Annotated in this window: 53 protein-coding genes and 6 pseudogenes (2 of these 59 cut by a window edge); 30 read left to right on the top strand and 29 right to left on the bottom strand. The window is 65.2% G+C overall.

The window, feature by feature from the left end; all coding sequences use genetic code 11:
* Together rnd and ALC15_RS13150 are read right to left on the bottom strand one after the other, a co-directional pair.
* Positions 1-379, bottom strand: partial view of a ribonuclease D gene (rnd, locus tag ALC15_RS13145; RefSeq protein ID WP_050627578.1) — the beginning only. 770 nt of this gene lie to the left of the window's left edge; 379 of the gene's 1149 nt are visible here — the first part of the coding sequence; the start codon lies at positions 377-379; its stop codon lies beyond the left edge, outside the window.
* 246 nt (positions 380-625) lie between these two features.
* On the bottom strand, positions 626-1372 hold the full coding sequence (locus ALC15_RS13150) for a helix-turn-helix domain-containing protein (RefSeq protein WP_050627579.1): 747 nt from the start codon (positions 1370-1372) through the stop codon (positions 626-628).
* An 88-nt stretch (positions 1373-1460) separates the two neighbouring features.
* Here ALC15_RS13150 and mhpA point away from each other — a divergent pair, with 88 nt between their 5' ends.
* The 5 genes from mhpA to ALC15_RS13175 all read left to right on the top strand — a co-directional run bounded on the left by mhpA (position 1461) and on the right by ALC15_RS13175 (position 6857).
* Positions 1461-2954, top strand: coding sequence for a bifunctional 3-(3-hydroxy-phenyl)propionate/3-hydroxycinnamic acid hydroxylase MhpA (mhpA, locus tag ALC15_RS13155; protein WP_050627580.1), 1494 nt, complete (start codon positions 1461-1463; stop codon positions 2952-2954).
* Positions 2951-3805: a fumarylacetoacetate hydrolase family protein gene (locus tag ALC15_RS13160; RefSeq protein WP_050627581.1), complete on the top strand. Its 855-nt coding sequence runs from the start codon at positions 2951-2953 to the stop codon at positions 3803-3805. The genes mhpA and ALC15_RS13160 overlap by 4 nt, the downstream gene beginning before the upstream one ends.
* A gap of 12 nt (positions 3806-3817) precedes the next feature.
* Positions 3818-4816: a VOC family protein gene (locus ALC15_RS13165; RefSeq protein WP_050627582.1), complete on the top strand. Its 999-nt coding sequence runs from the start codon at positions 3818-3820 to the stop codon at positions 4814-4816.
* Positions 4817-4886: 70 nt separating this feature from the next.
* The gene (locus ALC15_RS13170) at positions 4887-6065 is read left to right on the top strand and encodes an ABC transporter substrate-binding protein (protein ID WP_050627583.1); all 1179 of its coding nucleotides are present in this window, start codon (positions 4887-4889) and stop codon (positions 6063-6065) included.
* A gap of 93 nt (positions 6066-6158) precedes the next feature.
* Complete coding sequence (locus tag ALC15_RS13175; RefSeq protein WP_128089511.1) at positions 6159-6857, top strand: GNAT family protein; 699 nt, start codon at positions 6159-6161, stop codon at positions 6855-6857.
* A gap of 187 nt (positions 6858-7044) precedes the next feature.
* Here ALC15_RS13175 and ALC15_RS13180 read toward each other — a convergent pair whose 3' ends face one another.
* From ALC15_RS13180 to ALC15_RS13190, 3 genes are all read right to left on the bottom strand, one after another.
* The gene (locus ALC15_RS13180; RefSeq protein WP_050627633.1) at positions 7045-8199 is read right to left on the bottom strand and encodes an acyltransferase family protein; all 1155 of its coding nucleotides are present in this window, start codon (positions 8197-8199) and stop codon (positions 7045-7047) included.
* A 71-nt stretch (positions 8200-8270) separates the two neighbouring features.
* Entirely contained in the window at positions 8271-9485 is a 1215-nt protein-coding gene (chrA, locus tag ALC15_RS13185; protein WP_200914667.1) for a chromate efflux transporter, read from the bottom strand.
* A gap of 406 nt (positions 9486-9891) precedes the next feature.
* Positions 9892-10791 (bottom strand): LysR family transcriptional regulator, encoded by a 900-nt coding sequence (locus ALC15_RS13190; RefSeq protein WP_050627635.1) that lies wholly within the window; start codon positions 10789-10791, stop codon positions 9892-9894.
* 104 nt (positions 10792-10895) lie between these two features.
* On the opposite strand from ALC15_RS13190, the gene ALC15_RS13195 reads away from it, so the two are divergent.
* Positions 10896-11885, top strand: coding sequence for a zinc-dependent alcohol dehydrogenase family protein (locus ALC15_RS13195; protein ID WP_050627585.1), 990 nt, complete (start codon positions 10896-10898; stop codon positions 11883-11885).
* Positions 11886-12005: 120 nt separating this feature from the next.
* Here the strand turns inward: ALC15_RS13195 and ALC15_RS13200 are convergent.
* A pseudogene (locus ALC15_RS13200) lies at positions 12006-13477 on the bottom strand (protein adenylyltransferase SelO).
* A gap of 196 nt (positions 13478-13673) precedes the next feature.
* Between ALC15_RS13200 and aspS the strand changes: the two are divergent.
* A complete protein-coding gene (gene aspS, locus ALC15_RS13205; protein ID WP_050627586.1) occupies positions 13674-15446 on the top strand; it encodes an aspartate--tRNA ligase in 1773 nt (590 codons plus the stop codon).
* 84 nt (positions 15447-15530) lie between these two features.
* Here aspS and ALC15_RS13210 read toward each other — a convergent pair whose 3' ends face one another.
* On the bottom strand, positions 15531-17543 hold the full coding sequence (locus ALC15_RS13210) for a hypothetical protein (RefSeq protein ID WP_050627587.1): 2013 nt from the start codon (positions 17541-17543) through the stop codon (positions 15531-15533).
* Positions 17544-17766: 223 nt separating this feature from the next.
* Between ALC15_RS13210 and ALC15_RS13215 the strand changes: the two genes are divergently transcribed.
* Together ALC15_RS13215 and ALC15_RS13220 are read left to right on the top strand one after the other, a co-directional pair.
* A complete protein-coding gene (locus tag ALC15_RS13215) occupies positions 17767-20076 on the top strand; it encodes an NADP-dependent malic enzyme (RefSeq protein ID WP_050627588.1) in 2310 nt (769 codons plus the stop codon).
* 156 nt (positions 20077-20232) lie between these two features.
* Positions 20233-20685 (top strand): DoxX family protein, encoded by a 453-nt coding sequence (locus ALC15_RS13220; protein WP_050627589.1) that lies wholly within the window; start codon positions 20233-20235, stop codon positions 20683-20685.
* A 91-nt stretch (positions 20686-20776) separates the two neighbouring features.
* On the opposite strand, the gene ALC15_RS13225 is transcribed toward ALC15_RS13220, so the two are convergent.
* From ALC15_RS13225 to ALC15_RS13245, 5 genes and pseudogenes are all read right to left on the bottom strand, one after another.
* Positions 20777-21217, bottom strand: coding sequence for a hypothetical protein (locus ALC15_RS13225; RefSeq protein ID WP_128089512.1), 441 nt, complete (start codon positions 21215-21217; stop codon positions 20777-20779).
* A 5-nt stretch (positions 21218-21222) separates the two neighbouring features.
* On the bottom strand, positions 21223-21780 hold the full coding sequence (locus ALC15_RS13230; protein ID WP_050627591.1) for a dihydrofolate reductase family protein: 558 nt from the start codon (positions 21778-21780) through the stop codon (positions 21223-21225).
* A 20-nt stretch (positions 21781-21800) separates the two neighbouring features.
* Positions 21801-22789 (bottom strand): annotated as a pseudogene (locus ALC15_RS13235) (polysaccharide deacetylase family protein).
* 163 nt (positions 22790-22952) lie between these two features.
* Positions 22953-23522, bottom strand: a complete 570-nt coding sequence (locus ALC15_RS13240; protein ID WP_050627636.1) for a glutathione peroxidase — start codon at positions 23520-23522, stop codon at positions 22953-22955.
* An 82-nt stretch (positions 23523-23604) separates the two neighbouring features.
* A complete protein-coding gene (locus ALC15_RS13245) occupies positions 23605-25359 on the bottom strand; it encodes a L,D-transpeptidase (RefSeq protein ID WP_050627592.1) in 1755 nt (584 codons plus the stop codon).
* Between the two features lie 292 nt (positions 25360-25651).
* Between ALC15_RS13245 and ALC15_RS13250 the strand changes: the two genes are divergently transcribed.
* Complete coding sequence (locus tag ALC15_RS13250; RefSeq protein WP_050627593.1) at positions 25652-26155, top strand: CreA family protein; 504 nt, start codon at positions 25652-25654, stop codon at positions 26153-26155.
* Between the two features lie 43 nt (positions 26156-26198).
* Here the strand turns inward: ALC15_RS13250 and ALC15_RS13255 are convergent, their stop codons facing one another.
* Entirely contained in the window at positions 26199-26426 is a 228-nt protein-coding gene (locus tag ALC15_RS13255) for a hypothetical protein (RefSeq protein ID WP_050627594.1), read from the bottom strand.
* 439 nt (positions 26427-26865) lie between these two features.
* Between ALC15_RS13255 and ALC15_RS44810 the strand changes: the two genes are divergently transcribed.
* Complete coding sequence (locus ALC15_RS44810; RefSeq protein ID WP_021079698.1) at positions 26866-27024, top strand: hypothetical protein; 159 nt, start codon at positions 26866-26868, stop codon at positions 27022-27024.
* A 141-nt stretch (positions 27025-27165) separates the two neighbouring features.
* The gene (locus ALC15_RS13260) at positions 27166-27471 is read left to right on the top strand and encodes a hypothetical protein (RefSeq protein WP_050425068.1); all 306 of its coding nucleotides are present in this window, start codon (positions 27166-27168) and stop codon (positions 27469-27471) included.
* Between the two features lie 50 nt (positions 27472-27521).
* Here the strand turns inward: ALC15_RS13260 and ALC15_RS13265 are convergent, their stop codons facing one another.
* The 3 genes and pseudogenes from ALC15_RS13265 to pdxR all read right to left on the bottom strand — a co-directional run bounded on the left by ALC15_RS13265 (position 27522) and on the right by pdxR (position 29490).
* Complete coding sequence (locus tag ALC15_RS13265; protein ID WP_050627637.1) at positions 27522-27767, bottom strand: DUF6719 family protein; 246 nt, start codon at positions 27765-27767, stop codon at positions 27522-27524.
* 11 nt (positions 27768-27778) lie between these two features.
* Positions 27779-27928: a hypothetical protein gene (locus ALC15_RS44815; RefSeq protein ID WP_021079695.1), complete on the bottom strand. Its 150-nt coding sequence runs from the start codon at positions 27926-27928 to the stop codon at positions 27779-27781.
* 48 nt (positions 27929-27976) lie between these two features.
* A pseudogene (gene pdxR / locus ALC15_RS13270) lies at positions 27977-29490 on the bottom strand (MocR-like pyridoxine biosynthesis transcription factor PdxR).
* 73 nt (positions 29491-29563) lie between these two features.
* Between pdxR and ALC15_RS13275 the strand changes: the two are divergent.
* The 5 genes and pseudogenes from ALC15_RS13275 (at position 29564) to kynU (ending at position 34683) form a co-directional block, all read left to right on the top strand.
* Positions 29564-30289, top strand: a complete 726-nt coding sequence (locus ALC15_RS13275; protein ID WP_050627595.1) for a pyridoxamine 5'-phosphate oxidase family protein — start codon at positions 29564-29566, stop codon at positions 30287-30289.
* A gap of 54 nt (positions 30290-30343) precedes the next feature.
* Positions 30344-31620 (top strand): annotated as a pseudogene (locus tag ALC15_RS13280) (ArgE/DapE family deacylase).
* A gap of 161 nt (positions 31621-31781) precedes the next feature.
* Positions 31782-32591 carry an alpha/beta hydrolase gene (locus tag ALC15_RS13285; RefSeq protein WP_050627596.1) on the top strand — a complete coding sequence of 270 codons (810 nt, stop codon included), beginning with the start codon at positions 31782-31784 and terminating at the stop codon, positions 32589-32591.
* A gap of 28 nt (positions 32592-32619) precedes the next feature.
* Complete coding sequence (gene kynA / locus ALC15_RS13290; protein ID WP_050627597.1) at positions 32620-33459, top strand: tryptophan 2,3-dioxygenase; 840 nt, start codon at positions 32620-32622, stop codon at positions 33457-33459.
* A gap of 10 nt (positions 33460-33469) precedes the next feature.
* A pseudogene (gene kynU, locus ALC15_RS13295) lies at positions 33470-34683 on the top strand (kynureninase).
* 45 nt (positions 34684-34728) lie between these two features.
* Here kynU and ALC15_RS13300 read toward each other — a convergent pair.
* The gene (locus ALC15_RS13300) at positions 34729-35517 is read right to left on the bottom strand and encodes a cobalamin-binding protein (RefSeq protein ID WP_050627599.1); all 789 of its coding nucleotides are present in this window, start codon (positions 35515-35517) and stop codon (positions 34729-34731) included.
* Positions 35518-35662: 145 nt separating this feature from the next.
* Between ALC15_RS13300 and ALC15_RS13305 the strand changes: the two genes are divergently transcribed.
* Complete coding sequence (locus ALC15_RS13305; protein WP_050627638.1) at positions 35663-36061, top strand: PaaI family thioesterase; 399 nt, start codon at positions 35663-35665, stop codon at positions 36059-36061.
* Positions 36062-36201: 140 nt separating this feature from the next.
* Positions 36202-36825, top strand: a complete 624-nt coding sequence (locus ALC15_RS13310) for a GNAT family N-acetyltransferase (protein ID WP_050627600.1) — start codon at positions 36202-36204, stop codon at positions 36823-36825.
* Between the two features lie 82 nt (positions 36826-36907).
* Here the strand turns inward: ALC15_RS13310 and ALC15_RS13315 are convergent, their stop codons facing one another.
* The 3 genes from ALC15_RS13315 to ALC15_RS13325 all read right to left on the bottom strand — a co-directional run bounded on the left by ALC15_RS13315 (position 36908) and on the right by ALC15_RS13325 (position 38390).
* A complete protein-coding gene (locus ALC15_RS13315; protein ID WP_021079685.1) occupies positions 36908-37216 on the bottom strand; it encodes a hypothetical protein in 309 nt (102 codons plus the stop codon).
* A gap of 89 nt (positions 37217-37305) precedes the next feature.
* Positions 37306-37638 (bottom strand): putative quinol monooxygenase, encoded by a 333-nt coding sequence (locus ALC15_RS13320; protein WP_347336286.1) that lies wholly within the window; start codon positions 37636-37638, stop codon positions 37306-37308.
* A gap of 68 nt (positions 37639-37706) precedes the next feature.
* A complete protein-coding gene (locus tag ALC15_RS13325) occupies positions 37707-38390 on the bottom strand; it encodes a DUF2161 domain-containing phosphodiesterase (RefSeq protein WP_050627640.1) in 684 nt (227 codons plus the stop codon).
* A 139-nt stretch (positions 38391-38529) separates the two neighbouring features.
* On the opposite strand from ALC15_RS13325, the gene ALC15_RS13330 reads away from it, so the two are divergent.
* Positions 38530-38874 (top strand): GrlR family regulatory protein, encoded by a 345-nt coding sequence (locus ALC15_RS13330; RefSeq protein WP_050627601.1) that lies wholly within the window; start codon positions 38530-38532, stop codon positions 38872-38874.
* Here the strand turns inward: ALC15_RS13330 and fabG are convergent.
* Entirely contained in the window at positions 38871-39551 is a 681-nt protein-coding gene (fabG, locus tag ALC15_RS13335; protein ID WP_050627602.1) for a 3-oxoacyl-ACP reductase FabG, read from the bottom strand. The two genes, ALC15_RS13330 and fabG, sit on opposite strands and share 4 nt — an antisense overlap.
* Before the next feature lie 124 nt (positions 39552-39675).
* Here fabG and ALC15_RS13340 point away from each other — a divergent pair, with 124 nt between their 5' ends.
* Both ALC15_RS13340 and ALC15_RS13345 read left to right on the top strand, forming a co-directional pair.
* On the top strand, positions 39676-40383 hold the full coding sequence (locus ALC15_RS13340) for an SGNH/GDSL hydrolase family protein (protein WP_050627641.1): 708 nt from the start codon (positions 39676-39678) through the stop codon (positions 40381-40383).
* Between the two features lie 114 nt (positions 40384-40497).
* Positions 40498-40704, top strand: coding sequence for a hypothetical protein (locus ALC15_RS13345; RefSeq protein WP_035634033.1), 207 nt, complete (start codon positions 40498-40500; stop codon positions 40702-40704).
* Between the two features lie 9 nt (positions 40705-40713).
* Here ALC15_RS13345 and ALC15_RS13350 read toward each other — a convergent pair whose 3' ends face one another.
* Positions 40714-41457: a tyrosine-protein phosphatase gene (locus tag ALC15_RS13350; protein ID WP_050627603.1), complete on the bottom strand. Its 744-nt coding sequence runs from the start codon at positions 41455-41457 to the stop codon at positions 40714-40716.
* A 113-nt stretch (positions 41458-41570) separates the two neighbouring features.
* Here ALC15_RS13350 and ALC15_RS13355 point away from each other — a divergent pair, with 113 nt between their 5' ends.
* Entirely contained in the window at positions 41571-41882 is a 312-nt protein-coding gene (locus tag ALC15_RS13355) for an MliC family protein (RefSeq protein WP_050627604.1), read from the top strand.
* 87 nt (positions 41883-41969) lie between these two features.
* On the opposite strand, the gene ALC15_RS13360 is transcribed toward ALC15_RS13355, so the two are convergent.
* Positions 41970-42170, bottom strand: a complete 201-nt coding sequence (locus ALC15_RS13360) for a DUF2735 domain-containing protein (protein WP_050627605.1) — start codon at positions 42168-42170, stop codon at positions 41970-41972.
* Positions 42171-42709: 539 nt separating this feature from the next.
* Here ALC15_RS13360 and ALC15_RS13365 point away from each other — a divergent pair.
* From ALC15_RS13365 to ALC15_RS44820, 5 genes are all read left to right on the top strand, one after another.
* On the top strand, positions 42710-43744 hold the full coding sequence (locus ALC15_RS13365; protein ID WP_050627606.1) for a glutamine synthetase beta-grasp domain-containing protein: 1035 nt from the start codon (positions 42710-42712) through the stop codon (positions 43742-43744).
* Between the two features lie 196 nt (positions 43745-43940).
* Positions 43941-44645, top strand: coding sequence for a hypothetical protein (locus ALC15_RS13370; protein ID WP_050627607.1), 705 nt, complete (start codon positions 43941-43943; stop codon positions 44643-44645).
* Positions 44646-44650: 5 nt separating this feature from the next.
* Complete coding sequence (locus tag ALC15_RS13375) at positions 44651-45337, top strand: substrate-binding domain-containing protein (protein WP_050627608.1); 687 nt, start codon at positions 44651-44653, stop codon at positions 45335-45337.
* A 32-nt stretch (positions 45338-45369) separates the two neighbouring features.
* Positions 45370-46188, top strand: coding sequence for a tetratricopeptide repeat protein (locus tag ALC15_RS13380; RefSeq protein WP_050627609.1), 819 nt, complete (start codon positions 45370-45372; stop codon positions 46186-46188).
* A 63-nt stretch (positions 46189-46251) separates the two neighbouring features.
* Complete coding sequence (locus ALC15_RS44820; protein WP_016843021.1) at positions 46252-46401, top strand: hypothetical protein; 150 nt, start codon at positions 46252-46254, stop codon at positions 46399-46401.
* Positions 46402-46468: 67 nt separating this feature from the next.
* Here ALC15_RS44820 and ALC15_RS13385 read toward each other — a convergent pair whose 3' ends face one another.
* The 4 genes and pseudogenes from ALC15_RS13385 to ALC15_RS13400 all read right to left on the bottom strand — a co-directional run bounded on the left by ALC15_RS13385 (position 46469) and on the right by ALC15_RS13400 (position 51616).
* Positions 46469-47086, bottom strand: a complete 618-nt coding sequence (locus tag ALC15_RS13385; protein ID WP_050627610.1) for a hypothetical protein — start codon at positions 47084-47086, stop codon at positions 46469-46471.
* Between the two features lie 7 nt (positions 47087-47093).
* Positions 47094-47618 carry a (2Fe-2S)-binding protein gene (locus ALC15_RS13390; RefSeq protein WP_050627611.1) on the bottom strand — a complete coding sequence of 175 codons (525 nt, stop codon included), beginning with the start codon at positions 47616-47618 and terminating at the stop codon, positions 47094-47096.
* Positions 47615-50388, bottom strand: a pseudogene (locus ALC15_RS13395) (xanthine dehydrogenase family protein molybdopterin-binding subunit). Before ALC15_RS13395 ends, ALC15_RS13390 begins: the two are co-directional and overlap by 4 nt.
* Before the next feature lie 136 nt (positions 50389-50524).
* Positions 50525-51616 (bottom strand): hypothetical protein, encoded by a 1092-nt coding sequence (locus ALC15_RS13400; RefSeq protein ID WP_050627642.1) that lies wholly within the window; start codon positions 51614-51616, stop codon positions 50525-50527.
* A 288-nt stretch (positions 51617-51904) separates the two neighbouring features.
* Here ALC15_RS13400 and ALC15_RS13405 point away from each other — a divergent pair, with 288 nt between their 5' ends.
* Positions 51905-52609, top strand: a complete 705-nt coding sequence (locus tag ALC15_RS13405) for a GrlR family regulatory protein (RefSeq protein WP_050627612.1) — start codon at positions 51905-51907, stop codon at positions 52607-52609.
* A 72-nt stretch (positions 52610-52681) separates the two neighbouring features.
* Here ALC15_RS13405 and ALC15_RS13410 read toward each other — a convergent pair whose 3' ends face one another.
* Positions 52682-53125 (bottom strand): DMT family transporter, encoded by a 444-nt coding sequence (locus tag ALC15_RS13410; protein WP_050627613.1) that lies wholly within the window; start codon positions 53123-53125, stop codon positions 52682-52684.
* Between the two features lie 158 nt (positions 53126-53283).
* Here ALC15_RS13410 and ALC15_RS13415 point away from each other — a divergent pair, with 158 nt between their 5' ends.
* A complete protein-coding gene (locus tag ALC15_RS13415) occupies positions 53284-54906 on the top strand; it encodes an ABC-F family ATP-binding cassette domain-containing protein (RefSeq protein WP_050627614.1) in 1623 nt (540 codons plus the stop codon).
* A gap of 1 nt (position 54907) precedes the next feature.
* Here ALC15_RS13415 and ALC15_RS13420 read toward each other — a convergent pair whose 3' ends face one another.
* Positions 54908-55382, bottom strand: partial view of a DapH/DapD/GlmU-related protein gene (locus ALC15_RS13420; protein WP_050627615.1) — the 3' portion only. The gene runs 158 nt beyond the window's last position; the window shows 475 of its 633 coding nt (coding positions 159-633); its start codon lies off the right edge, out of view; the stop codon is at positions 54908-54910.

A 55382-nucleotide genomic window follows, 5' to 3' on the forward strand; every position in this document is an offset into this window, starting at 1 on the left:
GGCCGGTGACGCGATCGACCAGCTGGTCATAGGCGATGCTGTCGCCATAGCCGAGCACCATGGCCGCGACCTGGGTGTCGAAAATCGGATGCGGGATCGTGCCGGACAGGTGCCAGACGATTTCGATGTCCTGTCGCGCGGCGTGGAAAACCTTCAGCACGGCCTCGTTCGACATCAGTTCGAAGAACGGCTTGAGGTCGATGCCGGGCGCCAGTGCGTCGACCACGACGGCTTCATCCGCACTTGCCATCTGCACGACGCAGAGCAGGGGATAGTAGGTCGTCTCCCGCAGGAACTCGGTGTCGACGGTGATGACCTTGTGTTGGGCGAGCCGATCACAGGCGGCGGCGAGGTCGGAGGTCGTGCTAATCAGATCCATGAACTGTCCATGACGGCTTGACCACACGCGTTCTGCCGAAAGGGCAGCTATGTCAAGGGTCTTGCAGGGATTTTGGCCCTGCACGGGGTGAGGGACAGGGCTTTTTTGAATTGATTGGACGTGATTCGAGGGGGTTTTCGGCCTGATCCTGCCGCGAATTCGTCCGTCGTCCTGGCGAAAGCCAGGCAAACTTAGGAGGCCGAGAGGCCCCGCGTTCTCGCGACACGGGATCGGCGCCATCAAGACCTAACGCAGCCGGGCCTCGATATCGCGGATCGCCTGACGCAGTGGGCCGTGGCAGCGCGCGATCCCGTCCGCAGCGGTCAGCGCCTTGGTCATCCAGATGACCGAGGCGCAGCCGATCACCTGCCTGTCGCGGCGGATCGGCATCGCGATGGTGCCGGTGTGAGGCCAGATCCGGCCACCCTGGCGCACCGCATAGCCCCGGCGGCGGACGCGCAGGAGCTGCTTCTCGGTGGCGGCGCGATCCGTGAGCTCGCCTGACGTCTCCAGCAGATCGAGCAGCAGGGCGCGCTCGCGCGCTGCGGTGAATGCGAGGTAGGCGAGACCCGCGGAGCTCGCGAGCAGGGGAATGCGCACGCCAACCATGCTGCGATCGATCGACATCGGCGCGAAGCGATGGGTGGATTCGCGCACCACCATTCGCACGCCTTCGAGCGTCGTAACGTCACTCGGCCAGAGGATCTTGCGCGTGAGATCGAAGATCACGGGCGCCGCCGCGGCCCCGAGCCATTGCTCGTCCTCGAACCCGTCCGAGAGCTCGCGCACTTTCAGGAGTAACGTGAACCGGTCATCGGACCGGCTCTGCATGATGTAGCCGGTGTCGATCAGGGTTTTCAGCGAGCGATAGACCGTGGCCCGCGGCAGGCCGGTTTCCCGCGCCAGGGTCAGCGCGGTGGCGGATGCGTGGCGGTTCAGCGCGGCGAGCACGGCAAGGCCACGGCCGAGCGCGCGGATCGGTTTGACGTCCATCGATGTTCACCTGGTGAACAGAATTGCCATCGTCGTTGCACGGCTCACGACCGGCTGGCAAGCCTTATCGCAACGGAAAGGGAAACGCATGGACGGGCCGCAACGCGCGGAAGGGCTTTATGACGTCGCCATCATCGGGCTGGGCCCGGTCGGCGCCACGCTCGCCAATCTGCTGGCGGTTGACGGGCTCAGTGTGATCGCGCTCGAGCGCGAAGCCGAACCCTATGCGCTGCCCCGCGCCGTGCACTTCGACGACGAGGTGATGCGGGTGTTCCAGACTATTGGTCTGGCGGACGAGATATTGCCGTTCACCCACGTCTCCCCCGGCATGCATTTCGTCGATGGTGACGGGCGCCTTTTCCTCGACTGGTCGCGGCCGCTGGAGATCGGTCCGAACGGATGGAACATCAGCTATCGCTTCCACCAGCCCGAACTCGAGCGCGTGCTGCGGGCTGGCGCGCGGGCGCATGCATCCGTCAACATCCGCTTGCGCGCCGACGCCTTTGCGATCGATCAACGCAGCGATCACGTCGCGATCCGCTTTGAAAGCGTCGCCAATGGCAAGCTCGAGGAGGCGCGGGCGCGCTACGTCGTGGGTTGCGACGGCGCGCGCTCACTGGTCCGCCGGCTGATCGGTTCGGAGATGGACGATCTCGGCTTTCACGAGCCCTGGCTGGTGATCGACGCGATCCTGAAGCGGCCGATGCCGGAGCTCGGCGACTACAGCGTTCAGTTTTGCGACGCGCGCCGTCCAGCGACCTATGTCCGCAGCGTCGGCAATCGCCGACGTTGGGAAATCGCGATCATGCCGGATGACGATGCGCGGCGGATCACCGATCCGGAAAATGTCTGGAAGCTATTGGCGCGCTGGATCACTCCCGATGACGCCGACCTGGAGCGCGCGGCGGCCTACAGTTTTCATTCGGTCATTGCTTCGACCTGGCGCCGCGAGCGGTTGTTGATCGCCGGTGATGCCGCGCACCAGACCCCGCCGTTTCTCGGGCAGGGGATGTGCGCCGGCATTCGCGATGTGGCCAATCTGGCCTGGAAGCTCGGGCGGGTGATCCGTGGCGAGGCGAACAATGCCTTGCTGAACAGCTACCAGACTGAACGCCACCCGCACGTTCGCGAGTATGTCGAGCTTGCGGTCCGGCTCGGAAGCCTGATCAACGCGACGCGCAGCGAGGATCGGGAGGCGGACGCAGAACCACGACGGATGGCGACCATCAAGCCGCGGCTCGGACCGGGCCTGTTCCGGCGCGAGTGCGCCATTGCGGGCACGCCGGTCCCGCAGCCGATGCTCTCGACCGGACGCCGGCTCGACGATCACGTCGGATATCGGATTGCCGTGTTAGCGCGGCCGGACTTTCTGGATGGACTTGATCACGCGGCCCGCGACCGCTGCAGCCGGCGCGGCATCACCCTGGTCGCAGATGGCCAGGGTCCGCTTAGCGATTGGCTCGACAGCATCGGGGCGCATGCAGCGCTGGTTCGGCCGGATCGATACATTGTTGGTTTGGCGGAGACCCCGCAGCAATTGTCGGCGCTGGTCGACAGCATGAGCCAGGAGGATTTTGGATGAAACTCGCGTCGTTCTCGACCGCCGATGGAGGCGGCTATGGCTGCGTTGTCGGTGACGGCATCGTCACGCTGTCGACGGCATTTGGCGACCGCGCGCCGACCCTGCGCGATCTCCTCGCAGGCGGATTGCTTGGCGAGGCCGCTGCACTTGCAAAGGCATCGACGCCGGACCTTGCTTTGAGCGACGTCGCCTTCGAACCGGTCATCCCCAATCCCGACAAGATCATCTGCGTCGGCCTCAACTACCGCGACCACGTCGCCGAGACCGGCCGCACGGTCACGGACAAGCCGGCGCTGTTCGCGCGCTACGCCGGCAGCCAGATCGGCCATCTTGCGCCGCTGGTGAAGCCCAGGGCCTCCGACGAGTTCGACTACGAGGGCGAACTCGCCGTTATCATCGGCAGGGGCGGGCGGCACATCGCGCCGCATGCGGCGCTGGCGCATGTCGCGGGCTATGCCTGCTACAACGAGGGCAGCATCCGCGACTGGCAGCGTCACACCAGCCAGTTCCTCTCCGGCAAGACCTTCGCGGGCACCGGCGCATTCGGGCCGTGGATGGTGACAAGCGACGAGATCGCCGATCCCTCTAAGCTCAAGCTGGAGACGCGGATCAACGGGCAGGTGGTGCAGCACACCACGACGGATCTCCTGATCACCGATATCCCGCATTTGATCGCCTACATCTCGACCATCCTGCCGCTGGTGCCCGGCGACGTGATCGTGTCTGGCACGCCGGGCGGTGTCGGCGCCAAGCGCAACCCGCCGCTCTGGATGAGGCCCGGCGACGTCGCCGAGGTCGAAATCTCGGGGATCGGCGTGCTGCGCAATCCGGTGGTGGCGGAAGCGATGTGACGGGAGGGAGCCATGGAAACTGCATCGGAAATCAACGCGCTCGGCTATATCGGCATCCAGTCGCAGCGGCTCGAGGACTGGTCCGGCTTCGCGACCAGGCTGCTCGGCATGCACCCGGTCGATCGTGGCGGCGGCACGCGTGCCTTCCGGATGGACGACCGGAAGCAGCGCCTGGTGGTGAGCGATCGCGACGGCGACGATGCCGGCTTCTTCGGATGGGAGGTCGCTGATGCCGCCGCGCTTGAACGGCTGGCGGCACGGCTGGAGCGGCACGGCACCGCGGTTCATCGCGGCACCCGTCAGCTCGCGGACGAACGGCACGTCGCCTATCTGATCAGCTTTCGCGACCCCGCCGGCAATCCGATGGAGGTTTTCCACGGCCCTGCGATCGCGGACACGCCGTTCGCGCCGGCGCGGCCCATCTCGGGATTCAAGACCGGGCCGCTCGGCATGGGCCATGTCGTGCTGAATGTCGAGGACGTCGAACCGCTGTTGCCGTTCTATCGCGATCTGCTCGGCTTCAGGGTCAGCGACTACGGGCTGACGCCGTACAAACTGTATTTCTTCCACGTCAACGGCCGTCACCACAGCTTTGCGATGGTCGGCTCAGGCCGGCGCGGGCTGCATCACTTCATGGTCGAACTCTACAGCCTCGACGACGTCGGACAGGGCTACGATCTGGCGCAACTCGACGAGGGCCGGGTCGCCTTCACGCTCGGCCGGCACACCAACGATTTCGTGACCTCGTTCTACGCCACGACGCCCTCTGGCTTCTTCGTCGAATATGGCTGGGGCGGCCGCGTCATCGATCCCGCCACCTGGCAGCCGCACGAGACCTTCGACGGCCCAAGCTTCTGGGGCCACGACCGGCTCTACATGGAGCCGGAGAGCCGCGCGCGTCTGCGCGAGATGCGGCTGTCGGCCGCCGCGCGCGGCGTGCGCGCGCCGGTGCCGGATTGTCCGTGGCTCGACGCGGTGACCGGGCGCGGCACATCAGTCCAGAAAACATAAGACAGGGGAGGCACTGATGGCCGGGAAACCAAGCCTGATCGTCCGATTGCTGGGTGGCGCAATACTGCCGATGCTCGCAATTGTGGCGCTGTCGGGCAGCGCGTCGGCCGAGATCAAGGGCGATGCAATCCGCGTCGGCGTGCTGACCGACATGAGCGGCATCTTCGCAACCGCGATGGGGCCGGGCTCGGTCGAGGCGGCGCGGATGGCTGCCGAGGATTTCGACGGCAAGATCAACGGCAAGCCGATCGAGATCCTGCAGGCCGACCACCAGAACAAGGCCGACGTGGCGTCGGCAATCGCGCGGCGCTGGTTCGACCGCGAGGGCGTTCAGGCCATCGCCGACGGCGGCAGTTCCGGCGCGGCGCTCGCCGTGCAGGAACTGGTGCGCGAGAACAAGCGGGTGTTCCTGGTCTCGGGCGCGGGCGCCGTCGAGCTGACGGAGAAGGCCTGCGCGCCGACCAGCGTGCAGTGGACGCATGATGCGGCTTCGACGGCCAATGCGGTCGTCGCCGGCGTGTCGAAGACCGTGCAAGGTTCGTGGTTCTTCATCACCGCGGACTATGCGTTCGGGCACGCGGTGGAGGCGATCGCGCGGGCCAAGCTCGACAAGCTCGGCGTCAAGGTCGCCGGCAGCGTCAAGACCGCGCTCAACACCGCTGATTTCGCTTCCTTCCTGCTGCAGGCGCAGGCCAGTGGCGCCAAGGTGCTGGCGCTGAACGCGGCTGGCGACAATGTCACGATCATGAAGCAGGCACAGGAGTTCGGTTTCGCGCAGCAGGGCATCGCGGTGGTTCCGATGACGTTCCAGAACGTCGACATCGTTGCTGCCGGGCTGTCGGTCACGCAGGGCGACCTGATCGCGACCAGTTTCTTCGAGGACGTTTCGCCGGCGGCGCGCAAATGGGCCGATGCGTTCTTTGCCCGGCGCAAGGCGATGCCGTCGCAGATCCAGGCCGGGGTCTATTCGGCCGTCCGGCACTATCTGCAGGCGGTGAAGGACACGAATTCAGACGACGGCGAGATCGTCATGGCGAAGATGAAGGCGACGCCGGTGGCGGACGCCTATACGCCGCAGGGGACGATCCGCGCGGACCAGCGCATGGTGCACGACCTCTATCTCGTGCAGGTCAAGACACCAGCGGAATCGAAGGGGCCGTGGGACGTGGCCAAGCTCGTCACCACGATCCAGCCGGACGAGGCGTTTCGCTCGCTCGAGGAGAGTAAGTGCCCGTTGGTGGGGCGGTGAGAACTGCGATCGGCGCGTTCCGACTTGAGAGGCGAGTCACGGGTGCCGTAACATAAGACGGCAACCGGAAGTCGAATTGAAGTAGGAGCCGCCGTGATCGCGACACAGCCAGAGGCTGTTACCAGTGACTTGTTTCCAATCGCGTCCGATGTCCCGGAGCCTCGCCGCGATAGCGTGCTCGACGACATCAATAGCATCATCGAAACCAATTGGCTGACAGCGGAGAGATTCTGGTCGCGCCAGCACTCGCCGTTCAAACCGGACCACGGCCTAGTTCTGCTTCATGACGGCGGTACATGCGTGGCCTACATGATCATCCAGCGTCTGGCCGTTGACGGCACGCCGGTCATCTATCTGTCGGGCACCGCAGTCCGCGACACCTATCGCGGCAGTGGTTTCTTCAAGCGGATGTTCGAGACCGCGATGGCGGCGGAGTTCGCCGACCCGGCGGCGCCGGCAGAATTCTGCCTGTGCTGGCGGACGCGAAATCCCGTCATCTACGTCCTGGGCCGCGCGCAATGCCGCAGCGTTGTGCCGGCCATTCCGGCCACAACGCACCCGGATGGTCTCGACGAGCTTTGTCTCAGGCTGGCCGCAATCTTGTACCCTCGTCAGGCCATCGAGACAGCGACGATGGCGATGCGCGGCGCCTATGGCCGGCTGCGCTATCGCGACGAGCCGACGACCCAGACATCACCGGACGTCGACCGATGGTTCGCACAGACCATTCCCGACAGCGCCGACGCGGTGTTTTGCGCCGGATGGGCTGGTAATCGCTGGTCGCGACGCTGAGCAGAAGCTGCTGCCGTGAGTGACGAAGGACGCTCTTCTTCAGTTCGCCATTCCGGGGCAGCCCGAAGGGCTGAGCCCGGAATCCATTGGGCCGCAAACCGCGTAGATCAATGGAGTCCGGGCTCTCGCTTCGCGAGCCTCGGAATGACGTGGGAGGTTGCCGTGCGGACTTGCGCCATCCGGCACATCAATGATTGGCGATCCGCCCGGCCTCGGCCGGCGCGGCGATGCTGCCCGGGTTGAGCCGCGCGTCGCCGGCGCGAATGCGCGACGGCCATCCATATCGTGAGGCCAGCGTCGTGAGCCCGTCCCTGACGCGGTAATGTGCGGGAGCTTCGAGGAAGCGCCAGACGAACCACGCCAGCACCACCATGCCGGCCACGACAAGCGTGGTCGAGAGCGCATTCGGCGCGGGGGTGATCAGCAGCAGGATCACGTAGCCGAGCTGCAGGTGCAGCAGATAGAGCGGATAGGTGATGCCGCCCACCGCCCGGACGACGCTGTCCGGCAGCAGCACGGACTTGATCCGGGTGGCGGCGAACACGATGGCGAGCGAGACGATGCAGATCGCCGCCACGACGCGCGGATCGAAGCTGCCGTGGGTGTGGACGCCGAGTCGCTCCAGCTTGTGCACGGCCTGGAACGTCGCCGTTCCCATCGCCAGCGTCAGCAGGCTGTAGAGTCTCATGTCGCGCCGTCCGCGGTAATGCTCATAGATCAAGAGGCCAACGGCGAAGAAGCCGCTGTCGTCGGCCATGAAGAGCTTCTCGAACAGCGGGACATCCAGCGTCAGCTCGTTGGCGAAGGTGATGGCGATCCACACCACGATGATGGTGTCGATCCGCCGTGGGAATACGCCCCAGGCCAGGAACAGCGCGACCCAGGCGTAGAACACGACCTCGATCACCAGCGACCAATAGGCGTCGTCCATGTAGGGCTGACCGAGCATCGGCGCGGCGATGATCAGGTTCGCCAGCCACTGTCCCCAGGTCACCTGAAACCAGGGGCGGCCCAGGAGAAGGGTCACCAGGAAGGTCAACGTCATGCAGATGACGAAGGTCGGATAGATCCTGCTGAAGCGGGCGATCGCGAAGCCGACCGGCGTGCGGCCTTCCGCCGAATAGGCGATGACGAAGCCCGAGATCGCGAAGAAAACGGGAACGCCGAGGAAGCCGTACTGGGCGACCGGGGCGAGGTAGGGCATCGCCACCTTCTGAACCCCGTGCGATGCAGTGCCCCAGAAGCCGTAATGGTACAGGATCACGGCCCCGACCGCGGCGAGCCGCAGCAGGTCCAGCACAGGAACCCGGGTCGGATCCGGTTGTTTGGCAACGCTCGGCATACGCCTGTTATCATGGCGGCGAGGCATGAAGGCGTTCTTAATCCGGCCGGCGAGGCGGCCGGCACGGCCGTTCACGATTGCAGGAGCCCGGCGGCGATGCCGGCGGCGGCGCTGAGGACGACCACCGCGAGCGGCGGCGCCCGCCAGGCCGTGAGCAGCACGAAACCGGCCAGCGCGATGCCGAAATCGAGCGGACGCTGCACGCTGCTGGTCCAGACCGGATTGTAGAGCGCTGCACCGAGGATGCCGACCACGGCGGCGTTGACGCCGCGCATCATCGCCTGTGCCGTGGCCTGCTTGCGGAAGCTGTCCCAGAACGGCAGTGCGGCGAGCAGGACCAGGATTCCCGGGATGAAGATACCGATCAGGCCTGTGACCGCGCCCGGCAGTCCGCCGATCACGGCGCCGAGATAGGCGGCGAAGGTGAACAGCGGGCCCGGCACGGCCTGTGCGGCGCCGTAGCCGGTCAGGAACGCATCGTCGCCGATCCAGCCCGGCGTCACCACAGCTTCGCGCAGCAGCGGCAGCACGACGTGACCGCCGCCGAACACCAGCGCGCCGGAGCGGTAGAACGCCTCGAACAGGCCGAGGCCGGGCCAGGTCCGGGCGAGCAGCGGCAACCCGACCAGCAGGGCAAGGAACAGGATCAGCGCTGCGACGCCAACACGCCGCGACACCGGCATCGCAATATGGGTGGCGCCATTGGCGGTTTGCGCCCGGCAGAACCAGAGCCCGGCGATGGCGCCGAGCACGATGGCGCCGATCTGCGCGATCGACGAGGCGCTCGTCAGAATGACCAGCGCCGCCACCGTCGCAATCGATGCGCGCTCACGGTCGGGACAGAGCGAGCGCGCCATGCCCCAGACGGCCTGGGCCACGATTGCGACTGCGACCAGCTTGAGGCCATGCACCAGTCCGACGCCGGCCGGTCCGCTCAATCCGCCCGCGCCATAGGCAAACAGCACCAGCGCAATCGCCGACGGCAGCGTGAAGCCGGTCCAGGCCGCCAGCGCGCCGAGATAGCCCGCGCGCATCAGCCCGAGCGAAAAGCCGACCTGGCTGCTCGCCGGGCCCGGCAGGAATTGGCAGAGCGCGACCAGATCGGCATAGGCCTGCTCGTCGAGCCAGCGCCGGCGGGTGACGAACTCGTCGCGGAAATAGCCGATATGGGCGATCGGTCCGCCGAAGCAACTGACGCCGAGCTTGAGGAAGATCAGCAGCACCTCGAGCGGCGAATGCGCGGCGGCGGGCGTCGTGTTCGAGTGCTGGATGTCGGTGTCGTTCAAGCGCGGTCAATTCCCTGGCTTACGTCCCGCGTGAGGACTCATCAGGGCAACGATATCGCGATTTGGTGACGCCTGAGCGCGATATTATCTGCCTACAGCGAAATACATGGGCGCCGTGCGACCGATACGCCGGTAGCCATCGCGATGGCTCACTCGTAGCGCATGTTCTTCGATGGCCGGCGCGCCGCAGGCATCGCCAGAACGACCAGACACAGCGCGATCATCGCGAGCCCCATAAATTCAAATGCAAATGCGTCCACGGGCCGTTCTCCCCCATCAGAAACAGTTAGACTTGTTGGGGGAGCGTTGACGCGCTGTTAAGCCTTATGGTTACCGCCGCGAGCCTCCCGGCATGGTGCAGGGTGAGTTAACGCTCACGACGCGGCATCGCAGAACCGAGTGCACGCTAGGCCACGAGCTTCGGCAGCGCGGCGGCGAGCGCGTCGACCGCAAGGCGGACCTTGAGCGGCAGGCGCGGTGTCGGCAGCCACAGCGCGTGGCAGTCATAGGGCAGTTCACCTTCGTTGCCGAGAACGCGGACCAGCGCGCCGCGTTCGAGGCGTTCGCGCACCAGCCAGGACGGCAACCACGCCAGCCCCATGCCGCGCGCGGCGGCGTCGGCGATCGCTTCGAGATCGTCGAACTTGTGGCGGCCTGCCGGCCAGACCTCGTGCGGGGGCTGACCATCGCGCGGGAACAGCCATGGGCGAAGCCGCCCGGAGCGGCGATAGACCAGCGCCTGGTGCCGGCCGAGTTCGTCGAGCGTTCGCGGCCTGCCATGCGCCTTCAGATAGGCGCGTGAGCCGCACACCACCATGCGTTGGCGCGCGATGCGCCGCGTGATCACGCTCGCCTGCTCGGTGAGCTCGCCGGTCCTGATCGCAAGGTCGTAGCCGCCCTCCATCAGATCGGCGACCGGGTCGCCGAACGAGAGATCGAGCTCCAGCGCCGGATATTTCTGCGCCAGCTTGAGCAGCAGCGGCGCCACACAGTGCCGGCCGAGCAGCGTCGGCATCGTCACCCGCAGCCGCCCACGCGGTTCCGATAGTTGATCTGCCGCGATGGCGTCGGCGGCTTCCGCCTCGGCAAGCACGGCGCGGCAGCGCTCGTAATAGGCCTGTCCGAGCTCGGTCAAGCTTTGACGCCGCGTGGTGCGGTGGATCAGGCGAACGCCGAGCCGCTGTTCGAGGAAGCTGACATGCTTGCCGACCATCGGGCCGGACATCTCGAGCGCGTCGGCCGCGGCCGCGAACGAGCCGAGATCGGCTGCCCTGAGAAAGACAGCCATGCTGGTCAGGCGATCCATCATTCGAAACTCCCAGTTTTGACTGTTCAGTCTGCGCGATGATTTATCCGCTGAATTTGTCCCGGCATAGCTCCATTCAATTTAACTGTTTTGGAGTGTCGCCGATGGCGCGTGTCGTTCGTTTTCACCAGCTCGGTGGTCCCGAGGTGCTGCGGATCGAGGATGTGGCGATCGCGCCGCCCGCGCGCGGCGAGGTCCAGATCCGGATCAAGGCGCTCGGACTGAACCGCGCCGAGGCCCTGATGCGCAGCGGGACCTATATCGAGACGCCGCGGCTGCCGTCCGGACTAGGCCTCGAGGCCGCCGGCCTCGTCGAGGCGGTCGGCGAGGGCGTCGGCGGTTTCGCGCCGGGGGATGCCGTCAGCATCGTGCCGCCGATCTCGATGGCGCGATGGCCGGCCTATGCCGAGCTCGCGTCGTTTCCGGCCGAGCTGGTCGTCAAGCATCCGCCGGCGCTGGGGTTCGAGACGGCGGCTGCGGTGTGGATGCAATACCTGACGGCCTATGGCGCCCTGATCGATATTGCGAAGCTTGGCCGCGGGGAGTTCGCCGTGATCACGGCGGCATCGAGCAGCGTCGGGCTTGCCGCGATCCAGATCGCCAACCGCGTCGGTGCGATCCCGATCGCGGTCACGCGGACCTCCGCAAAGGCGCAGGCCCTGCGCGATGCCGGCGCCGCGCATGTGATCGCGTCCGCGGAGGAGGACCTGCAATCAAGGCTGGAGCAGATCGCGGGGCGGGACGGCGTTCGCGTGGTGCTCGACCCGGTCGGCGGCCCCGTCTTCGTGCCGCTGACAGCGGCGATGGCGCATGGCGGCATCCTGATCGAGTATGGTGGGCTCAGCTCCGAGCCGACGCCGTTTCCGCTGTTCACGGCGCTGAGCAAGAGCCTGATTCTGCGCGGTTACCGTGTGCACGAGATCGTTCAGGATCTCGCGCGGCTCGCCGCGGCGAAGGCGTTCATCCTCGACGGGCTTGCGGACGGCGCGCTGAAGCCGATCATCGCGCGGACGTTTGCGTTCGAGGAGATCGTCGAGGCGCACCGGTATCTGGAGTCGAACGTGCAGTTCGGGAAGATCGTGGTGACGGTGTAAGTAGGGATCGTAGGATGGGTAGAGCGAAGCGAAACACATCGTCCCGCCACGCGGTTGTAATTGATGGGTTTCGCTGCGCTCTACCCATCCTACGAAACTACTCGCAATGACGCCGGTGCCTCACGTCCCGCAGAACGTCTGCGTCACCATCTGCTCGGGCAGCGGTGGATCGGCGTAGGAGGTGAACTGCGGCTGGTCCTCGAACGGCTTTGCCAGCACCGTCAGCAACTCCTCGAACGGCGCGTAATCGTCGTTGTTGACGGCTGCCTGGATCACCGCCTCGATGCGGTGGTTGCGCGGGATGAAGGCCGGGTTGACGGCAGCCATCGCGGCCTTGCGCTCGGCTGCGCTCTGCGGCTCCAGCGCGAGGCGCGTGCGCCAGCGGGCGGCCCATTCGTCGAACGCGGCTGGATCGGTGAACTGGGCGCGGACATCGGCGGCGTCATCGGCCGCAGCGTTGCCGAGATGCCGGAAGGTCAGCGTGAAGTCAGCCGCGTTCCTGGCCATCGCGTCGAGCAGGTCCTGGATCAGCGCCTCGTCGCCGTCGCGCGCGGTGAACAGGCCGATCTTGGCGCGCAGCCCGGCCTGATAGGCCGCGGTGAATTTTTCGGGGAATTCGCCGAGGATCACTTGCGCCTGCTCGATCGCCTTCTCCTGCTCGCTGTCGAACAGCGGCAGCAGGCATTCGGCGAGCCGGGTCAGATTCCACAGCGCGATGCGCGGCTGGTTGGCATAGGCGTAGCGGCCCATCTCGTCGATCGAGGAGAACACCTGTGCCGGATTGTAGGCGTCGAGGAAGGCGCAGGGGCCGTAGTCGATGGTCTCGCCCGAGATCGAGGTGTTGTCGGTGTTCATCACGCCGTGGATGAAGCCGACCAGCAGCCAGCGCGCGACCAGCGCGGCTTGCCGCGCCACGACGCCGGCGAGCAGCGCGTGATAGGGCTGCGCGGCATCCCTGAGCTCGGGGTAGTGCCTCGCAATGACGTGATCGGCGAGCGCGCGTACGCCGTCGGTGTCGCCGCGGGCGGCGAAGAACTGGAAGGTGCCGACGCGGATGTGGCTCGAGGCGACGCGGGTCAGCACCGCGCCCGGCAGCGCGGTCTCGCGCATCACCGGCTCGCCGGTGACGACGGCGGCGAGCGAGCGGGTGGTCGGGATGCCCAGGGCGAACATCGCCTCGCTGACGATGTATTCGCGCAAGACCGGACCAAGCGCGGCGCGGCCGTCGCCGCGGCGGGAGAACGGGGTCGGGCCTGATCCCTTGAGCTGGATGTCGCGGCGGACACCGTTTTTGTCGATGACCTCGCCGAGCAGGATGGCGCGACCGTCGCCGAGCTGGGGAACAAAGTGTCCGAACTGGTGGCCGGCATAGGCCATGGCGATCGGGTCGGCGCCCTCGGGCAGCCGCTTGCCGGCGAGGATTTCGGCGCCTTCGGGCGTTGATAACAGGTCCGGGTCCAGCCCGAGCTGGACCGCCAGCGGCCGGTTCAGCTTGATCAGGCGGGGGGCGGCCACGGGGGTCGCGCGACGCGGGCAAAAAAGTTCGCCGGCAGCGCCGAATAGGTGTTCTGGAACGGGAAATGGACGGTCATATCGGAAAGATAGGCCGGCGGGCCGAATAGGCAAACGATTGGCGGCGTCGATGCCGAAAATCTGCGGTTTGCCCCGAAAAGGCGGCGTTCCATTGGTTGCCGCACCCGGCCTCGTCGGGTAAACCCTCCGCAACTTCGGACGGGGCATTTTGGCCCTGTCGCGATTCGACCCTCCGACATCAGTTTTGGAACGAAAATGCATCGCTACCGGTCACACACATGCGGCGCGCTCCGTGAGAGCGATATCGACCAGACGGCCCGGCTGTCAGGCTGGGTCCACCGGGTCCGCGACCATGGCGGCGTGTTGTTCGTCGATTTGCGCGACCATTACGGCATCACGCAGTGCGTGGCCGATCCGGACTCGCCGGCGTTCGCCGAGGTCGAGAAGTTCCGCTCGGAGTGGGTGGTGCGGATCGACGGCAAGGTGCGCCGCCGTCCCGCCGGCACCGACAATCCGGAACTGCCGACCGGCACGGTCGAGGTCTACATCAAGGAGATCGAGGTGCTTGGCCCGGCGGCCGAGTTGCCGCTGCCGGTGTTCGGCGAGCAGGAATATCCCGAGGACATCAGGCTGAAGTACCGCTTCCTCGACCTGCGTCGCGACAAGCTGCACCAGAACATCATGACCCGCGGCGCGATCGTCGATTCGATCCGCAGGCGGATGAAGGGGCAGGGCTTCTTCGAATTCCAGACCCCGATCCTGTCGGCGTCCTCGCCGGAAGGCGCGCGCGACTTCCTGGTGCCCTCGCGCATCCATCCCGGCAAGTTCTACGCGCTGCCGCAGGCGCCGCAGCAGTACAAGCAGCTCTTGATGATGTCGGGCTTCGACCGCTACTTCCAGATCGCGCCGTGTTTCCGCGACGAGGACCCGCGCGCCGACCGCCTGCCGGAGTTCTACCAGCTCGACGTCGAGATGAGCTTCGTCACCCAAGACGACGTGTTCGCGGCGCTGGAGCCGGTCATCACCGGCGTGTTCGAGGAATTCGCCAATGGCAAGCCGGTCACGAAAAACTGGCCGCGGATTCCGTTCGCCGAGGCGGTGCGCAAATACGGCTCCGACAAGCCGGACCTGCGCAACCCCATCGTGATGCAGGAGGTCTCCGAGCATTTCCGGGGCTCCGGCTTCAAGGTGTTCGCGCGGATGCTGGAGGACCCGAAGAACCAGGTCTGGGGAATCCCGGGCAAGGGCGGCGGGTCGCGGGCGTTCTGCGACCGCATGAACTCCTGGGCGCAGGGCGAAGGCCAGCCCGGCCTCGGCTACATCATGTGGCGCGAGGGCGGCGAGGGCGCGGGCCCGCTCGCCAACAACATCGGCCCGGAGCGCACCGCTACGATCCGCGACCAGCTCGGCCTGAAGGAAGGCGATGCCGCGTTCTTCGTCGCCGGCGATCCCGAGAAGTTCTGGAAGTTCGCCGGCCTCGCGCGCAACAAGCTCGGCGAGGAACTGAACCTGATCGACAAGGATCGGTTCGAATTCGCCTGGATCGTCGACTTCCCGATGTACGAGTATGACGAGGAGAACAAGAAGGTCGACTTCTCGCACAACCCGTTCTCGATGCCGCAGGGTGGTCTCGAGGCGCTGCAGTCGCAGGACCCGCTCACGATCAAGGCGTTCCAGTACGACATCGCCTGCAACGGCTACGAGATGGCGTCCGGCGGCATCCGCAACCACAAGCCGGAAGCGATGGTGAAGGCGTTCGAGATCGCGGGCTACGGCGAGCAGGAGGTCATCGACCGGTTCGGCGGCATGTACCGTGCGTTCCAGTACGGCGCGCCGCCGCATGGCGGCATGGCGGCCGGTATCGAGCGCATCACGATGCTGCTCTGCGGCACCAACAATCTGCGTGAGATCTCGCTGTTCCCGATGAATCAGCAGTACGTGGACTTGCTGATGGGCGCGCCGTCTGAGGCGACGCCGAAGCAGCTCAAGGAGCTGCACATCCGGCCCAACCCGCCGGCGAAGAGCTAGCCTCTGAAGTCACCTCTCCACGCCCTTGTGGAGAGAGGTGACGCGAAGCTCTCTCCGGAAGAACGGGGAGAGCGAGAAGCCACATCACAGCCCCGTCGACGCCTCGATCTTGAATTGCGCCAGCGCCGATTGCGGATCGGTCTTGAGCAGTTGCATCAATTGAAGCACCGGCGCTTTCGCGCGCGGGGTCAGCCTGATGACCAGCGTCTGCCCCGGCGTCTCGATGAACTGGCTGACCGCGGTGACGAGGGCTGCCGCATCCGGATTGCCTCCGCCGATCGCGTCGTCCTGTGCCTTGATGCTATCAAGGATGGCTTTGCGCGCCTCGTCACGGCCGACGTTCTGGCTGCGTGCGAACTGCGCGATCGCGAGATCGATGACGCCGAGATCGTGGATGGTCAGCTCGATCACGCCGGCCTCGATCTGCGCCGCGGCGCCGATGGATTCCGCGGCGCTGGTCGAAAACGCCTCGCGCGGCACGTTGCCGAGCGTGAGCTTCGCCGATGCCTTCAACAGGCCCGCCATGTCGAGCTTGACCGGCTCAAGCGCGAAGGCGCGCGACGCCTCCGTCCAGGCCGCGCCGAGATCGGCATCGACGGCCATCCGGTCTATTCCGGCGGCGACCAGCGCCTGCTGCTGCGGATCGGCGGCATCCAGCGGTGCCGCCATTTTCGCGATCAGGTGCAGCTTGCTCGGGATCGGCCCGACGAACTGACCCCAGTCGAGGCTGAAGACGTCGATGTTGACCGGCTTGCCGGTGGCCTTGTAGGGCGACGTGACACCCTTGACCTCAACACCCTCGATCATCGGAAATAGCGCCAGCGCCTGTTCAGGCGACGGTTTCTGCCCGGCGAACTGTGCCGACAGCCGCATGAGGCTCGCGACGTCGAGCGCCTTCAGCGCGAAGCGTCCGACCTTGAAGGGACCGTTCGGCGCATTGCCGTCAAGTCCCTCGACCGCGAGCTCGCCGATCTTGCCGTGTTCGAAGTTGAACCGCATCGAGGACAGCTTGAGTGGGCCCTTCGGTGTCTCAATCAAGAGCCCATGCATCTCGGCATTCCCGATGCCGGCGCCCGAATAGAGGCTGGAAATCTTCTCCAGCAGTTCGCGCGCCTGGGCCGGAGACGGCGGCGGGCTTCCCGGTGGCGGGATCATGGCCAGCAGCGCCGGCAGTTGCATCCGTGACGGGTTTATCCTGACATCGTCGATCGCCACGCCATCGATCCGCATGTTCAAGCCGGGCATGGCTGTGGCGGCATCAGGCGTCACGCTGATCACATAGGGACCGGCCGAAACATGTCCTTGAACCCGGTAGTCCCTGTCGTCGTTGGCCTTGGCCGGATCGAACATCGCCGCCATCGCGCCGACGTCGATATCGGTCGCGACGATATTGGCGAGGTCGCCGGTCATCTTGACCGGCTTGCCTGCGGCCTGCTGGTTGATCGTGAACGTCATCTTGCCGGTCTTGCTCGACCCGATCTTTCCGTCCTTGATGTTTTCGATGGCAAGGCCGGAGTAATCGAACGTGCCGCCGGCGCCGTCGCCCGCACGTGCGGCCGCACTGAACGTCATCGCTCCAGTCAGGTTGGGCGCGCTCACGGATGAGGCGTTGATGCTCGCAAGCTGCCCCAATCCAAACCGGTACAACTCGAGGATCGACGACGAGGCCGGGAGCTGCGGCAGGCCGGCGGGACCGGAATAGTCCTTCACGGTGATCCGCGGCGCCTTGTAGCTCAGCGAGGCGATCGTCGGCGTCGGGTTCGCCACGCCGATCTCGATATCGCTGAATTCGACATTGCCGGCGGAGATCCGCGCGGCGTCCGGCTGACCGAGGCCGGTCATCGTGAGGCTGGCAATCTTGACGCTGACCGGGGATTGCGTCCCCGACTCGGTGGCGATGTCCGAAATCGTCAGGGTGCGGCTCTTGGTGTCGAAGGCGATCTTGCCGTGGCTCGCCTTGGCACCGGCGGCACGGACCTGCTCGAAGGCGGCCTCGACGTCGCGCGTGACCCGGCGCTGGGCATAGAGGTCGAAACCGAAGTAGCCGCCGGCCGCGATGACTGCGACGGCGATCAGGCCGAGCAGAATTTTCTTCATTCGGTCAACTCCGGATCATCAAGGGGAAAAAATTGCCAAGCCGTGGCCGGTCGGTGCAGCATCGGCGGATTGGGCCGTCCAGGCCTGTTGACGGGGATATTATCGGATGTTGCATCCAAGCGGCCGGACATGCTTCACATCCAGCTCGATTTGCCGGACAACTGACTTTTGCCTGGATTAGCACAGAAACAAGAAATTTGGGCCGGAAACGCGGGGAGCACGCATGTCGTCATCGTCTGAAGAACTCCATAACGCCGCGCTCGCCTATCACCGGCTGCCGCGCCCGGGGAAGCTCGAGATCCAGGCGATCAAGCCGCTGGCCAACCAGCGCGACTTGGCGCTGGCCTATTCGCCGGGCGTTGCCGCCGCCTGCACCGAGATCGCCAAGAACCCGGCCGAGGCGGCGACGCTGACGGCCCGCGCCAATCTCGTCGCGGTGGTCTCGAACGGCACCGCGGTGCTCGGCCTCGGCAATATCGGCCCGCTGGCCTCCAAGCCCGTCATGGAAGGCAAGGCGGTGCTGTTCAAGAAGTTCGCCGGCATTGACGTGTTCGACATCGAGATCAAGGCCGACACGATCGAACGCGTGGTCGAGACCGTCGCCGCGCTGGAGCCGACCTTCGGCGGCATCAATCTGGAGGACATCCGCGGGCCGGAGTGCTTCGAGATCGAGAGCCAGCTCAAGGAGCGCATGAAGATCCCGGTGTTCCACGACGACCAGCACGGCACCGCGATCATCGTCGCCGCCGCGATCGTCAACGGACTGCTGCTCAACGGCAAGCAACTGAGCGACGTGAAGATCGTCTGCTCGGGCGCCGGTGCCGCCGCGATCGCGACCCTCAACCTGCTGGTCTCGATGGGCGCGCAGCGCAAGAACATCTTTGTCTGCGACATCGACGGTGTCGTCTATGAGGGGCGTAACACCACGATGGATCGCTGGAAGACGGTCTATACCCAGAAGACCGACGCACGCGTGCTGGGCGACGTCATTCCCGGCGCGGACATCTTCATCGGACTGTCGGCGCCGGGCGTGCTCAAGCCCGAGATGGTCAAGCAGATGGGGGACAAGCCGCTGGTGATGGCGCTTGCTAATCCGGTGCCCGAGATCATGCCGGAAGAGGCGCGTGCGGCGCGTCCCGACGCGATGATCTGCACCGGACGTTCGGACTTCCCGAACCAGGTCAACAACGTGCTGTGCTTCCCCTTCATCTTCCGCGGCGCGCTCGACGTCGGCGCCACCGCGATCAACGAGGCGATGAAGCATGCCGCGGTGGATGCGATCGCGCAGCTCGCGCGCGATCCGCCGTCGGATGCGGTGGCCCATGGCCTCGAGACCGGCGAGACCCAGGGATTCGGCCCGGGCTCGCTGATCCCGAGCCCGTTCGATCCGCGCCTGATCCTGCGCATCGCCCCGGCGGTGGCCAAGGCGGCGATGGAGTCGGGCGTCGCGACGCGGCCGATCAAGAACTTCGACGAGTACTGCGCCGAACTGCAACGCTACTCGTTCCGCTCCGGCCTCACCATGAAGCCGGTGTTTGCCAAGGCGAAGACCCAGCCGGTGCGCGTGATCTACGCCGAAGGCGAGGATGAACGGGTGCTGCGCGCGACCCAGGTGGTGCTCGAGGAAAAGCTGGCGCGGCCGATCCTGGTCGGCCGTCCCTCGGTGGTCGAGACCAGGATCAAGCGCTTCGGCCTGTCGATCAAGGCCGGCCGCGATTTCGACCTGGTCAATCCCGAGGACGATCCGCGCTACCGCTCCTATGTGCAGTCCTATATCGACGTCGCCGGGCGCCGCGGGGTGACGCCGGAGGCGGCGCGGACCGTGGTCCGTACCAACAACACGGTGATCGCGGCGCTAGCGGTGTCGCGCGGCGAGGCCGACGCTATGCTGTGCGGCGTCGAGGGCCGCTACATGAGCCATCTGCGCCATGTCCGCGAGATCATCGGCTTCCTGCCGGGGGTCAGCGACTACGCCGCGCTGGCGCTGATGATCACCTCGACCGGCGCCCATTTCATCGCCGATACCCAGGTGCGGCCGAATCCGAGCGCTGAGGAACTTGCGGAAGTGGCCTCGCTCGCGGCGATCCACGTCCAGCGCTTCGCCTTCAAGCCGAAGGTCGCCTTCGTGTCACATTCCGACTTCGGCAGCTATGATACGGACTCCTCGCGCAAGATGCGGCGGGCCACCCAGCTGTTGAAGGACAAGCATCCGGAGATCGAGGCCGACGGCGAAATGCAGGGCGACACCGCGCTGTCGGCCGCGGCGCGGCGCATGGTGCTGCCGCAGTCGCGGCTGGAAGGCGAGGCCAACATTCTGATCATGCCGACCCTCGACGCGGCCAACATCGCCTATCAGATGATCAAATCGCTGGCCAACGCGTTGCCGGTGGGGCCGATCCTGATCGGTCCGGCTCGCCCGGCGCATATCCTCACCCCCGGTGTGACGGCGCGTGGCATCCTCAACATGACCGCGGTCGCCGCGGTCGAGGCCCAGGAGCGGGCCGGCCGCGCGCAACCGACGCTGTTCGGCTGACGGGCGTTGTTTGAGCACGTTATGTTCGGAAAACCGCAGCGCGGTTTTCTGCACGGTGCCCGAGCCGAGATGGATTCGATTTGATCGAAGCAGGCGGAGCGACCATAATCGCTGCGCCTGCTTCGTCCGATTTCTGCCATCCAGTGAGGCCGACCCATGCCAGCGTTCATCACCTTCGGACGGATTCTGTTTGCCGTGCTGTTCCTCTATTCGGGAGCGAGCAAGCTGTTCGGCATCCAGGCCACCGCGGATGTGATCGCGGCGAAGCTGACGATCCCGGCCATCGCCGCGCCGTATACGCAGCAGATCGAAACCTTCGTCGGCATGCCGTTCATGCAGCTCTTGGCGATCGTGGTCGGTGGCTTCGAGATCCTCGCCGGGCTGATGATCGCGGTGAACGTGCTGGCGCGGTTCTTCGCGCTGCTCTTGATCGTCTATGTGTGCGTCGTCACCTTCTACTTCCATGATTTCTGGAATCAGCCGGCGCCCGACAATCTCAGGACCCTGATCGACGCGCTGAAGAACCTGTCGCTGATCGGCGCGCTGTTCATCATCGCCGGCTACGGCCGCGGTCCGCGCCGGGACGATCCGGCGTATGGTGACGTATAGGGGGCGGCGGCGGACCGCACGACGGCCTACGATGCGTTAACGCGTCCGACGCGTTGTCGGCATGTCACGCACTCATGCGCCGCTGTGAAGTTCAGAAAAATGGTCCCCACATAGGTACGCTCTCAAACCTTTCAAGCCGGACCGTTTTCCCGCCAGCTGATGACGTATCGGTGCCAAGTCTCATGATATCTCGGTCTTTGGTATCGACGCGCAGCTCGAGTTCGCCTGGACAGTCTTTGGATGAATCGATCTCCAGGGCGAACGGAATGGGAAGCCTCTTGCTCGTGTTGGGAACCACGAAGGACTGAAAACGCCTCTCTGAGCCTGTCGGGCTCTCCGGCGTCATTTCGACGAGGTAGAAGTAGAGGAATTCTCCGACATCGGCCTTGCGGTCGCCGGGCGCTTGCACGAGTTCGCCGCGCAGAGTGGTCTTGCAGGCGCCGACTGCGCTGGTTGTGACCAGCGACGCCAGCGCCATGCCAGCAACTACCTTCGCGAGGGAAGTCATGACGCTGTTCGTGGCAAGCTGCACGGGATCTATACGCTCCGCCGCCACGGCGTGACGCTGACATCCTGCGCCGGGTCGATCAGCTGCGGCGCGCCGGCGTGAAGGCCGTGCGCTGACAGCACCTGCTGCGGGGTGCGGGCAGGCACGCCGGGAAAGCACGGCTCGCCGTCGGGGATGCGCACCTTCGAGGCGACCGAGAGCCAGAACGTGTCATAGCGATCCATGAACATGCCGAACACGCCGGGACCGCCGATGATCGCGACCATGCCGGAGGTCACGCCGGCCTCGCGGCGCGCCGTGTCGAACGGGCAGCCGGTTGGGTTCCACAGCAGCGCCTTCGGATTGTCAGGGTCGGGCGCGAGGGCCGCGACCTTGCCGGTCAGGATCAGGCGGCGGCGCTTCGGCGCGTTCGGCTGCTCTTCCTGGGAGTGACGGCCGTGCACGACGAGATCGGCGCTGTCGAGCGCTGCGGTGAAGAATTTCTTGTCGCCTTCGATCTTGAGATCGTCCGGCATCACGTTGCGTGCATTCGCCAGCCGGCCATCGGCCGAGACGATGACGAAACCCTCGATACGCAACTCAGACACCAGGACGATCGCCGGCGCTTTTACTGATCGACGGTGGTGACGACGCTGTTGACCGGGCGCGAGCTCACGGTCGGCAGCTTGACGTCCTTGGCGAGCTCCTGCTCGTATTGCGGCAGCACGGTCGCCGGGAATTTGGCGCGCATGGCGACCACCTTGTAGCCGCCGGCCTTGAGCTGCGTCAGCAGCGTCGGCAGGGCTTCCGCGGTGTGCTTCTGGAAGTCGTGCATCAGGATGATGCCCTTGCCGAGCTTGGCGAGCTTCTTCATTACGGTGTCGATCACCTGCTGCGAGTTCTTCGACTTGAAGTCGAAGGAGTCGAGATCGCAGGAGAAGATCGCAATGTTGCGGTTGCCGAGATAGGTGACCATTTCCGGCGGATGCTGCAACGCCGGGAAGCGGAAGAACGGCGAGGGGGAGGTTTCGAGCGCCCATTTGACCGCGGCGAAGCCGCGCTCGATCTCGTCCTTCTTCTGATCCTCGGTCAGCTTCTTGTTGTTCAGGTTCTCGTGCGACCAGGTGTGCGAACCGACGGTGTGGCCGGCGGCATAGACCTGACGCAGGATTTCGGGGTGATAGGTGGCGTGCTTGCCGATCGGGAAGAAGATGCCCGTGGTGCATTCATCCGCGAGCGCCTTCAGCACCGCCGGCGTGTTGCCCGGCCATGGACCGTCGTCGAAGGTCAGCACCACCTCATGGTCGCGCAGGAAGTCGAGCTGCTTGAAATGCTCGAAGCCGAAGCCCGGTCCGCCCGTGGTGTCGATCTCGACGGTGCGGGCGACGCCGAGCGCGTTCGGATTGGTGCAGGCGGCGCGTGCCGCTGCGCCGGTTGCTTCGGAGGCACTTGGGCAGCCGCTGCGGTGGGCGCAGGCGCCGCGGCTGGAGCTGCGGCGGCTGGAGCTGCCGCCGGCGCGGCAGGGGCGCCCTTGGCGGGCGGCGTCTGCGACCAAGCTGCGCTCGACGCGAGCAACGATACGGTCCCTGCGAAAATCAGACCTGCCGCAATGCGCATGGCGTGTTCCCTGCTGATCGCGCTCCCGGTACCGGCTTTGCCGCGACCGGGCCGCTTTCGCCCCAAACTCATCGTACCCTAGTCGCAGTGGCGGCGCCAAGGCAATGAACGTGGCGGGGCTGTGCCCGAAATCCCAGTTAATTCCGGGGATTATCGGTGCTTCTTAGGCCGCCGCCAAGGCCCGTGCGATCCCGGTCTTGATGCGGGTGTCGTCGGGAGTGACCGACTCAGGGAAGACGTCGGCGATATAGCCGTCGCGGCCGATCAGGTATTTGTGGAAATTCCAGCGCGGCACGTCCTTCGGCCGTGCCTCCGCCGCCCACCGGTAGAACGGATGCGCGCCCGCGCCCCGGACCACCGCTTTCGCTGCGATTGGGAAGGTGACGCCGTATTGATGCTGCGCGGTCTCGGCGATCTCGGTCGGGCCGCCGGGTTCCTGGCCGCCGAAATCATTGGAGGGCACGCCGATGATGACGAAGCCGCGGTCGCGGAATTCGGTCCACAATTGCTGCAGGCCGGCATATTGCGGGGTGAAGCCACAGAGAGAGGCCGTGTTCACGATCATCAGGGGACGGCCGGCATAGTCGGCAAGGCGGATGTCGCCGCCACTGAGCGCCGGGAACGAGAAGGCGTAGGCGGTGATCCGGCTCATCGCGGGCTGCTCCGCATGCAGCGCACGGGAGCCAGCGGCCGCGGCCAAGGCTGCCACCATCAGTGTCCTGCGGTCCATCATGGTCTCGTCCCCGGAACAGATGCGGCTCGCATCATAATCCAGCGGGCAGGCGCAGGCTTTCAAGAAGGCGTTATAGAGGGGCTCAGCGCAGCGGCAGGATGAAGTCGGTGCCTTCGCCGGTCTCGCCCTGGTTGACGCCGAGGTCGGAGACGATGATCGATCCGCCGGTGCCGAGCGCCTCGTTGATCCGTGCCATCACGTCAGCCGGGATCGAGATGCGGTCGAGCGCCTCGGCGGGGCTGTTGGTCGCCGGCTGCGGCTTCATCTCGACCGGCGTTGCGGCCGCTACCTTGCGGCGATGCGAGGCGCGCTCCTCGACGTCGATGCGGGCAGCGTTGCGGGTCGGCAGCGTCACCACCGACCAGCGCAGCAGGTTGGCATCTGATTTGTCGGCTTCCGCGGTGAACACATGCGTGCCGAGCGGCCGGTCGCTGGCCGCGATTGTCACCGGCACGTCGAACAGCGGTGCAAAGTTCTGCCGCACGTACAGCTTGGAATCCTTGCGGCTGATGAACACCGCGATCTGGCCGGCGCGCTTCGACACGTCGATCTTGGCGATACCCGGCAACCGCGCCGGATCCTTGGCTACATCCTTGTTGGCGTCGGGCGCGTCCGCTGCGGTTGCTGCCTCGGCGGGCTTGTCGAGGGTCTTGACGGCATCCGTCGCCTTGGCGGCGTCCTTCGTGACATCAGCTTTGGCCGCATCGGTCTTCGTGTCGACCTTGGGCGCCTCGGCGACGGCTGGCCTTGCAGCATCCGCCTTCAGTTCGTCGGCCTTGGCTTCGGCCTTCACGGGGTCGTTGGCGGAGACCTCGGACTTCGGCGTGTCAGTGCTGCCAGTGGTTTCGCTGACCGCTCTCTCATCGGTCGCGGCGCTGCTGGCCGTGGAATTGGTTTCGGCCGGCTTGTCGGCCGCGGCGATCTCAGGCTTGGTCGGCTGTGATGGGTCGGCTGCAAGCTTGTCGGCGATGGGATCGCTCGCGGCGGAGGACGCATCGGACATCGTCACCGACGCGCTCGCGCCGCTGGCGTCGGCAGTGTGGGTGTTGTCGCGCAGTGACGCGGCGGCGGTATGTCCGACGCTGCTGCGCAAATCGAGTCCGGTCTGCGGTTTGTCCGCGCCCTTGTCGCTCTTCACGCCCAGCGGCGCATCCATCTTCAGAATCTCGTCGGCCACCGGCTGTTGCGGCGTAACCTTCTGCGTCACCAGGAGCGGGTGAGAGAAATTCTCCGGAGAGATCGTGCCGGGCGTGACGAATACGCGGGCGCCCATCCGGGTCCAGTTGTACATCTTGACCGCAAACGACATCGGCATGCGGATGCAGCCATGCGAGGCCGGGTAGCCGGGCAGCACACCGGCGTGCATCGCGATGCCCGACCAGGTGATGCGCTGCATGTACGGCATCGGCGCGCCGCTATAGATGTTGGACTGATGGTACTTCTGCTTCTGGATGACGCTGAAGACACCCATCGGGGTCGAGTGCCCCTTCATGCCTGTCGACACCGGGCTCTCTGCGTAGAGGCCGTTGGCGTCGTAGATGCTGACCCGCTGCTGGTCGATCGAGACCGAGATGATCAGGGGACCCTGTGGCTTGCTCCCGGCCTCCTTCGCGATCGCTGGATTCTTCTTGGCGAGATTGCGCTTCGGCTTCGGCCGAACCGGCTGCGGCATCGGCTCGACATCGGCGTAATAGGTGGAATCGCGGTTCCAGTAGAACAGCGCCGCGTCGGCCTGTGAGGAGGCGGCCACGGTGCCGGCCGCAGTCAGAATTGCAAACTGCCAGAACCGCCCATTCGCAGAATCAAAAATCGAAATCCGACGTCCGCTTGCGCGCATATTCCGAATCCCAGTCCAAACTATCTATTGGTTGTCGCAGACGCCGAACGCGTTCACCAGCGCAAGCGATCTAACCCTTCCGTGAGGGGCGGATTTTCGACGAAAGAGTAACAAAAAAGCCTCACAAGAGGTTAAAGCGCGGGGCGCGATCACCGAACTGTCAGCGCCTTCCTGTGTGGCGTTTGCGCACTACATAGGCGGGACCCACCCCGCGGAGACTTCAATGAGATCGAGAATTGTGAGCTTGTGTGACGCCCGACCGCTGTCTCGATGGGGGTGCGCCGCGCTGCTGATGTTGCTCACCTCATTGGCGACCCTGGGGCAGGCAACTTCTGCCGCTGCGGCGGACGAGCCGGACCTGATCTTCCGCCGCTCGACGGTGTTCAAATGGGTCAGCCCCAACGACAAGCTCGCGACCTATGGCGTTGACGACCCCGAGGTCGAGGGCGTCGCCTGTCACTTCACGGTGCCGGAGAAGGGTGGCTTCAAGGGTTGGCTTGGCCTTGCCGAGGAAGTCTCTGATATCTCGCTGGCGTGCCGGCAGATCGGCCCGATCCGCTTCAAGAACAAGCTTGGCCAGGGCGACGACATGTTCCGCCAGCGGAGGTCGCTGTTCTTCAAGAAGATGCAGATCGTGCGCGGCTGCGACGCCAAGCGCAACGTGCTGGTCTACATGGTCTATTCGGACAAGCTGATCGAGGGCTCGCCGAAGAACTCGACGTCATCGGTGCCGATCATGCCATGGGGCGCGGCCGATGCTGCCGCGGTGCAGAAGTGCGGCGAGTTCATTCAGTAGCGGGAGCAGGGGCTTGGCCGGGGCGGCTGAAGCAGCAGGCGAGCTAGCGCTTGGTTTGCCCGAACTGCTTCGTGCCAATGCTGAGGCCCGGCTTGAGCTTCGAGTCGCGGCAGCCGACGAGGCGGACCAGCTTCTGTGGTGCGCACTCATTGTCACCCATCACGTAAGCGCCCTGCTGCGGCATTGCGGCCGTCATCTGTTGCTGCTGGCCGGATTTGCGGGCCGCGGATTCATTGCCAACACCGATGTTGCCATTGCCCACGACTGACATCCTTCGTTGGATTGGATCTCAACAACCGTTGGATCGGGATCACGACAACGTGCCACCGCGGAGTTGGTTGCACGGCGCCCAGATGAGTCGGCCGAACCGTGGCCCGGTTCAAGCCGCCCCCTGCTGAACTGCTTCCTGTCTCAGCAGAGGAAAGTTAAGAAAGCGCGGTAGCCCACTCGGTTTGCAGGCATAATCGAGCCATCCACAGCCGAGCCGGTCGGACGCGCGAAATCTTGAGCAGGCCGCTTGCCACATCGTTGCCATTGAAAGCATTGGGTTTTTTCGCTCAATGTTTCGTGGGCTGCCGGCCGACGAAACAATTCTGATCGCGACGAAACCATTTTCAGCTTGTTCCGCAGAACTCCCGAAACGGCAGATCGTTATCAAACCGTCAACACAGCGGCGCCGAGCGCCGACCCGAAATGACGGAGACTGTCAGATGCGGACCATGAGCCTGATCCTCGCCTTCGCCTTTGTGATGGCCGGTTCGTCGATGGCCGGCACCCCGGACAACGGTTTGCCCGGCATCGGCACCTTCTCCTATAACGGCTCGCCGGTCGTCACCTCGGCCCCGATGGTGGTGGCGCAGGCCAACTGATCGCGACGCGAAAAACAGAAACGCCGGTAAAGGCTCCCCATGTTGCTCCGACTCTGTTCCGCCGCGATGCTCGCTTCGTTCGCCTTGATCGGCCCTTTGGCGGGTTCCGTGCAGGCCCAATCCCAACTTCCGCTCGAGTCGATGCAGATCCGGTCGCTGTACCGGGTGCCTGAGCCGCGCGACGAATTCGTGCGTCAGTGCGCGCCGCATATGCTCGGCCGCTGGGCACATCCCGAAGCCGTTTGCGGTTGCCTGCACGATCATGCCGCTGCGACGGTGGACGATCCCGATCTCCGCCAGGCGCTGCTGCGCGGGATCAGCGAGACCGGCGTTCCGACCATCGAGACTGATTGGGTGCCACCGTCCAAGCAGGGCGAGATCGGCCCGACCTTCACCAAGATCGCCAAGCCGACGCTGCAATGCATGTTCGAGCCGATCTCGAACTAGCAATCAGGTCAAAGCCGCGATGAAGGAAGCGCCTCGCGACAGCGGGGCGTTTATTTTTTGGCGAGCCGCGGCACGCAGCTGCGGGTACGCACTACGCCGTTCTCGCTCAGCTTGGAACCGACGACCTGCTTGATCTGCCCGGCGGGGCACGAGCCGTCATCGACGAAGACGCGTTGACCGACCCTGAGGTCGACGATGTCACCCTCGCGCATGAAGGACTGCTCTGCGGCAGCGGAGTGAACCATCGCGCCAAGCGCTGCGATGCTGACCAGTGCGACCAGTCCCATGCGCAACATCGCAGCCTCCTTCACTTGTTCTGGATCTTGAGCCCGTCGGGGCCGACATTGATCTGCAGGCCTTCGGGCTGTTTCTTCGCCTGGTAGAGGTTGTAGCCGAGCATGCCTGCGATCACGACCAGCGCGCCGATCACGAGATACAGGACGTTGCGATTGGGCATCCGGTATCTCCGTAAAGCGGACACTGACTCAACGAGCGGCGACCTTAGTCAGGTGGCTGCGATTCTCCTAGAGCGCGGTGGCTTGGCGGATGCCTTGACGGACATCTTGCGCGTCGCGCGCAGCGCGCTCAACGTTGTCTTCGCCAGTTGTTCCGCCGCCGCGACGAGTTGCGGAACCGGATGACCGGAGAATCCCAGCACGAAGCCGGGCAGCGGCCGCGCGCGATGATAAGTCTCGGCGAGCAACCAGCCGCCGACGCCGGCGGCCGTCTTCGCCTGCGCGGCAACCAACGGGTCGGTCGCGGGATCGAGCCGCGCCACGAGATGGAGGCCCTGCGACGGCACGGGAACCGTAAGCTCGCCCTCCGATGCAGTGGCAAGCGTCGCGGCCAGGACGTCGCGCGCCTCGCGATAGAGTTTTCGTGATTTGCGCAAGTTCGCGGTGAAGGCGCCGGAGTTCAGCATGTCGGCGACCGCGCCTTCCATCAACGTGCCGGGAAAGCGATCGAGCGCGGCGCGCGCTTCAGTCACCGGACCGATCAAGGCCTCGGGCAGGGCGCAGTAACCGATCCGCAATCCCGGAAACAGCGTCTTCGCAAACGTACCCATGTAGATCACGCGGCGCAGATGATCGATGCCGGCGAGCGACAGCAGCGGCGCGCCGTCGTAGCGGAACTCGCTGTCGTAATCGTCCTCGAACACGAAGGCGCCGGCATCCCGTGCCCAGTCGAGCAACTCGAGCCGCCGCGGCATCGACATCTGTACGCCGAGCGGAAACTGGTGCGATGGCGTGACATAGGCAGCGCGCGCTTGCGACCCGGCCGCGCGCCCCTTGTCGATGCGCATTCCGGAAGCGTCGACCGGCACCGACACCGGGCGATAGCCGCAATGCTCGATCGCACGCCGCGCCGCGGGATAGCCGGGATCCTCGCACCAGACCTGGTCGCCGGGCTTGAGGATGGTCCCGAGCACGATGCGCAGCGCGTGCAGCGTGCCCGACGCCAGCATGATCTGGTCGGGGTCGCAGCGCAGCCCGCGCGCCGAGAGCAGATGGTCCGATATCGCGGCGCGCAACTCGCCGCTGCCGCGGGGATCGCCGTAGTGCAGGTGCTCGGAGCCGAAGGCGCGCAGCCTGCGACCGGCAAAGGCGCGGAAGCGCTGCAGCGCGCGCTCATCGATATGGGTGCAGCCGAGCGAGAGCGCGCTGTGCTGCGGCGGCTCGATCTCGATCTTCGCGCGTCGCTGTGCGCCGGCCCGCGCCGGAATGCGCGCCGCGACGAAGGTGCCGGAGCCTGTGGTTGCCACTGCAAAGCCGTCGGCGATCAGCCGCTCATAGGCCGTGGTGACGGCATTGCGGCGAAAGCCGGTCTGCCTGGCGACGCCCGCGACGGCGGCAGCGGCTCGCCCGGCTTCACCAGGCCGCCGACGATGGTGTGGCACAGCGCCTGATAGAGCCGCTGCTGCGAGGCCGCGCCCGGCGTGACATGCGGGCCGGTGAGGTCGAGCGGCAGTTCGGGCTTGCGCGCCGCGGGCCTGCGGGAATTGGTCGGAATTTTTCGCATGGAATTGGTACTATCGCAGACCAAATGAACGGCTACAACTCTGGACGGATTCCAGATTTGACGAGGCTTAACCGTGACCGAAGGCGCATCCACTCCGTCCTATCCGCTGTCGTCCCGTAACCGGGTCAAGCGCCGCCATGACCGCGGCTTCTACGACCACGCCACCGTGCACAAGATCCTCGACGCCTCGATGCTGTGCCATGTCTCCTATGTGATCGACGGCCAGCCCTATTGCACGCCGACGTTCTTCTGGCGCGAAGGCACCAGGCTCTACTGGCACGGCTCGAGCGCGAGCCGGATGCTGGAGAACCAATCGGAAGGACAGCGGGTGTGCCTGACCGTCGCCCATCTCGACAGCCTGGTGCTGGCGCGCTGCGGCTTCAACCACTCGGCCGACTATCGCGCCGTGATGGCGTTCGGGTCGGCCTATCTCGTCACCGATCCCGCAGAGAAGGAGCGGGCCATCGTCGCGATGGTCGACCGCTTCTTTCCCGAGCGCACCGCGAGCCTGCGCGCCAGCAACAAGCAGGAGATCAAGGCGACCTCGTTCATCGCGATGGAGATCGAGGAGGCCTCGGCCAAGGTACGTGCCAAGGGCGTCGCCGATGACGACGAGGATTACGAGTTGCCGATCTACGCCGAGCGCATTCCGGTGCGCACCGTGCTCGGCGCGCCCGAACCGTGCCCGCGACTGCTCGACGGCGTGACGCGGCCGAAGACGCTCGATGGTTATTCCGAAGGCCGTCTGCTCGAAGATGCATTGCGGGATGCCTATTTTGCGCAATACCCCGCGGATTGAAATCAGGCTACGCTGCGGCTCCCGCCTGTTCTGACTTCCCCATGGAGCTGCCGAATGACTGCCGAGACGCAACAACGAATCCTTAGCGCCGTTGACGAGGGATTCGATGCGCAGCTTGCGACGACGCAGGCCTTTGTCGCGATTCCCTCGACCCGCGGCGCCGAGGGGCCGTGCCAGGACATGATCGGCGACCTCCTGCGCGAGCGCCGCTATGAGGTCGACGACTGGCACATCGATCTCGACGAGCTCAGGGATCTGCGCGGCTTCGGCCCGATCGAGCACGATTTCTCCAAGGCGCGCTCGGTGGTCGGTACCTACCGCCCCGCGACCAATTCCGGCAAATCGCTGATCCTGCAGGGCCACTGCGACGTGGTGCCGACCGGTCCGCTGGAGATGTGGGAGACGCCGCCGTTCTCGCCTGTGATCAAGGACGGCAGGATGTATGGCCGCGGCGCCTGCGACATGAAGTCCGGCACCATCGCCGCGCTCTATGCGCTGGATGCGATCAAGAAGGCCGGCCTGAAGCCGACGGCGCGGATCCACTTCCAGTCCGTGATCGAGGAGGAGAGCACCGGTGTCGGCGCGCTCTCGACCTTGCAGCGCGGCTATCGCGCCGATGCCTGCTTCATCCCGGAGCCGACCAACGGCAAGATGATCCGCTCGCAGGTCGGCGTGATCTGGTTTCGCCTGAAGGTGCGCGGCTTCCCGGTGCATGTGTTCGAGGCCGGCGCCGGCTCGAACGCGATCATGGCGGCGTATCATCTGGTGCATGCGCTGGAGAAGCTCGAGATCGCCTGGAACGAGCGCGCCAAGGCCGACCGCCATTTCAAGGACGTCAATCACCCGATCAACTTCAATCCGGGCATCATCAAGGGCGGCGACTGGGCTTCCAGCGTGCCGGCCTGGTGCGATGTCGATTGCCGTATCGCGGTCTTGCCGGGCTGGTCGATCGCCGAATGCCAGAAGGAGATCCTGGCCTGCGTGTCGGCTGCGGCGCGCGACCATCGCTTCCTGTCCAACAATCCGCCGCAGGTGGAATGGTCGGGCTCCTGTCGGAAGGCTACGAGCTGGTGAACTCTGAGGCCCCGGAAGCTGCCTTCGCCAAGGCACATCAGGCGGTCTATGGCGGAGCAGTCGAAGATCGCGCCTTCACCGCGCTGACAGACACGCGGTTCTACGGCCTGAACTACGACATCCCAAGCCTCTGCTTCGGCGCCAGCGGCGCGGCGATGCACGGCTTCAACGAATATGTCGAGCTGGACTCGCTGCGGAAAGCGACCAAGGCCATGGCGCTGTTCGTCGCGGAATGGTGCGGGGTGGAGAAGGCGTAGCCTTTCTGCATTGCGGGCCCGCCGCGCTATAGCTCCGTTTGCCGGGGAGGGATCGGGCGCGGGTCAACCAGATGCTTTAGGTTTAAAATAAAGGCTGGGCGAACAGCTCCGCCGGTGGCAAAATGGCGTCCGATCGACGGCGAATCTTCGGGGGAGCCACGATGCGCGATTGGGATGATGCCTACGCCAATTCGGCCCACGTGCCGGGGTCGGATGCGCTGCCGGCGCGGTGGGCGGAGCGGGCGGCGGCCTATCGCGCCAGACTTAAATCATTCAAGCCGGATATTGCCTACGGATCGGCAGAGCGGCAGCGCCTCGACCTGATCCTGCTGGACGGCGACAGCAAAGGTCTCGTCGTCTTCGTGCATGGCGGGTACTGGATGCGCTTCGACAAATCGTCATGGACAGACCTTGCGGAAGGCGCGCGAAGCCACGGCTGGACGGTGGCGCTGCCAAGTTACACGCTGGCGCCGGCTGCGCGCATCTCCGACATCACGGCCGAGATCGCGGCCGCGATTGCCTTGGCCGCGGGCGAGGTCTCCGGGCCGATAAGATTGGCCGGCCATTCCGCAGGCGGCCATCTGGTTACGCGCATGCTGTGCGACGACGGCCGTCTCGAACCTGAGGTCTACGACAGGATCGTGGGGACGCTGTCGATCAGCGGTCTGCACGACCTGCGGCCGCTCCTGAAGACCGCGATGAACCAGACGCTCCGGATGGACATGGATGAAGCAGCGCGCGAAAGCGCCGCCTTGCATCTGCCACGGGGCAAGTCGCCGCTGACCACCTGGGTCGGCGGCAGCGAGCGCCCCGAGTTCATCCGTCAGGCAGAGCTGATGGCCAACATCTGGACCGGGTTCGACGTGCCCACGCACCTCGTCGTCGACCCCGGGCATAACCATTTTACTGTCGTCGATGGGCTGAAGGATCCATCCTCTGCCATCACGAGGCGCCTTCTGGGCTTTGCTTGAGGCAGGGGATCGATCGAGAGGATGTGTCATGAGCAGCAACGACTACGATCCCGCGGTCGAGGGCGCCGAGACCGATTTCGCCCGGAAAATGTCGTACAGCGACTATCTGCAACTCGATGCGCTGCTCGGCGCCCAGCATCCGATTTCGGATGCGCATGATGAGATGCTCTTCATCATCCAGCATCAAACCTCCGAACTGTGGATGCGGCTCGCCATCCACGAGCTCCGGGCCGCCCGCCACGCCATCGCCCGCGAAGAGGTGTCGCCGGCGATGAAGATGCTCGCGCGCGTCTCCCGCATCTTCGAGCAGTTGAACAATGCCTGGGACGTGCTGCGGACCATGACGCCCAGCGAATATACCCATTTCCGCTCGCGGCTGGGACAATCCTCGGGCCTCCAGTCGTATCAGTACCGGCTGATCGAGTATCTGCTTGGCAATCGCAATGGCGCGATGTTGAAGCCGCACGCACATGACCCCGAGGTGACGGCCTTGCTCAAGACCGAGCTTGCGACGCCGAGCCTTTATGACGAGGTGCTCCGGCTTGCCGACCGCAAGGGGCTCACGATGCCCGCGGCCGTCCTGTCACGCGACGTCCATGAGACCCATCACTTCGACGAGGGTGTGATGCAAGCCTGGCGCCGTGTCTACGAAGCTCCCGAAGCCAATTGGATGCTCTATGAGCTCGCCGAGAAGCTGGTCGACTTCGAGGATTATTTCCGCCGCTGGCGCTTCAATCACGTGACGACGGTGGAACGCGTGATCGGCTTCAAGCGCGGCACCGGCGGTACCGGTGGGGTCAGCTATCTCAAGCGGATGCTCGAGGTCGAGCTGTTTCCCGAACTGTGGCGTGTCCGGACCGTCCTCTAGGCGAGGTGTCATGATTGAAGCGAAATCGCAACTGCGCGTCTACGACGACACCAAGCAATGTTCCATTTGCCCGCTGATGTCATCTATCTTGACGGCAACTCGCTTGGTGCGTTGCCGCTGGGCGTTGCCGAACGCGTTGCGCATGTCATCACGTCAGAGTGGGGCGATGAGCTCATTCGGGCCTGGAACAGCGCCGGCTGGTACGTGCAGCCGCGCCGCGTGGGCGACCGCATCGCTCGCCTGATCGGCGCCGCGCCCGGCACGGTGATGATCGGCGACACGCTGTCGCTCAAAGTCTATCAGGCGCTTGCGGCTGCGCTCGAGATGAACCAGGAGCGCAAGGTCGTTCTGTCCGATGTCGGCAATTTCCCGACCGATCTCTATATGGCGGAAGGGCTGATCGCCACGCTCGGGCGCGGCCATCAATTGCGGCTGGTAGCCCCGGAGGAGGTCGAGCCATCGCTGTCGGACGACATTGCGGTGCTCTATTTGACGGAGGTCGACTACCGCACCGGCCGTCGCCACGACATGCGGACCCTGACCGCGAAGGCGCATGCGCTCGGCATCGTCACGGTCTGGGATCTCGCCCATTCGGCCGGCGCGCTGCCGGTCGATCTCGCCGGCGTCGGCGCCGATTTCGCCGCCGGCTGCACCTACAAATATCTGAACGCGGGCCCCGGCGCGCCGGCCTTCCTTTACGTCGCGCCGCAGCATGCCGATCAGGCGCGCGCCGCGTTGTCTGGCTGGATGGGGCACGCAAAGCCGTTCGCCTTCGATCTCGGTTATCAACCTGCCGGCGGCGTCGAGCGCATGCGTGTCGGCACACCGCCGGTGCTGGCGATGGCCGCGCTGGAGGCATCGCTCGACATCTGGGATCGTGTCGATATGAGCGAAGTCCGCGCACGCTCGCTCGCGCTCGGCGACTTGCTGATAGCCGAGATCGCGCGACGCTGTCCGTCGCTGAGGCTGATAACGCCAAGGACGCATGCGCAGCGCGGGTCGCAAGTGTCCTTCGCCTTCGCCGGCGGATATGCCGCCATGCAGGCGCTGATTGCCCGCGGCGTGATCGGTGACTTCCGGGCGCCTGACATCATGCGGTTCGGGATCACGCCGCTCTATATCGGCGAGGCCGAGTTGCTGAAGGCCGCCGAGATCATCGAGGAGGTGATCATTGGCGAGGTGTGGCGCCGGCAAGAGTATCAGGTCGTGAATGCAGTGACGTGAGCGACGAGCGTTGCCCCGAAGCCTCATGGTGTCTGCGGTGAGCAATCATGGGTGCCGCGACCACAACGCATTGACGATCGCATCGAGCCCATCGGTCAGCGCGGCGGGGCCGGGCTGCAGAATGATCGGCGACTTGATCTCGACGATGCGATCGTTGCGGACGGCCGGAATGTCGCTCCAGCCGTCACGAGCCCTGATGCGGTCGGCCACGACCTTCTTGCCGCACCAAGATGCCAGGATCACGTCGGGCATCGCCGCGCGCACGGCATCAGGGGTGACGATGCGATCCTTGGCAGCCTTGTGCGCGCGCAGATGCGGCAGCGCGTCCGCGCCGCCGGCGATCTCGATCAGTTCGGACACCCAGCCGATGCCGCTGATCAGCGGCTCGTCCCATTCCTCGAAGTAGACTTTTGGCCGCGGTGCCGGACGTGGCGTTGCCGCGATCGCGGCCAGCCGTTGTTCGAGGCTTTGCGCGAGCCGTGCGGCGCGATCGGCGGCGCCGACCATCGCACCGAGGCTGCGGATCATCGCAAGGATGCCGGCGACGTCGCGCTGATTGAAGACATGGACGGCGATGCCGGCACGCACGAGATCGGCGACGATGTCGGCCTGCAAATCGGAGAAGGCGAGCACCAGATCCGGATCGAGCGCCAGGATCTTTGGAATGTCGGCGGAGATGAAGGCAGACACCCGCGGCTTCTCGCGGCGGACCCGCGGCGGGCGCACCGCGTAGCCGGAGACGCCGACGATGCGGTCCTGCTCGCCGAGCAGATAGAGCGTCTCGACCGTCTCCTCGGTCAGGCAGACGATCCGGCGGGGAGGGAAGTCGCGCATCGCGGACGGTATGCAGACTCGCCAAGGGTTGTCACGGCGCCATGACGTCATCCGCTTGATTACCTCGGAGGTCATTGCCCGGCCCGGTCAGGCAATCCATCATGCCGGCACGAACCTCGAAGAAGGCCACAAGCAGGGAGTGCCCATGACGCCGCTCGAAAAGATCCAGTCGATGAAGATGCCGTTTGCGGAACTGAAGGGCGTCACCTTCACCGAGGCTGGGCAGGATCGCGTGGTCGCGAAGATGGTGGTGCGACCGGACCTCTGCACCCTCCGGAACACGATTCATGGCGGCGCGGTGATGGCTTTTGCGGACTCGGTCGGCGCCGCTGCCACCGTGATCAACCTGCCTGAGGATGCCAAGGGCACCACGACGCTGGAGAGCAAGACCAACTTCATCGGCGGCGCCAAGGAGGGGAGCACTGTGATCGCCACGGCGACGCCGGTTCACCGGGGCCGGCGGACCCAGGTCTGGCAGACAAGGCTGGAGACCGAAGACGGCAAGCTGGTCGCCGTGGTTACGCAAACGCAATTGGTATTATGATGAGGCAATGATGTGATTTTCAGATCACATCATTGTTTACTTAAATGAATCTTGATGCTTGAATTATATGGTGCGGCGCACAATATAGAGCAGGTTAGGGAGTCGACGCCTCCTCGAGGGCCACCAAGAGGAGTTATGAAATGAACCACGATTCCATCAGTTCGACATCTGCTCGGGGCACCGTGCGGACGTTGAGCCAGCAGGAGGAGCTTCCTCTGCTGCGCGATCATTTGCTGAGACTGGATCGAACCAGCCGTCATGATCGCTTTCATGGCTTCATCGACGACAGTTTCATCCGCCGCTATGCCGAGCGCTGCGCCAACGACGGAACGGTCATCATCGCCTATTTCGAGGATGGCGTGGTCCGCGGTGCGGCCGAGCTGCATCCGCCGGAGCAGTCGCCGGATGCGCAGCCCGAGATCGCCTTCAGCGTCGAGCGGTCGGCGCGGCGCAAGGGCGTCGGCAGCACGCTGTTCCGCAAGCTGATCGCCGAGGCGCATGCCAAGGGCTACACCGGCCTGCGCATCACCACCGGCGCGCAGAACGACGCAATGCGAGCGCTCGCCACCAAGTTCGGTGCGCAACTGACCTTCCGTCACGGAGAATCCACCGGCAGCATCGACCTGACCGAACAGCGCCAGTCCGAGCCAGCACCGGCGATCGTGCCCGTGACGCCGGTCGCGGCCGCGCGCGCGCTCGTCGACATGAACCGCGCCTATTGGCGAATGGTGATGCAGATGTCCGGCTGGGGTCGGGCCGCCTGAAGCTGAGATCTCACGTCAAACGTAAAAAGGGCAATCCACTCAGTGGATTGCCCTTTTTCTTTGAATGACTGGATGGTGTCGTTCAGGTGCCGGTGCGCTTGTCGATCGCGAAGCGGCGGACCACGCGGCGCTCGACCACGACGGAACGCTGCGCGCCCTGTTCGCCGGCGATCACGCGGGTCGCCGTGCCGGTGCGGGCGCTGACGCGCGCGGTCTTCTTCACCTCGGCCAGCACCTCGTCATAGGGCAGCCCCATCAGGGACGATGCAATCTCGGCCTGGGCCTCCACGTCGTCGGTGATACCGATGGCGGCGAAGATTGCCTCTTCCAGCGTCGGCGGATCGTGCCGCACACGCCTTGTGCCGTATTTGGTGTTCCAATCTCCGCTCATCGTCGCCTCATCCTTGAATCGCGGGAGATACGTAAGGTGCCTAATGTTGCATTGCAATATGAATGTGGGATGGCAATACAGCCATGCAGCTAGAGTCTCTCAATCTTGTGAGCGTCATAAAGTTCGATGGTGGTCGCTGCGGCCGCCAGAGATTGCAGGGAGCGGACGAAATCGCGCGACGCGGGGACCGCAAAATGCGCCGCCAGCGCGGCGCGGTCGGCCCATTGCTCGAAAAACACCAGCCTGAGCGGGTTCTCGCAGTCGACATGGACTGCGTGCGAGATGCAGCCGGGCTCGGTGCGCGAGCGATGGACATGCTCGAGGCTCAAACGCTTCACCTCGTCGAATGAGTCGGGGCGGGCGCTGACGCTGCCGGTGACGACAATCATGATCTCCCCCAGTCCAAAGCGCGACGTCTTCATCGCGCTCAGGGTTCTTGTTTGAGCATGATCTTCTCGGAAAACCGCTTCGCACTTTTCCGGATCATGCTTTACGAGGCAGCTTCTGCCCCGGACGCACTGATTGGCTGCTGCGGCCAGCGTTTCAGCGCGGCGCGGCCGGCATCGGTCAGGACATAGATGCCGCGCTCGGCGCGATCGAACCAGCCGTAGACATTATGCTGCAAGATCTTGCCGGCGTCAGGGCACTCGGCCCGCAGGTCCTTGACGCGCCGCGGCCCGTCCGAGAGCGCGCAGGCGCAGGCCAGCGCCTGCTGCCGGTAGGCGGTCATGATCGGCGCCCGCGTCGACCCGCCCATGGCAGGATCGCCCTTGCGCTTGCGATGCTCGGTGATCAGGCGCGAGCGCTTCTTCGGATTGCGGCGCGGTGCTGCGGTCGGCGGCGGCACCAGCACCTCGACGTCGCCGCGATCGGTGACGCCGAGCATGCCGAAGCCGAGCCGCCGGCACAGATTGCGATACCGCGCGTCGCTCTCGCGGCCCTTGCCGCGGGCCGAGACCTTGGCCGCGATCCACACCTCGTCGGCGGCGCCGGCGCGATCGACCGCCTGGAGGATCAGCTCGAGATTGAATGCGAGCTTGAGTTCACCGATCACGACGACCGGTGGATCGTCGCCGCTCAGCGCCACGAGGTCGCAGCCGCCGATCTCGCCCTTCACCGTGAAGCCGAGCTTTTCGAGGAAGCGTTTGACGGGCTGGTAAAGCGCGGTTTCCAACGGGCAGGCTCCTGCGGCCTCCGGCCGCGACTCGGTGCGCCAGCATAGCGCGGAATTGCGCCCATCGAGGCGGATCGAATTTGCCCAATGCGCGGCCAAGCGGTTATGTTGGGCCGGGGACAACGGCGCGACCATTTGCATGATCCGGAACGGGCTCTATCACATCACCGTCGAATTTCTCGACGGCGTCTCTGGCGGCAACCAGGGCGTCATGGTGCTGCGCGACGGCCAGATGCGCGGCGGCGACTCGTTCTTCTACGCCTATGGCAGCTATACCGCGGCCGACGGCAGGTGGAAGGGCGAGGTCACCAACGAGGAGCATTCGCCGACTTACGGCGAACGCCCGGTCTGGGAACGCAAGGTCGTGACCATCGGCTTTACCGGCACCTATACCGACGAGACCGCCGAGGGCGACGGCATGGCGCTTGCCGGCAAGCAGAGCATCCGCTTCAGGTCGAAGCTACGGCTCCTGGTTGCGGACTAAACCCGCCCGTTGACCGGCAGCAGCGCGCCGGTGACGGCACTGGCAGCATCGCTGGCGAGGAACAGGATCACCTCGGCGAGCTCCTTCGGCGACACCCATTTGGAGACATCGGCCTTCGGCATCGCGGCGCGATTGGCGGCGGTGTCGATGATCGAGGGCAACACGGCGTTGACCGTGACCTTGCCCTTGAGCTCGGCGGCGAGCGACTCGGTGAGGCGGTGCACGCCGGCCTTCGAGGCGGCGTAGGGACCCATGCCGGAGGCGGCCTGCAAGGCGCCGAGCGCGCCGATGTTGATGATGCGTCCGGCGCCGGATTTGGTGAGATGCGGGATCGCCGCGCGCGAGGTGTTGAAGGCGGTCATCACGTTCATCGCATACATGCGCTGCCAGGTCGCGGGATCGCCGTCGCTGACCGCCTCGAAGGTGAAGCCGCCGGCAATGTTGATCAGTGCGTCGAGCCGGCCGAAATGCGCCGCCGCCTTGTCGATTGCAGCCGTCGCATGCGCGGTGTCGGTGAGGTCGACCCCGCCGAGCTCGATACGGTCGGCCGTCGCCGCAAGCTGCGAGGCCGCATGGTCGATGCCGGCGACGCGCGCACCGCGCGCCAGGGCTTCTTCGGCGACCACCTTGCCGAGCGCGCCAAGCGCTCCGGTGATGACGATGGCTTTTCCGTTCATGGCGGTCTCCGTATCAGCAACAGGCGAGCGTCCACTATGATCAGGCGGAATTCATTTGCAATGCCGCCGATTTCATCTCCTACTGCGCGCATTCATCAGTTCATTCGCCTCAAGGATGTTTGCGATGCCGACACCAAGGCCGTGCGAAACCCATCTCGAACTCGTCAAGTTCAGCTACGGATTGCCGCATCTTGCGCAAGCGCTCGAGCGCGAACGCAAGATCAGGATCGTTGCCCTCGGATCGTCATCGACCGCGGGAGCCGACAAGATCCTCCCGTTTCCGCCGCGGCTGGAGATGCTATGGCGGAGCCAGAAGCAGTCCTTCGGCCGGATGATCGACATCATCAACCGGGGGATCGGCGGGCAAGAGGCGCCGGAAGAGTTCTCGCGCATCGAGTCCGATGTCATCGCTGAAGCACCGGTGATGGTGATTTGGCAGGTCGGCACCAACGCGGTGTACAGGAACTACAACTTCGATCAGGTGCAAGCGACATTCGAGGCGGGACTGGATGTGCTCGCCGGGCTGCCGCTGGACGTCGTGGTGATGGACTCGCAATACACCCAGGCAATCATCGGCACGCCGGATGTGCTCAAGCTCGCCAACCAGTTCATGCCGATGATCGCCGACGTTGCTGCAAGCAGGAAGGTCAACCTGTTCGGCCGCTTTGCGCTGATGAAGCAATGGGTCGATGGCGGAATTCCGCTTTCCGAGCTCGACGATGGTGCGCAGGAGCATCTCCATACGAGCGAGTGGGCGACCGATTGCGTCACGCAAGCCTTGCTCGGTGCGATCAACGATGCGGTGGCGCGCAGTGCGAACACGTCGTCCTGACTACGTAAGACTACGGGGGAAGGCCAGTTGGATAAAATTTGCGGCAGTTCTGTAAGTCGTTTGCAGAACCCTTTCCTTAGAAGCGGAACTCCAGCCAAGGTAGGGGTTTTTGCAATGGGAAATCTTCCGGATCACGGTTTACCGCTCGTTCAGCTTAAGGAACAGCGGCGCGATCTCGTCGTAGCGCTACAGAATCGCAAGGGCCCGGTGGGTAGCTGGGAATTGATGCAGATCGCGGCGATCCAGCAGGCCATCTCGGCCTTCGAGGACGTCATCGCCGATCTCGACGCAGAGCTCGAGCTCGAGGCCGCCGCGGCCTGAGCGAACCGATCAGGCCTGCAGATAGCGGCCTTCAAGCGCCTTGCGCTCGGCCGGGCCGAGCCCGAGGCCCTCGCGGAAATATCCGTCGAGACTGCCATAGTCGGCATCGATCGCTTCGAACGACGCCTCCAGGAACGCCGCGCGCACGGTGCCGAGCACCTGCTTGACGTCGTCGGGCAACTCGGTGCTGTGGGCCGGATCGCGCTTGTAGTACTGGTTGGTCAGGAGATAGTCGTCCGCGATCACCTGCTCGGATACGCCGAGCGCGTGCAGGATCAGCGCGCAGGCAAAGCCGGTGCGATCCTTGCCTGCGGTGCAGTGGATCACCAGCGGCGCGCGGTCTTCGAGCAGATGGGTAAAGAGCGTGCGATAGCGCGGCGTGTTGTCCTGCACGTAGCCGCGATAGGAATCCCGCATCACGTCGATCGCGTCGGCTTCCGAGAGCGCGCGGCTGCTGGCGATCTCGCGCAGCGCAGCCACCACCGTCGGCTCGACGGGCAGGGAATGCACGGTGACGTCGTTCATGCCGCACAGCGCCTCGGCGCGCTCGGCGACGCCGCGGAAATCGAATGCGCTTTTGACCCCGAGGCCACGCACCACCGCGACGTCCTGCTCGGTGAGATGCGCAAGATGGTTGGAGCGGAAGATTTGCCGCCAGCGCACCGTCCGTCCGCCACGCGTCTGGTAGCCGCCGAGGTCGCGAAAATTGCTGGCGCCGGCGAGATTGAGGTGACGGGCGGGGGCTTCTGACATCGGCGGGACTGTTGCAACTGTTGCGGGCTTGATTGAGGAGGTCTTGATGCGCAGGATCTTGCGCAGGAGTATCGGCGCAGACAGGTCTATAGCCGGCCTCTCGGGGGGAGAATATGACTTATCGCGGGGGCGCCATTCCGATCGGCGCAATTCTTCTAATGGTCTTTGGTTCTTCGGCGGCGTCGGCGCAGTCCGCCTTCCGGAATTATCGTTGTGCCGACGGCACGCAGTTCATTGCAGCGTTCTTCAATGGTGACACCCGTGCGCATCTGCAGGTCGACGGCAAGGCGGTGACGCTGACGAAACGGCTGTCGCTGAGGGGCACGCGCTACAAGGGCGGTGGCGTCACGCTGGAGATCAGCCGGGCTGGATCGACCAGGCTGCGGCACGCGAAGCGGCCGGTGACGGCCTGCGAGCTGGCATGAAAAAAGGGCCGAAACGCTTCGTTCCGACCCTCTCTTACCGCTCTGTTGTCTGACGTTTGTGCGTCACGCCTCTCCGCCTGATCGACATCAGTGATCGCGGCTCGGCTTGGCGTCGTCGATGGCGGCCTGGTGGTACCAGCTCTCGCTGCATGCCGAGGTCTCGACCTCAGCGGCAAGATCGCGTGCCGTCCGCACTTCGCCGTAGCGGCGTCCGCCGAGAGCCGCGCGGCCCCCTGCCGGGAATTGATAGATCGTTGCCGATCCCTGATTTTGGCCCGTGGTGATCATGTCAAAGTCTCCTTTGGCCGGTGCGAGCCTCCATGGTGCGCCCGACTCATTCGTGCGTGGTTACCGTGCTTTCAACATCGGTCCGGGCTCGGCAGGGTGCAAGTGACTAAGAAATAGTCAGGTTTTGTCTAATTCGTGTGCAAGTCCCGGTTTGCATCCTGCGAGGCAGGATGCAGCTGACCAACGCTTGGGCCGAGCCGATGGTTGCCGGGCACCCGGCGGTTGGACACGAACTGTCACACGGCGCTGCCGCCGCATTAATCGACGGCCGATGCCGTAGCCGAATTTGCTGCAGAAACGGGCGGTGGAGGGGGTGAGGAGAAGATTTTGGCTGATCGCGGCGCATGCCAGCCGCGCTACTTTGTCGCAGAGAAAAATGCGATGTCCGCTGTGGACATCCGCCGGCTGGGCGGTGCCGCAGTGCAGCGACTGGCATTTTAATTGCTTAGTAAGAGCCGGCCGATGGTGGCCGGGTACGCGTGCGGCGGCCGACTGGCTTTCGGTTCCTCACGGTTTTGCATCATCAACAGAGAGGTTCAATGACCAAGTACAAGCTCGAGTATATCTGGCTCGACGGATATACGCCGACGCCGAGCCTGCGCGGCAAGACGCAGATCAAGGAATTCGCGTCGTTCCCGACCCTCGAACAGCTTCCGCTGTGGGGCTTTGACGGTTCGTCCACCCAGCAGGCTGAAGGCCACAGCTCTGACTGCGTGCTGAAGCCGGTCGCCTGCTATCCCGACGGAGCGCGCGAGAACGGCGTGCTGGTGATGTGCGAAGTCATGATGCCCGATGGCAAGACGCCGCACGCGTCCAACAAGCGCGCCACCATCCTGGACGACGAAGGCGCCTGGTTCGGCTTCGAGCAGGAGTACTTCTTCTACAAGGACGGCCGCCCGCTCGGCTTCCCGGAGCAGGGTTATCCGGCTCCGCAGGGTCCGTACTACACCGGCGTCGGCTACAAGAACGTCGGCAGCGTTGCCCGCAAGATCGTCGAAGAGCATCTCAATCTCTGCCTGCACGCCGGCATCAACCACGAAGGCATCAACGCCGAGGTGGCGAAGGGCCAGTGGGAATTCCAGATCTTCGGCAAGGGCTCCAAGACCGCTGCTGACCAGATGTGGATGGCCCGCTATCTGATGCTGCGTCTCACCGAGAGCTACGGCATCGATATCGAATTCCACTGCAAGCCGCTCGGCGACACCGACTGGAACGGCTCGGGCATGCACGCCAACTTCTCGACCAAGTACATGCGCGAAGTCGGCGGCAAGGAATATTTCGAAAGCCTGATGAAGGCCTTCGACAAGAACCTGATGGACCACATCGCCGTCTACGGCCCGGACAACGACAAGCGTCTGACCGGTAAGCACGAGACCGCGCCGTGGAACAAGTTCAGCTACGGCGTGGCTGATCGCGGTGCGTCGATCCGCGTTCCGCACTCCTTCGTCAACAATGGCTACAAGGGCTATCTGGAAGACCGCCGCCCGAACTCCCAAGGCGACCCCTACCAGATCGCTTCGCAGATCCTGAAGACGATCTCCGAGGTTCCGACCGGCGCCAAGGCTGCCGCTTAAGCGGCTGCGGTCTGAGCGCTACCGGACCCGGATGGAGCCATCCGGTACCGCAATCGGGTCCGCCAGGGCGACTGCCTTGGCGGACCCTTGCTTTTTAACGACTGTGTTTGCGGGCGGCTCGCCGCCGAAAGCGGTTTCGCTGCGTTATGAACCGCGCTAGATAACGAATGAATATTTGCTGCCGGGGACACGGCGCTTGTTTGAGGGGTTTTATAAGGTCCGGTTCGAGCTGGGCGGCGCCGTCGGCCGCAGCGTGATGTATGTGGGCAACGGCAAGATGCTCGGCGGCAATTCGGCGTTCGCCCATATCGGCACCTACGAGAAAGACGGCGACGAGGTCGCGGTCGAGATCCAGACGGTCCGCCATAACCCCGACCTCAACTACCGGGCCATGGCCGGCACCGATGATGCGACGCTGCTCGCCAAAGGCGGGCCGGACGGCGAGCTCTACCGCTTCAAGGGCGAGCTCAAGGAGTTGCCCGGCGTGCCGTTCCAGTCGGTGATGACGCCGATCACGGGGGGCGACATCCCAATCGCCGGCGGGGTCGGCGAGGGTGGTATCGTCAACGGGCTCTATTCGATCCACATCCGCGTGCTCGATGGTATCGACGGCGGCCTCACCGGCGTGATGCTGCTCAACGACGGCCGCATCCTCGGCGGCGATGCGTTCTTCTATTATCTCGGCACCTACACCTCCGAGAAAGGCCGCTGGAAAGGCCAGATCCTTAACCAGGAGCACACCTCGGCGATGGGCGAGAACCCGATCTTCGGCGGCCATGAGGTCGGGATCGGCTTCGCCGGCACCTGCGATGCGGAGGGCGCCGTGCTCGAAGCGACTGCACTGGCCGGCAAGCGCAGCCTCCGTCTTACCGCCGCGCTCAAGCTGATGCGACGGGCGTAAGCGGGATGGACCATTCGGTTCGTGTGCTCTCGACGCTGGCGCTGAAGGGCGCGGTCGCGCGCCTTGCCGCGGCCTATCAGGCGGCAAGCGGGGTTGCGATCGATGCGGATTTCGCGCCGACGCTGGCGCTGCTCGAACGTCTGCGCGGCGGCGAGGTGGCCGATGTGGTTATCCTGACCCGCGAAGGCCTCGAGGAGATGATCGGCGAGGTGCGCGTCACGCCGGAAAGTGCAGTCGACCTGGCGCGCTCCTATGTCGGCGTTGCGGTAAAGGCGGGCGCTGCGCATCCCGACATCGCGACCGAAGCCGCATTGCGAGAGGCTTTGCTCGGGGCGCGGGCGGTGACCTATTCGCGGCTCGGCGCCAGCGGCATCCTGTTCGCGCAGCTGATCGCGCGTCTCGGCATCGCCGAGGCGATCAACGCGCGCGCGGTGATCATTCCGATCGGCTTCACCGCGGAGAAGCTGGTCACCGGCGAGGCCGACCTTGCGATCCAGCAGATCAGCGAGTTGAAGCAGGTCGACGGCATCGAGGTCGTCGGGCCAATTCCGCTGGATTTGCAGACGCCGGCGGTGTTTTCCGCAGGCCGGATGACGGCCTCGCAGCGTGCCGCGGCCGCCGAGCATCTGTTGCGTTATCTGTCGTCACCCGAGGTCGCGCCGGTGCTGCGCGAGACCGGGCTCGAGCCTTGAATTTGCCTGCACCGCGACGCAACCTGCCGCCCATGTTCAGACCCTTCCATGCAATTGTCGTCGTCGCAGCGCTGGCTGCTCCGGCGCTCGCCCATGCGCAATCCGCCGACCTCGTGCTGTGCGACCGGCTCGCCGCCGATCCCTCCGATCCGGACAAGCCGGCCGACGTGAAAGGCGTGTCCGAGATCGCGTCGGCGGATATCGCGACCGCGGTCAAGTATTGCGCAGTGGCGGCAAAATCGTCGCGCCGCGCGATGTACGAACTCGGCCGTGCCTATGCCGCCAACCGGCAGACGGCGGAAGCGGCCGCCGCCTGGCGCAAGGCGGCCGACAAGGGCTCGACGTCGGCGATGGTCGAGCTCGGCGTGCTCTACGGCAACGGCACCGGCGTCGCCAAGGACGAGGCGCAGGCGCGCAAATTGTTCGAGCGCGCGGCGCAGGCCGGCAATGCGCGCGGCGTCAGCAATCTCGCGGCGCTCGGCGGCAGCGCGGCTGCGGATCCGGCACGTGCGCGCGAGTTGCTCGCCAAGTCTGCCGAGACCAATGCGGAAGCGCAGTACCAGCTCGGCATGATGCTCGCCGAAGGCAAGGGCGGCGCGCAAGATGATGCCGGCGCGCGGGCATTGTTCGAGAAGGCCGCTGCGCAGAACCATCCGGGCGCACTCGAGCGGATGGGCGCCTTCGCGCAGGCCGGCCGCGGAGGGCCGAAGGATAGCGATGCGGCAAAAGCCTATTACGAGCGCGCCGCCGCGCTCGGCGATGAGGATGCCAAGAAGGCGCTGGAGCGCGCCCGCTGTCCCTATGTCATCAAGGACAAGCGCGGCAATGCCGTGACCAATCTTTGCTTCTGATCAAACAGGAACGCTCACGCCCGCGTATCGTTGACCTGCGAAAGGCATTGGCGAGGCGACGTCATGATCCGCAAGCTGCGTTCCGGCGAATACCGGCTGTACTCCCGCAAGGTCAATCCGAAGACCGGCAAGCGCCGCAATCTCGGCACCTTCAAGTCACGCGCCGCCGCAGAGAAGCACGAGCGTGACGTGCAGTACTTCAAGCGCCACTAGGACCGCGTGCTCTTTGTGGACGCATGATCTTTTCGGAAAACCGCTGCGCACTTTTCCAGATCATGCGTCACGGCGTGGGGCAGGCCGCGCCGGTCTTCACCCAGGCCTCGACCAGCGCGCCGGCCTGTGCCTGCGTGCCGGGTGCCGGTGAGCGACCGAAACCGGGATGCCAGGCCCAGCCGACCAGCGTGTCCTTGCCGATATGCTCGATCAGCTCCTCGACCTTGCGGCCGCCATTGCGTGCGGGATCGCGGATCTGCGCGCAGATTTCGCCGACGGTCTTGCCGGCCCATGCCATCTCGCGCGGCGCGAGATGCCATTCCGGGTGCCCCGGCACGCGGCCGGGATCGAAATTGGCGTGCTGATGACAGATCGAGCAGCGCATCGCGCTGGTGCCGTGACCATCGGCTCCGCGCGAGACCGGTGGCTGGTGCATGCGGCTGATGTCGCCCTGCCACGGGCTGTCACCGGCGGGATGGCAATTGGTGCAGCGCGGATGCGTCAGCACCTTGCCGAGCTCGGTGAAGATCGCCGCGGAGCGCTGCTCGACATTCTCGATTCCGGCAAAGCTCTCCGGCGAGGCGAGGGCGTGGCTTGCGCTCTCCGATGCTGCGTAGCCGGCGCACAGGCTGGTCGCGAGCGCCGTCAGCACCGCAATGATCCGAAACCGCGTGTCCGATGTCATCGCGGGCTCACTTGTTGGCGGTCAGATAGCGGTTGGAATCGGCGAGGATCACGTCGCGCACTGCCTGGTGATACTTGATGTAGCCGGTGCAGCGGCACAGATGGCCGTCGAGCGCCTTCGCGATGACGGCCTCGAGCTGGTCACGCGCCACCGGCGCCTTCGCCAGCCGCTCGAGCAGCACCTGGCCCTCATTGAGGAAGCCGGCCGTGCAATAGCCGCACTGGAATGCAAAGTGGTCGATGAAGGCGCGCTGCAACGCCGAGAGCTCGCCGTCCTTGGCGTGGCCCTCGACGGTGCGGATCGCCATGCCGTCGAAATTCGCCGCCGGCACCACGCAGGTCGGCGTGGTGTAGCTCGTACCGTCGGGATTATCGATGATGACGGCGCAGCTCAGGCACTGCGCGGCGCCACAGCCGAACTTGGTGCCGGTCATCCCGAGCATTTCCCGCAGGAAATCGTTCATCGAGAGGTCGTCGCGGACCTCGATCGGGCCATGCTTCTGGCCGTTGATGGTGAGGTTGAGCGTCGTCACGCAAGCGCTCCCTTGAGCAGGCTTGTTGTCACCGGCAACGAGCGGAAGCGGTGGCCGGTGGCATCGTTGATGGCGTTGAGCAGCGCCGGCACGATCGGGATCATGACAACCTCCGCTATGCCCTTGGGCGGCTCGTCCGGCGTCAGCGGCGGCAGCATCTCGATCTCGAGATCATGCAACGGCAGGTCGGAGCCGCGCGCGATCAGATACTGGCCGAGATTCCATTGCCCGTTGCCGGGGCCGCCTTCGAACGGCGCAAGGATTCGAGCAGCGCGTAGCCGACGCCCATGGCAAAACCGCCATGCGACTGGCCGAGCACCACTTCAGGCACCAGCGCCTGACCGCATTCGAACACGCTGTAGGCCTTGGCGATGCGCAAGATGCCGGTCGCGCGCTCGATCTCGACGCGGACCAGCGTGCCGCACATCGAGGTGTATGCGGTGCCGATCCGGTTGTTGTCGGTCGGCGGAAATTTCACGCTGGTTCGGTCGATCCGCTCGAACCGGCCGCGGCCGCGGCGGATCGCCAGCGCATCGATCTCGGCGCGGACCTGCTCGCCGAACAGCGGGAAGCGCGCACGCGACCAGGCCCAGCGCGAGAAACTGTGCGCGATTGCGCCGGTGACGAAGCCGCGCGCATGCGCGGTCGCCGCAAGCCTTGGCAATGGCAGCGGGGCGAGATCATCGAGCACGAGCTGGCCGTCCCGCCAGCGCGCTCTGTCCCATTGCCGGGCGCGGGGATCGGTCTTCGCAATGTGCCAGAGCTCGAGCGCCGCCGGCCACAGGCCGAAGCGGAAGATGATACGGGCGGCCTCGGCCGCGGAGTGCGTGCCGACATGGGCGCCGATCGAGGCGCTGGTGGCCGAGCTGATCGCGGGCACCCAGCGCGGGTTCTTCTCAGCGAGATTCTGGGTCTTCTGGTCCATCGTGTAGGGATCGCCGGAGGTGACGAGCCCGAGCGCCTCGTAGCTGTCGACCCGCGAGACCGCGACTTCGTCGGCCACGGCGCCGAGATGGCCCGCGACCCGGTTGGCGAGCGCGGTGCCGACGCCATTGCCCATCTCGACATGATCGCAGTGGATCGCGATCCGCCCCTCGGGATCGATCTCGACCCGGCCGAGCGAGCAATCCGCGCCCGAGCCGTAATCCTTGGTGACGCAGGCGACGCCGGTGCCGACCAGCCGTCCCTCCGGCGCCTTCTGCTTGAAGTCGGCGCGCTGCTGCCAGATCGGATGCTTCTCGAGCTTGTCGAGGATGTCAGGTGTTCGCACCGACACGATGTAGGGATTGCCGGTCATGGTCCGGCCGTTCTGCTTCAGCGCATTGTTGCGGCGGAACGCGATCGGATCGGCCTTGAGCTCGCTGGCCGCCTCGTCGATCAGCACTTCCAGCGCGGTCATGGTCTGCAGCGTGCCGTAGCCGCGCATCGAACCGGCGGTGACGCCGCGCGAATGCACCGCCACGGTGGTGACGTCGACCTTCGGGATATCGTAGATGCCGATCGCTGCAGTCGCGGCGACGACCGCGACGTTGGCGGAGAAGTTGGCGAGCCCGCCGCCGTCGAGCACATGGTCGGCGGCGAATGCCGTGATCTTGCCGCTGGCGCGATCGATCCCGATCCGCGAGCGCATCTTGATCGGGTGACGTTTGATGCCGCCCTGGAATTGCTGGTAGCGGTCGTGGGCCAGCCGCACCGGCCGTCCCGGGAAGAACATCGCCGCGAGCGCCACGTAGAGCACGAACGGAGTGTGGTCGCGGCCGCCGAAGCCGCCGCCGACATGGGCGAACTGCGCATTGATGTGCGAGGGGCGGAACGAGGACCGGGCCTTGCCGAGCATGAAGGCAATCGACTCGGCCGCCTCATAGGGCGACTGCACGCCGAGCACCAGTTCGAGGTTGCCGGTGCTGTCGCTGTACCAGGCCAGACCGCTTTCCGGTTCGAGGAACATCGGATCGACCGACTGGGTCTCGAACTCGCGGTCGAGCACAAGCTGCGACGGATCGTCTTTGGCGAGCTGGGCGCGGATCGCTTCGCCATGGATTGCGGCCTTGGCGTAGTCGGCCTTGGTCTCCTTGGCGAGCGGCAGCCAGACCGGCAGCGCCGCGTTCTGGATGCGGCTCGGCGAAACCCAGCCGGCCTGGATCGGCGAATAGACGTCGGGCGCATCGGGCGTCGCGCCGGCCACGCGCGTGAAGCGATACGCGCCAAAGTCCGGGAGGATGACCGGCCCGGTCTCGTCACCGAACTTGACGAAGCCGACATCGCGCAGCGCGAGGCGCGCGCGGTCGAAGGCGTCGAACTGCTCGAAGATCAAGAGCGCGACCGGTTGTCCGAGATAGAGCGGCGTCTTGCCGACCGGACAGAGCAGGTCGCCGGCATGGAACTCGGGCACCCTTGTGCCGATCCGGTCGAGGTCGGCTGCGGTCACGACGACCGACGGCTTCGCCGGACCATCGAGGCGGGCGAGGTCCAGGCCGGCATAGACATGGGTGGCGTCGTTGGCGCGGACCAGGATGGCGTGCGAGGTGGTCGCAGGCCAGCCCGGCATGTCAGCGGCGCGAAAGTCGGACGCGTAGAGTTTTGCGCCGGTGACCTTGGCCACGCCGTCGACGCGGCCGGCGCCCTTGGCCGCCGGATTGAAATGGCCGCGCCCGGGCAGCGTCTCGCGGCTCGCGAAAGCCGGCTCCTTGGCAAGCGCCAGATGCGACAGGCTGACCGAGACGCCGCCTGCCGACAACCACTTCACGAATTCGCGTCGCGAGGGCCGCATGGTCCGATCTTTCATCGACACCTCGACGGCATATCGCGCCGGGGTTTAACAAGTTTTGAAATACACGTGGAAGTATTGCGGCAAAGCGAGTGCAACGGCAATGCCGCAATAGGTCGTCTCACCTGCAGCGTTGGCCTCACTTGAGGTCGGCGATGGTGGCCGGTCCTGGGCCCGGCGTGATCAGGGTCGGCCATTGCTTGGAGCCGAACGGCACCAGCGGCGGCAGGAAGGCCGTCATGCCGCGCTTCTTGGTCTCCGCGATGATCGCCTCGCGCGCATCGCCCCCCATCAGTTCGTAATCCATCAAATGGTAGCTGCCGAAGAACAGCGCGCCGACCGAGCGGTCGGCGATGATCCGGGTCAGCGATTCCAGCATGTCCGACGGCGTCGTGGTGAAGGAGATGGTCTCGATCAGCATCAGGCGGCTGTTGATGGCGTCGGGCCCGAAGAACTGCGCCAGCACGCTGAAGATCACGTTGTTCTGCCGAGCCACGTAGATCGTGTTGCTCGCACCATAGGTCTTGTCCCAGTCGGGGCCGAGCTGGGCCTTCCAATCGGCCATGACCGTCATCCAGTGCGCGACTTGGGTCTGCGCTGCCCAGGCGACGTTCTTGGCGAGCAGTGGCGCCTGTTTCTTTCCGAATGCCTCGAGCGTCGCGAACGGGATCGCGCTGGCGGCGAGGCATTCGTCCATGAAGGCGATGTTGTTCTTGAGGATGGCGCGGTTGTTATCGCGCCAGTCCGCCTGCATCGGCGTGGCGTCGAGCCCGTCGAGCGCCGATTGCATCCGGCTGCGATAGGCCTGCATCGACCCGCGCCACGATTTGTCGTCGGGATTGTTGACATAGGGGCCGACCACCTCGGCCAGCGCCATTGTGCTGTGGCCGACCGATTTGAGCAGCTGATAGACGATCGGCACCTGCGGCGCCTCGGTCGGCGGCTTGCCCGGCCGGTACAGGATCAGGCGTCCGCCGGCGCCGGAGAACAGGCCGAGGATCACCGGGTGCTTGTCGAGCACGTTCTTCTGGAAGATCCGTGCCGCATCGCCATAGAGCTCGAACATGCCGGTGTTGAGCGCGAGCACATCCTTGGTCGCGACATCGGCCGGCGTCGAAGAGGTCTTGCCCGAGATCGGTGCCATATAGTCGGGCAGCGACTGGGCCAGCGCAGCACCGCTGTTGCCGAGCAGCAGTGCCAGCGCGGCGGCCGCGCGAAATCGATTGATCATGTGATGCTCCTCGAAGCCTCGCGCCAACGCCGCAGCCGGATGCGGCCGCGCGACCATTAGCGGAATGCGCAAATGCTTGGACGCAAAGAACTGGAGAGTAGTGAACAGGGAGTATAGATCCCGCGCGACGCGGCACGACGCGGGCGGATGCCTACAGCTAAGCGACGAATCGGCCGGTGTCCACACCCTGACATTGCCGGCTTGCCCTGCGCCAAAACACCCAATGGTGCGGCTTTGGGCCCGGTGCTATGTGGCGAACAGAATCAATTTTATTCATTGGATTTTTGCGTGCTCAACGGACTTTACAAGGTCGAGTACGGCATCAATGGCGCATTCGGCCGCAGCATCATGTGCCTGCACGACGGCAAGATGATGGGTGGCAATTCGGCCTTCGCCCATCTCGGCACCTATCAGGTGACGAATGGCGAGATCATCGCCGACGTGATCACCGAACGTCACAACGACGATGTCAACTTCCAGCCGCTGATGGGCGCCGACGTCGCCGTCATCAAGGTGCGCGGCCGAACCGAGGGCTCGACCATTCTGCTCGAGGGCAAGGCGGATGCCATGCCGGACGGCGTGTTCTGGGCGAATTTGGCGCCGCTCGACGATGAGGCATTGCCGCCGCGCGGGAAGGTTGGGCCAGGCGGCATCGCCAACGGGCTCTACGCGATCCAGCTCCGCGCGCTCGATGGTGTTGATGCCGGCCTCACCGGGGTGATGCTGCTGATGGACGGCCGCATCCTCGGCGGCGATGCGTTCTTCTACTATCTCGGCTCGTATTCGTCGGCGGATGGCCGCTGGCGTGGCGAGATCGTCAACCAGGAGCACACGCCGGCGAGGGGCGAGTATCCGGTGTTCGGCGGCTATGAGGTCGGCATCGGCTTCGCCGGCTCGTGCCGCGAGGACGGCGCCGAGCTCGAAGGCATCGCGCTGGCCGGCAAGCGCAGCCTTCGCCTGTCGGCCGAACTGCGGCTGATGCGCCGGGCGTAGAGCATACTCCGGAAAAGTGCGAAGCGGTTTTCCGACAAGAGTATGCTCAAACAGGGCCGTGCGACTGCTTCCTCAATCCTTGATCAGCAGCACGCCGCCGATGATCAGTGCGATACCGGCCAGTCGCGAGATCGACACCGGATGCTGCGCCAGGCCGAACAGGCCGAAATGGTCCATCGCGATGCCCGCGATCATCTGGCCTGCTACCACCAGCGCCAGCAGGGTCGCGGCACCGAGCGACGGCAGCAGCAGGATCATCAGCAGGATGAACACGCCGCCGAGGATGCCCCCGCTCCAGGCCCACCAGGGCACCGCCGCCACCAGCTTCCAGGACGGCACCGGCTCCCGCGTCGCGACCAGCACGACCGCCATCGTGATGAGCCCGCCGAGATAGCTGACGAGACCGGCCCAGGCGGGGGAGTTGAGGGCCGACCGCAAATTGCCGTTCAGGACCTGCTGGGTGGCGACGCTGATGCCGGCGCCGAGCGCGAGGAGATAGAGAAACCAGACTTGCATGTGATGCCCCCAATGCGGATCGCCGTAGGACTCATGTCATATTCCATTGGCAACGATCGTGGCATGCACAGAGCATGGCGGCTGACCTGCGGAATGGGCTTCCACCCGCGTCCCAGATCGAATAAGAGGCCGCAAACCCTCAGTTCCCCAGTATTCGAATGATCCGCCTCGATAACGTCTCCAAGCAAGTCGGCCACCAGATCCTCTTCATCGAAGCGTCCGCGGCGCTCCAGAAGGGCGAGAAGATCGGCCTGGTCGGCCCGAACGGCGCCGGCAAGACCACGCTGTTCCGCATGATTTCGGGCCGCGAAATCCCCGATGAGGGCCAGGTCTCGCTCGATCGCGGCATCTCGATCGGCTATTTCAGCCAGGATGTCGGCGAAATGAGTGGCCGCAGCGCGGTCGCCGAGGTGATGGACGGCGCAGGACCGGTCAGCGTGGTCGCGGCCGAGCTCCGGGAACTCGAGGCCGCGATGGCCGACCCCGACAAGGCCGACGAGATGGACGACATCATCGCGCGCTATGGCGAGGTGCAGCATCAGTTCGAGGAGCTCGACGGCTACGCGCTCGACGGCCGTGCGCGTGAGGCGCTGGCGGGGCTCGGCTTCAGCCAGGAGATGATGGACGGCGACGTCGGCAAACTCTCCGGCGGCTGGAAGATGCGCGTGGCGCTGGCCCGTATCCTCCTGATGCGGCCCGACGTGATGCTGCTCGACGAGCCGAGCAACCACCTCGATCTGGAAAGCCTGATCTGGCTCGAGCAGTTCCTGAAGGGCTATGAGGGCGCGCTGCTGATGACCTCGCATGACCGCGAGTTCATCAACCGCATCATCAACAAGGTGGTCGAGATCGACGCCGGGCAGCTCACCACCTATTCCGGCAATTACGAGTTCTACGAGCAGCAGCGTGCGCTCTCCGATAAGCAGCAGCAGGCGCAGTTCGAGCGGCAGCAGGCGATGCTCGCCAAGGAGATCAAGTTCATCGAGCGCTTCAAGGCGCGCGCCTCGCACGCCGCCCAGGTGCAGAGCCGGGTCAAGAAGCTCGACAAGATCGAGCGGGTCGAGCCGCCGCGGCGACGCCAGACCGTGGCGTTCGAATTTCAGCCGGCGCCGCGCTCGGGCGAGGACGTCGTCAGCCTGAAGAACGTCCACAAGGCCTATGGCAGCAAGCGGATCTATGACGGGCTCGACTTCATGATCCGTCGCCGCGAGCGCTGGTGCGTGATGGGCATCAACGGCGCCGGCAAGTCGACGCTCTTGAAGTTGGTGGCCGGCTCAACGGACCCCGACGATGGCGCGGTCGCGATCGGCGGCAGCGTCAAAATGGGCTATTTCGCCCAGCACGCGATGGACCTGCTCGACGGCGAGCGTACCGTGTTCCAGTCGCTTGAAGATGCGTTTCCGCAGGCCGGGCAGGGCTCGCTGCGCGCACTCGCCGGCTGCTTCGGATTCTCCGGCGACGACGTCGAGAAGAAGTGCCGGGTGCTGTCGGGCGGCGAGAAGGCCCGGCTGGTGATGGCCAAGATGCTGTTCGATCCGCCGAACTTCCTGGTGCTGGACGAGCCGACCAACCATCTCGATCTCGCCACCAAGGAAATGCTGATCAATGCGCTCTCCGAGTTCGAGGGCACCATGCTGTTCGTCTCGCACGACCGTCACTTCCTTGCGGCGCTCTCCAACCGCGTGCTGGAGCTGACGCCCGAGGGCATCCATCAATTTGGTGGCGGCTACACCGAATACGTCGCGCGCACCGGCCATGAAGCGCCCGGGTTGCGGGGCTAGCTCAAGCCCGCCACCGCGCGCAAAATGCTTCGACGTCGCCGGACTGAAACTCCGGCAGGCGCTCCCAGATGGTTTCCGGCGGCCAGTTCCACCAGGCGATCTGCGACAGCTCGGCCGCGATCCTGCGGCTGAAGCGCTCCTTGATCGGCCGCGCCGGCACGCCGCCGACGATGGTGTAGGGCGCGACATCGCGCGAGACCACAGCGCCGGCTGCGAGCACCGCGCCGTCGCCGACGGTGACGCCGGGCAGTACGATCACGCCATGGCCGATCCAGACGTCGTTGCCGATCACGACACGGTCCCCACGCCGCTCGCTGAAGAAGCCGTGATCGCGCTCGGCGGAGGCCGAGTAGTATTCAGGGCAATAGGTGAAGCGATGCTGCGACGGGCGCTCGACCGGATGGTTCGGCGCGCCGATCCGGACCTGCGCCGCGATCGCGCAGAACCGGCCGATCACGGCGTCGGCGACCATGCAG

This window comes from Bradyrhizobium viridifuturi (assembly GCF_001238275.1).
Taxonomy (GTDB): Bacteria; Pseudomonadota; Alphaproteobacteria; order Rhizobiales; family Xanthobacteraceae; genus Bradyrhizobium; species Bradyrhizobium viridifuturi.

What these genes read in the sequence shown, in the direction of transcription:
- ALC15_RS13150 (WP_050627579.1), bottom strand. Translation starts at nt 1,372, where the DNA reads ATGGACGTCAAACCGATCCGCGCGCTCGGCCGTGGCCTTGCCGTGCTC.
- mhpA (WP_050627580.1), top strand. Translation starts at nt 1,461, where the DNA reads ATGGACGGGCCGCAACGCGCGGAAGGGCTTTATGACGTCGCCATCATC.
- ALC15_RS13160 (WP_050627581.1), top strand. Translation starts at nt 2,951, where the DNA reads ATGAAACTCGCGTCGTTCTCGACCGCCGATGGAGGCGGCTATGGCTGC.
- ALC15_RS13165 (WP_050627582.1), top strand. Translation starts at nt 3,818, where the DNA reads ATGGAAACTGCATCGGAAATCAACGCGCTCGGCTATATCGGCATCCAG.
- ALC15_RS13170 (WP_050627583.1), top strand. Translation starts at nt 4,887, where the DNA reads ATGCTCGCAATTGTGGCGCTGTCGGGCAGCGCGTCGGCCGAGATCAAG.
- ALC15_RS13180 (WP_050627633.1), bottom strand. Translation starts at nt 8,199, where the DNA reads ATGCCGAGCGTTGCCAAACAACCGGATCCGACCCGGGTTCCTGTGCTG.
- ALC15_RS13190 (WP_050627635.1), bottom strand. Translation starts at nt 10,791, where the DNA reads ATGGATCGCCTGACCAGCATGGCTGTCTTTCTCAGGGCAGCCGATCTC.
- ALC15_RS13195 (WP_050627585.1), top strand. Translation starts at nt 10,896, where the DNA reads ATGGCGCGTGTCGTTCGTTTTCACCAGCTCGGTGGTCCCGAGGTGCTG.
- aspS (WP_050627586.1), top strand. Translation starts at nt 13,674, where the DNA reads ATGCATCGCTACCGGTCACACACATGCGGCGCGCTCCGTGAGAGCGAT.
- ALC15_RS13210 (WP_050627587.1), bottom strand. Translation starts at nt 17,543, where the DNA reads ATGAAGAAAATTCTGCTCGGCCTGATCGCCGTCGCAGTCATCGCGGCC.
- ALC15_RS13215 (WP_050627588.1), top strand. Translation starts at nt 17,767, where the DNA reads ATGTCGTCATCGTCTGAAGAACTCCATAACGCCGCGCTCGCCTATCAC.
- ALC15_RS13220 (WP_050627589.1), top strand. Translation starts at nt 20,233, where the DNA reads ATGCCAGCGTTCATCACCTTCGGACGGATTCTGTTTGCCGTGCTGTTC.
- ALC15_RS13240 (WP_050627636.1), bottom strand. Translation starts at nt 23,522, where the DNA reads ATGATGGACCGCAGGACACTGATGGTGGCAGCCTTGGCCGCGGCCGCT.
- ALC15_RS13245 (WP_050627592.1), bottom strand. Translation starts at nt 25,359, where the DNA reads ATGCGCGCAAGCGGACGTCGGATTTCGATTTTTGATTCTGCGAATGGG.
- ALC15_RS13250 (WP_050627593.1), top strand. Translation starts at nt 25,652, where the DNA reads ATGTTGCTCACCTCATTGGCGACCCTGGGGCAGGCAACTTCTGCCGCT.
- ALC15_RS13255 (WP_050627594.1), bottom strand. Translation starts at nt 26,426, where the DNA reads ATGTCAGTCGTGGGCAATGGCAACATCGGTGTTGGCAATGAATCCGCG.
- ALC15_RS44810 (WP_021079698.1), top strand. Translation starts at nt 26,866, where the DNA reads ATGCGGACCATGAGCCTGATCCTCGCCTTCGCCTTTGTGATGGCCGGT.
- ALC15_RS13260 (WP_050425068.1), top strand. Translation starts at nt 27,166, where the DNA reads ATGCAGATCCGGTCGCTGTACCGGGTGCCTGAGCCGCGCGACGAATTC.
- ALC15_RS13265 (WP_050627637.1), bottom strand. Translation starts at nt 27,767, where the DNA reads ATGTTGCGCATGGGACTGGTCGCACTGGTCAGCATCGCAGCGCTTGGC.
- ALC15_RS44815 (WP_021079695.1), bottom strand. Translation starts at nt 27,928, where the DNA reads ATGCCCAATCGCAACGTCCTGTATCTCGTGATCGGCGCGCTGGTCGTG.
- ALC15_RS13285 (WP_050627596.1), top strand. Translation starts at nt 31,782, where the DNA reads ATGCGCGATTGGGATGATGCCTACGCCAATTCGGCCCACGTGCCGGGG.
- kynA (WP_050627597.1), top strand. Translation starts at nt 32,620, where the DNA reads ATGAGCAGCAACGACTACGATCCCGCGGTCGAGGGCGCCGAGACCGAT.
- ALC15_RS13300 (WP_050627599.1), bottom strand. Translation starts at nt 35,517, where the DNA reads ATGCGCGACTTCCCTCCCCGCCGGATCGTCTGCCTGACCGAGGAGACG.
- ALC15_RS13305 (WP_050627638.1), top strand. Translation starts at nt 35,663, where the DNA reads ATGACGCCGCTCGAAAAGATCCAGTCGATGAAGATGCCGTTTGCGGAA.
- ALC15_RS13310 (WP_050627600.1), top strand. Translation starts at nt 36,202, where the DNA reads ATGAACCACGATTCCATCAGTTCGACATCTGCTCGGGGCACCGTGCGG.
- ALC15_RS13315 (WP_021079685.1), bottom strand. Translation starts at nt 37,216, where the DNA reads ATGAGCGGAGATTGGAACACCAAATACGGCACAAGGCGTGTGCGGCAC.
- ALC15_RS13320 (WP_347336286.1), bottom strand. Translation starts at nt 37,638, where the DNA reads ATGAAGACGTCGCGCTTTGGACTGGGGGAGATCATGATTGTCGTCACC.
- ALC15_RS13330 (WP_050627601.1), top strand. Translation starts at nt 38,530, where the DNA reads ATGATCCGGAACGGGCTCTATCACATCACCGTCGAATTTCTCGACGGC.
- fabG (WP_050627602.1), bottom strand. Translation starts at nt 39,551, where the DNA reads ATGAACGGAAAAGCCATCGTCATCACCGGAGCGCTTGGCGCGCTCGGC.
- ALC15_RS13340 (WP_050627641.1), top strand. Translation starts at nt 39,676, where the DNA reads ATGCCGACACCAAGGCCGTGCGAAACCCATCTCGAACTCGTCAAGTTC.
- ALC15_RS13345 (WP_035634033.1), top strand. Translation starts at nt 40,498, where the DNA reads ATGGGAAATCTTCCGGATCACGGTTTACCGCTCGTTCAGCTTAAGGAA.
- ALC15_RS13350 (WP_050627603.1), bottom strand. Translation starts at nt 41,457, where the DNA reads ATGTCAGAAGCCCCCGCCCGTCACCTCAATCTCGCCGGCGCCAGCAAT.
- ALC15_RS13355 (WP_050627604.1), top strand. Translation starts at nt 41,571, where the DNA reads ATGACTTATCGCGGGGGCGCCATTCCGATCGGCGCAATTCTTCTAATG.
- ALC15_RS13360 (WP_050627605.1), bottom strand. Translation starts at nt 42,170, where the DNA reads ATGATCACCACGGGCCAAAATCAGGGATCGGCAACGATCTATCAATTC.
- ALC15_RS13365 (WP_050627606.1), top strand. Translation starts at nt 42,710, where the DNA reads ATGACCAAGTACAAGCTCGAGTATATCTGGCTCGACGGATATACGCCG.
- ALC15_RS13375 (WP_050627608.1), top strand. Translation starts at nt 44,651, where the DNA reads ATGGACCATTCGGTTCGTGTGCTCTCGACGCTGGCGCTGAAGGGCGCG.
- ALC15_RS13380 (WP_050627609.1), top strand. Translation starts at nt 45,370, where the DNA reads ATGTTCAGACCCTTCCATGCAATTGTCGTCGTCGCAGCGCTGGCTGCT.
- ALC15_RS44820 (WP_016843021.1), top strand. Translation starts at nt 46,252, where the DNA reads ATGATCCGCAAGCTGCGTTCCGGCGAATACCGGCTGTACTCCCGCAAG.
- ALC15_RS13385 (WP_050627610.1), bottom strand. Translation starts at nt 47,086, where the DNA reads ATGACATCGGACACGCGGTTTCGGATCATTGCGGTGCTGACGGCGCTC.
- ALC15_RS13400 (WP_050627642.1), bottom strand. Translation starts at nt 51,616, where the DNA reads ATGATCAATCGATTTCGCGCGGCCGCCGCGCTGGCACTGCTGCTCGGC.
- ALC15_RS13410 (WP_050627613.1), bottom strand. Translation starts at nt 53,125, where the DNA reads ATGCAAGTCTGGTTTCTCTATCTCCTCGCGCTCGGCGCCGGCATCAGC.
- ALC15_RS13415 (WP_050627614.1), top strand. Translation starts at nt 53,284, where the DNA reads ATGATCCGCCTCGATAACGTCTCCAAGCAAGTCGGCCACCAGATCCTC.